At 65.4% G+C, this 57,333-nt stretch carries 47 protein-coding genes and 2 pseudogenes (1 of these 49 only partly in view); 36 read left to right on the top strand and 13 right to left on the bottom strand.

Features of this window, described 5'->3' with window-relative positions; all coding sequences use genetic code 11:
- On the top strand, positions 1–219 hold the 3' end of the coding sequence (locus CQ050_RS27620) for a tartrate dehydrogenase (protein ID WP_105560027.1). The gene continues 849 nt to the left of window position 1, outside the view; 219 of the gene's 1,068 nt are visible here — the last part of the coding sequence; its start codon lies beyond the left edge, outside the window; it ends in the stop codon at positions 217–219.
- A 35-nt stretch (positions 220–254) separates the two neighbouring features.
- On the top strand, positions 255–1,238 hold the full coding sequence (locus CQ050_RS27615) for a hypothetical protein (RefSeq protein ID WP_105560026.1): 984 nt from the start codon (positions 255–257) through the stop codon (positions 1,236–1,238).
- Between the two features lie 45 nt (positions 1,239–1,283).
- On the opposite strand, the gene CQ050_RS27610 is transcribed toward CQ050_RS27615, so the two are convergent.
- The 5 genes from CQ050_RS27610 to CQ050_RS27590 form a co-directional block, all read right to left on the bottom strand.
- Entirely contained in the window at positions 1,284–2,900 is a 1,617-nt protein-coding gene (locus tag CQ050_RS27610) for a DHA2 family efflux MFS transporter permease subunit (RefSeq protein WP_233214330.1), read from the bottom strand.
- Entirely contained in the window at positions 2,897–4,090 is a 1,194-nt protein-coding gene (locus tag CQ050_RS27605) for an efflux RND transporter periplasmic adaptor subunit (protein ID WP_105560025.1), read from the bottom strand. Before CQ050_RS27605 ends, CQ050_RS27610 begins: the two co-directional genes overlap by 4 nt.
- A 22-nt stretch (positions 4,091–4,112) precedes the next feature.
- A complete protein-coding gene (locus tag CQ050_RS27600; protein WP_233214328.1) occupies positions 4,113–5,582 on the bottom strand; it encodes an efflux transporter outer membrane subunit in 1,470 nt (489 codons plus the stop codon).
- A 109-nt stretch (positions 5,583–5,691) separates the two neighbouring features.
- A complete protein-coding gene (locus CQ050_RS27595) occupies positions 5,692–6,198 on the bottom strand; it encodes a MarR family winged helix-turn-helix transcriptional regulator (RefSeq protein WP_105560024.1) in 507 nt (168 codons plus the stop codon).
- Between the two features lie 31 nt (positions 6,199–6,229).
- Positions 6,230–7,120 (bottom strand): DMT family transporter, encoded by an 891-nt coding sequence (locus tag CQ050_RS27590; RefSeq protein ID WP_105560023.1) that lies wholly within the window; start codon positions 7,118–7,120, stop codon positions 6,230–6,232.
- 73 nt (positions 7,121–7,193) lie between these two features.
- Between CQ050_RS27590 and CQ050_RS27585 the strand changes: the two genes are divergently transcribed.
- From CQ050_RS27585 to CQ050_RS27540, 10 genes and pseudogenes are all read left to right on the top strand, one after another.
- Positions 7,194–8,174, top strand: a complete 981-nt coding sequence (locus tag CQ050_RS27585; protein ID WP_105560022.1) for a DMT family transporter — start codon at positions 7,194–7,196, stop codon at positions 8,172–8,174.
- Between the two features lie 52 nt (positions 8,175–8,226).
- On the top strand, positions 8,227–9,216 hold the full coding sequence (locus CQ050_RS27580; RefSeq protein WP_105560021.1) for a quinone oxidoreductase: 990 nt from the start codon (positions 8,227–8,229) through the stop codon (positions 9,214–9,216).
- Between the two features lie 293 nt (positions 9,217–9,509).
- Entirely contained in the window at positions 9,510–11,021 is a 1,512-nt protein-coding gene (gene styD / locus CQ050_RS27575) for a phenylacetaldehyde dehydrogenase StyD (protein WP_105560020.1), read from the top strand.
- A gap of 70 nt (positions 11,022–11,091) precedes the next feature.
- Complete coding sequence (locus CQ050_RS27570) at positions 11,092–11,973, top strand: transporter (protein WP_105560019.1); 882 nt, start codon at positions 11,092–11,094, stop codon at positions 11,971–11,973.
- Between the two features lie 28 nt (positions 11,974–12,001).
- On the top strand, positions 12,002–13,195 hold the full coding sequence (locus CQ050_RS27565) for an amine dehydrogenase large subunit (protein ID WP_105560018.1): 1,194 nt from the start codon (positions 12,002–12,004) through the stop codon (positions 13,193–13,195).
- Positions 13,192–13,755, top strand: coding sequence for a MauE/DoxX family redox-associated membrane protein (locus CQ050_RS27560; RefSeq protein ID WP_105560017.1), 564 nt, complete (start codon positions 13,192–13,194; stop codon positions 13,753–13,755). Before CQ050_RS27565 ends, CQ050_RS27560 begins: the two co-directional genes overlap by 4 nt.
- Positions 13,756–13,766: 11 nt before the next feature.
- Positions 13,767–14,327, top strand: a pseudogene (gene mauD, locus CQ050_RS27555) (methylamine dehydrogenase accessory protein MauD); the annotation flags it as partial.
- A gap of 79 nt (positions 14,328–14,406) precedes the next feature.
- Positions 14,407–14,928: a methylamine dehydrogenase light chain gene (locus CQ050_RS27550; protein WP_369868944.1), complete on the top strand. Its 522-nt coding sequence runs from the start codon at positions 14,407–14,409 to the stop codon at positions 14,926–14,928.
- Positions 14,925–15,485, top strand: a complete 561-nt coding sequence (locus CQ050_RS27545; RefSeq protein WP_105560014.1) for a cytochrome C — start codon at positions 14,925–14,927, stop codon at positions 15,483–15,485. Before CQ050_RS27550 ends, CQ050_RS27545 begins: the two co-directional genes overlap by 4 nt.
- A gap of 78 nt (positions 15,486–15,563) precedes the next feature.
- Positions 15,564–16,517, top strand: coding sequence for a helix-turn-helix domain-containing protein (locus CQ050_RS27540; protein ID WP_105560013.1), 954 nt, complete (start codon positions 15,564–15,566; stop codon positions 16,515–16,517).
- A 30-nt stretch (positions 16,518–16,547) separates the two neighbouring features.
- On the opposite strand, the gene CQ050_RS27535 is transcribed toward CQ050_RS27540, so the two are convergent.
- A complete protein-coding gene (locus tag CQ050_RS27535; protein WP_006227543.1) occupies positions 16,548–17,222 on the bottom strand; it encodes an epoxyqueuosine reductase QueH in 675 nt (224 codons plus the stop codon).
- A gap of 67 nt (positions 17,223–17,289) precedes the next feature.
- Positions 17,290–20,055 carry a bifunctional [glutamate--ammonia ligase]-adenylyl-L-tyrosine phosphorylase/[glutamate--ammonia-ligase] adenylyltransferase gene (gene glnE, locus CQ050_RS27530; RefSeq protein WP_105560012.1) on the bottom strand — a complete coding sequence of 922 codons (2,766 nt, stop codon included), beginning with the start codon at positions 20,053–20,055 and terminating at the stop codon, positions 17,290–17,292.
- A gap of 130 nt (positions 20,056–20,185) precedes the next feature.
- On the opposite strand from glnE, the gene CQ050_RS27525 reads away from it, so the two are divergent.
- Complete coding sequence (locus CQ050_RS27525; RefSeq protein WP_105560011.1) at positions 20,186–23,836, top strand: YhdP family protein; 3,651 nt, start codon at positions 20,186–20,188, stop codon at positions 23,834–23,836.
- Between the two features lie 68 nt (positions 23,837–23,904).
- Here the strand turns inward: CQ050_RS27525 and rho are convergent, their stop codons facing one another.
- Together rho and trxA are read right to left on the bottom strand one after the other, a co-directional pair.
- The gene (gene rho / locus CQ050_RS27520; RefSeq protein ID WP_006218533.1) at positions 23,905–25,164 is read right to left on the bottom strand and encodes a transcription termination factor Rho; all 1,260 of its coding nucleotides are present in this window, start codon (positions 25,162–25,164) and stop codon (positions 23,905–23,907) included.
- A 117-nt stretch (positions 25,165–25,281) separates the two neighbouring features.
- On the bottom strand, positions 25,282–25,608 hold the full coding sequence (gene trxA / locus CQ050_RS27515; RefSeq protein WP_006218534.1) for a thioredoxin TrxA: 327 nt from the start codon (positions 25,606–25,608) through the stop codon (positions 25,282–25,284).
- Between the two features lie 327 nt (positions 25,609–25,935).
- Between trxA and parE the strand changes: the two genes are divergently transcribed.
- From parE to CQ050_RS27490, 5 genes are all read left to right on the top strand, one after another.
- Positions 25,936–27,897 (top strand): DNA topoisomerase IV subunit B, encoded by a 1,962-nt coding sequence (parE, locus tag CQ050_RS27510; RefSeq protein WP_105560010.1) that lies wholly within the window; start codon positions 25,936–25,938, stop codon positions 27,895–27,897.
- Positions 27,897–28,493, top strand: coding sequence for a YcxB family protein (locus CQ050_RS27505; protein WP_105560009.1), 597 nt, complete (start codon positions 27,897–27,899; stop codon positions 28,491–28,493). Before parE ends, CQ050_RS27505 begins: the two co-directional genes overlap by 1 nt.
- Positions 28,494–28,537: 44 nt before the next feature.
- The gene (parC, locus tag CQ050_RS27500; protein WP_105560008.1) at positions 28,538–30,868 is read left to right on the top strand and encodes a DNA topoisomerase IV subunit A; all 2,331 of its coding nucleotides are present in this window, start codon (positions 28,538–28,540) and stop codon (positions 30,866–30,868) included.
- A gap of 143 nt (positions 30,869–31,011) precedes the next feature.
- Entirely contained in the window at positions 31,012–31,656 is a 645-nt protein-coding gene (locus CQ050_RS27495) for a TetR/AcrR family transcriptional regulator (RefSeq protein ID WP_105560007.1), read from the top strand.
- Positions 31,653–32,873, top strand: coding sequence for a DUF418 domain-containing protein (locus tag CQ050_RS27490; RefSeq protein ID WP_105560006.1), 1,221 nt, complete (start codon positions 31,653–31,655; stop codon positions 32,871–32,873). Before CQ050_RS27495 ends, CQ050_RS27490 begins: the two co-directional genes overlap by 4 nt.
- Here the strand turns inward: CQ050_RS27490 and CQ050_RS27485 are convergent, their stop codons facing one another.
- The 4 genes from CQ050_RS27485 to CQ050_RS27470 form a co-directional block, all read right to left on the bottom strand.
- A complete protein-coding gene (locus CQ050_RS27485; RefSeq protein WP_105560005.1) occupies positions 32,874–35,492 on the bottom strand; it encodes a TRAP transporter fused permease subunit in 2,619 nt (872 codons plus the stop codon). It abuts the gene before it with no gap.
- 87 nt (positions 35,493–35,579) lie between these two features.
- Positions 35,580–36,584 carry a TAXI family TRAP transporter solute-binding subunit gene (locus CQ050_RS27480; RefSeq protein ID WP_105560004.1) on the bottom strand — a complete coding sequence of 335 codons (1,005 nt, stop codon included), beginning with the start codon at positions 36,582–36,584 and terminating at the stop codon, positions 35,580–35,582.
- Positions 36,585–36,738: 154 nt separating this feature from the next.
- Positions 36,739–38,079: an aspartate aminotransferase family protein gene (locus CQ050_RS27475; RefSeq protein WP_105560003.1), complete on the bottom strand. Its 1,341-nt coding sequence runs from the start codon at positions 38,077–38,079 to the stop codon at positions 36,739–36,741.
- 44 nt (positions 38,080–38,123) lie between these two features.
- Positions 38,124–39,065 (bottom strand): MurR/RpiR family transcriptional regulator, encoded by a 942-nt coding sequence (locus CQ050_RS27470; protein WP_105560002.1) that lies wholly within the window; start codon positions 39,063–39,065, stop codon positions 38,124–38,126.
- Between the two features lie 255 nt (positions 39,066–39,320).
- On the opposite strand from CQ050_RS27470, the gene CQ050_RS27465 reads away from it, so the two are divergent.
- The 18 genes and pseudogenes from CQ050_RS27465 to CQ050_RS27380 form a co-directional block, all read left to right on the top strand.
- The gene (locus tag CQ050_RS27465) at positions 39,321–39,872 is read left to right on the top strand and encodes a MarR family winged helix-turn-helix transcriptional regulator (RefSeq protein WP_105560001.1); all 552 of its coding nucleotides are present in this window, start codon (positions 39,321–39,323) and stop codon (positions 39,870–39,872) included.
- Positions 39,869–40,429 (top strand): diaminobutyrate acetyltransferase, encoded by a 561-nt coding sequence (gene ectA / locus CQ050_RS27460; protein ID WP_105560000.1) that lies wholly within the window; start codon positions 39,869–39,871, stop codon positions 40,427–40,429. The genes CQ050_RS27465 and ectA overlap by 4 nt, the downstream gene beginning before the upstream one ends.
- Before the next feature lie 125 nt (positions 40,430–40,554).
- Complete coding sequence (gene ectB, locus CQ050_RS27455; protein WP_105559999.1) at positions 40,555–41,862, top strand: diaminobutyrate--2-oxoglutarate transaminase; 1,308 nt, start codon at positions 40,555–40,557, stop codon at positions 41,860–41,862.
- On the top strand, positions 41,859–42,263 hold the full coding sequence (locus tag CQ050_RS27450; RefSeq protein WP_054427419.1) for an ectoine synthase: 405 nt from the start codon (positions 41,859–41,861) through the stop codon (positions 42,261–42,263). Before ectB ends, CQ050_RS27450 begins: the two co-directional genes overlap by 4 nt.
- 21 nt (positions 42,264–42,284) lie before the next feature.
- Complete coding sequence (gene thpD / locus CQ050_RS27445; RefSeq protein ID WP_105559998.1) at positions 42,285–43,211, top strand: ectoine hydroxylase; 927 nt, start codon at positions 42,285–42,287, stop codon at positions 43,209–43,211.
- 147 nt (positions 43,212–43,358) lie between these two features.
- Positions 43,359–44,231 (top strand): MOSC domain-containing protein, encoded by an 873-nt coding sequence (locus CQ050_RS27440; protein ID WP_105559997.1) that lies wholly within the window; start codon positions 43,359–43,361, stop codon positions 44,229–44,231.
- 143 nt (positions 44,232–44,374) lie between these two features.
- Positions 44,375–44,743 (top strand): aspartate 1-decarboxylase, encoded by a 369-nt coding sequence (gene panD / locus CQ050_RS27435; RefSeq protein WP_050446262.1) that lies wholly within the window; start codon positions 44,375–44,377, stop codon positions 44,741–44,743.
- Positions 44,744–44,813: 70 nt separating this feature from the next.
- A complete protein-coding gene (locus CQ050_RS27430; protein ID WP_105559996.1) occupies positions 44,814–45,860 on the top strand; it encodes a CDP-6-deoxy-delta-3,4-glucoseen reductase in 1,047 nt (348 codons plus the stop codon).
- Between the two features lie 260 nt (positions 45,861–46,120).
- A complete protein-coding gene (locus tag CQ050_RS27425) occupies positions 46,121–47,377 on the top strand; it encodes a D-amino acid dehydrogenase (protein WP_105559995.1) in 1,257 nt (418 codons plus the stop codon).
- Between the two features lie 4 nt (positions 47,378–47,381).
- Positions 47,382–48,722 carry an extracellular solute-binding protein gene (locus CQ050_RS27420; protein WP_105559994.1) on the top strand — a complete coding sequence of 447 codons (1,341 nt, stop codon included), beginning with the start codon at positions 47,382–47,384 and terminating at the stop codon, positions 48,720–48,722.
- Between the two features lie 217 nt (positions 48,723–48,939).
- Positions 48,940–49,773 carry a TcpQ domain-containing protein gene (locus CQ050_RS27415; RefSeq protein ID WP_105559993.1) on the top strand — a complete coding sequence of 278 codons (834 nt, stop codon included), beginning with the start codon at positions 48,940–48,942 and terminating at the stop codon, positions 49,771–49,773.
- Positions 49,770–51,359, top strand: a complete 1,590-nt coding sequence (locus tag CQ050_RS27410) for a hypothetical protein (protein ID WP_105559992.1) — start codon at positions 49,770–49,772, stop codon at positions 51,357–51,359. The genes CQ050_RS27415 and CQ050_RS27410 overlap by 4 nt, the downstream gene beginning before the upstream one ends.
- A gap of 9 nt (positions 51,360–51,368) precedes the next feature.
- A complete protein-coding gene (locus CQ050_RS27405) occupies positions 51,369–52,688 on the top strand; it encodes a type 4b pilus protein PilO2 (protein WP_105559991.1) in 1,320 nt (439 codons plus the stop codon).
- A complete protein-coding gene (locus tag CQ050_RS27400) occupies positions 52,675–53,175 on the top strand; it encodes a hypothetical protein (protein WP_105559990.1) in 501 nt (166 codons plus the stop codon). The genes CQ050_RS27405 and CQ050_RS27400 overlap by 14 nt, the downstream gene beginning before the upstream one ends.
- The gene (locus CQ050_RS27395; protein ID WP_105559989.1) at positions 53,172–54,908 is read left to right on the top strand and encodes an ATPase, T2SS/T4P/T4SS family; all 1,737 of its coding nucleotides are present in this window, start codon (positions 53,172–53,174) and stop codon (positions 54,906–54,908) included. The genes CQ050_RS27400 and CQ050_RS27395 overlap by 4 nt, the downstream gene beginning before the upstream one ends.
- Positions 54,905–55,996: a general secretion pathway protein gene (locus tag CQ050_RS27390; RefSeq protein WP_105559988.1), complete on the top strand. Its 1,092-nt coding sequence runs from the start codon at positions 54,905–54,907 to the stop codon at positions 55,994–55,996. The genes CQ050_RS27395 and CQ050_RS27390 overlap by 4 nt, the downstream gene beginning before the upstream one ends.
- Before the next feature lie 70 nt (positions 55,997–56,066).
- Positions 56,067–56,684 carry a type 4 pilus major pilin gene (locus tag CQ050_RS27385; RefSeq protein WP_105559987.1) on the top strand — a complete coding sequence of 206 codons (618 nt, stop codon included), beginning with the start codon at positions 56,067–56,069 and terminating at the stop codon, positions 56,682–56,684.
- Positions 56,685–56,695: 11 nt separating this feature from the next.
- Positions 56,696–57,333: pseudogene (locus CQ050_RS27380) on the top strand (prepilin); the annotation flags it as partial.

Here is a 57,333-nt window from a genome sequence, read left to right as displayed (position 1 = left end):
GCGCCCGACATCTATGGCAAGGGCATTGCCAACCCGATCGGGCAGATCTGGAGCGGTGCGTTGATGCTTGATTTCCTGGGGTATCCCGAGGCGTCGGCCGCCGTGGTGAAAGCGATCGAATCGGTACTTGCCGATGGCCCGCGCACCCGGGACATGAAGGGCAATGCTTCGACCGTCGAGGTCGGCAACGCGATTGCGTCGCTGATTTCCGCCGGCTAAGCGGGCTGCGCGGAAAGGGCCGGCCAGGCGACTCGATGCAAGACTCAATCTCGCCCTTGCCCGCCCCGCCCGTCGGCGGCGGGCGGGCCGACCGCTTCGTGCGCAAACTGTTCCGCCTGCTGCGTTCGCGCACGCAACGGCACAACCAGCATCTGTGGCCCTTCGTGCGGATCTGGCGGGACCGGTCGGGCGCGATTTGCGGTTTTCGCGCTTTTGGCCGGTCGCTTCCCATTACGCCGCTGGCGCAAGGGTACGACCCCGCCGACGAAACCGTGCACCTGATCCTGAGCGGCCCGTCGGTCGCGCAGATCCCCTACGACCAATTGGATATTCGTGCGGCGATGGGCGTCAACGGCGCGATCGCGCTGGCGCGCAAATTCGATCTGCCATTCAAGTACTACTGCATCATCGACCAGAACTTCGTGCGCGACCGCATCGACCTGGTGCGCGCGATCGTCGCGCGCGACCTGACGCTGTACGTGTTCCCCGAAGTGCTGCGCTACATCATGCAAGGCATTCCCCAAGACGAGATCCGCTGCCGGATCTGCATCATTGAACTGATCTCCGAGCGCGCCTATCAACGCAGCGCCGCACCGGCGATGCTCAAGCGGATCGCGGCGGCGACGCCCGACGTGCAATTGCTGGATGCCAAGCAGGGCCTGGGCTACAGCTTCGACGCCTCGTTAGGCGTGTTCGACGCCGACACGGTGGCCTATGCGGCGTTGCAGGTGCTGGTGTCCGGCGGCGCGCGCCAGGTATATGTGCACGGGCTGGATCTGACCGTGCAGCACGGCCTGCGGTTCTATGACGAAGGCGCGCAACCCCAGTCCAGCCGCCTGGCGCGCAAGTTCGCGAATCTGATCGAACCTTCGTTCCGTTTCGCGTCGGCGCAGTGGCGCGCCCGCGGCGTGTCGGTGTTCAACCTGTCTCCGGTCAGCGCCTTGTCGGCCGATATCATCGAGCGCAAGGATTGGCAGGTGCTGTTGAAAGAAGTGCCGGCCATGCAAAAGGGCGCCTGATCAGGCGCCCTTTTTTTGGGATGGCGATAAGAGGCGTTGCCGGCGTCAGTGCGCGCCTGCCGCCGCTTCCGCCGCACCGCCACCGCCGGCCTTGGTTGAGCGTGGGCGGGCGAACCAGACCAGTCCCGTCAGCAGCAGGAAGATGATCGCCGAGCCATAGAACACGTCTACCGCGGACATGGTGAACGCCTGCGCATTGACCAGTCCGTCCACCATGGTCAGCGCCTGCTGATGCGACATGCCCATCCCGTTCTGCAAGGTGTTCAACGTCTGGTCGAACGCCTGCTGGCCGGGTTTGGCGATCTCCGTCAGTTGCGCGTGATGCATCGTGGCGCGGTTTTCCCACAGGGTCGTGGCGATCGAGGTGCCGAACGCGCCGGCAGTCAAGCGCAGGAAATTCGACAATCCGGAGGCCGCGGGGATGCGCCACGGTTCAATGCTGGACAGCGTGATGGAGGTCAGGGGGACGAAGAACGCCGCCATCGCCGCGCCCTGGATGATGGTCGGCAGCATCAGCGTGCGCACGTCGGTTTGGGTGTTGAAGCCCGACCGCATGAAGCACACCAGCGCGAAAATCAGGAAGGCCACGGTCACGATCTGGCGGGGGTCGCGGGTCGCCAGCATCTTGCCCACCAGCGGCGTCAGCAAAATGGCCAGCAGGCCGACGGGTGCCGTCACCAGGCCCGCGTAGGTTGCCGTATAGCCCATATTGCTTTGCAGCCACAGGGGCAGCAGCACGACGTTGCCGAAGAAGACGCCGTACGCCACCGCCAGCGTCAGCGCGCCGACCGTGAAGTTGCGGATCTTGAACAGGCGCAGGTCCACGACGGGGTGGGCATCGGTCAGCTCCCAGATCAGGAAGAAGACGAACGCGACGAAGGCGGTGGCGGCCAGCGCGATGATGGTCGGGCTGGCGAACCAGTCAAGCTCCTTGCCCTTGTCCAGCATGATCTGCAAGGCGCCGACCCAAACGACCAGCAGCACCAGGCCCAACTTGTCGATGGGCAACTTGCGGGTCAGCGATTCCCGGTTGCCATAAATGCGCCAACTGATCCAGGCGGCCAGCAGGCCGACCGGCACGTTGATGTAGAAGATCCACGGCCAGGTGTAGTTGTCCGAGATCCAGCCGCCCAGCAAGGGCCCCGCAACCGGCGCGACCAGCGTGGTCATGGACCAGACCGCCAACGCCATGCCCGCCTTGGACTTCGGGAAGCTGGCCAGCATCAGCGTCTGCGACAGCGGGATCATGGGGCCGGCCACCGCGCCTTGCAGCACGCGGAAGGCGATCAGCGCTTCCAGCGACGGCGAAAAGCCGCACAGCCATGACGCCAGCACGAACAGCAGCGTCGAAATCAGGAACAGCCGGACCTGGCCGAAGCGCTGCGTCAGCCAGCCCGTCAGCGGCACCGTGATGGCGTTGGCGACGGCGAACGAGGTGATCACCCAGGTACCCTGGCTGGAGCTCACGCCCAGGTCGCCCGAGATGGTGGGGATGGACACGTTCGCGATCGACGTGTCCAGCACGTTCATGAACACCGCGGTGGATAGCGCGATGGACCCGATGATGCGGGTCGCGCCTTCCAGCGGCGGGTACGTGCCAGCCGGCAGGACCGGCGGCACGTCGGGCGCGCCAGCGCCCGCGGGCTGGGCGGTCGTGCTCATGATGCCAGGTTGTCCTGGATGATTTTGGTGATCATGGCGTCGACTTCGTCATGCGCGGGTTCGAAGGCGCGGGTGGACCAGGCCGGTTCCTTGCGGGAAGCTTGCGTCAACGGCTCGCCTTCCTGCGTGCCCACATCGACTTCGACGTCCATGGACAGGCCGACGCGCAACGGATGGGACTTCAGGTCTTCGGGATCCAGCGTGATGCGCACGGGCACGCGCTGCACCACCTTGATCCAGTTGCCCGTGGCGTTCTGCGCCGGCAGCAGGGCGAAGGCGCTGCCAGTGCCGGCATCCAGGCCCGAAATCTTGCCGTGATAGGTCACCGCGCTGCCGTACAAGTCGGCCACCATCTTGACCGGCTGGCCGATACGCATCTTGCGCAGCTGGCCTTCCTTGAAGTTGGCTTCCACCCAGACCTGATCCAGCGGAACCACCGTCATCAACGCGTTGCCGGGGGCGACGCGCTGGCCCACCTGCACGCTGCGGCGGGCGATCACGCCGCCCACGGGCGCCGGCAGCACCGTGCGGGACTGCGCCAGCCAGGCGTTGCGCAGGCCGGCCGCGGCTTGCAGCACGTCGGGATGGTTGGCGACGGTCGTGCCTTGCGTCAACGCTTGGTTGGTGGCCAGTTTGGCGCGCGACGCGGCCAACGAGGCGCGGGCTTGCGCCAGCCCGGATTGGGCGGACTTCAGCGCGGCTTCGGCGTGAAGGATTTCTTCGCCGCTGACGCCGCCGGACTTGGCCAGTTGCTGTCGGCGGCTGACGTCGCTTTGCGCGCGGGTCAGTTCGGCCTGGGCGCGCATGATGTCGGCGTTGCGCAGATCGACGTCGGCGGCCAAGGCGTCATTCTGGACGTAATAGGTGCGGACTTGCCGCACCATCTGCGCCAGTTTGGCTTGGGCCTGTTGCAGCGCGATGTCGGTATCGGCCGGATCCAGGCGCACCAGCGGCTGGCCGGCAACGACGGTTTCAGTGTCGTCGGCTTCGATGGCGATGACCGTGCCGGGCACTTGCGGCGTGATCTGCACCAGGTTGCCGTGCACGTAGGCGTCGTCGGTGCTTTCGAAGTGGGCGCCGAACAGGGCCCACCAGATGCCATAGGCGATGGCGACAAGAATGAAGGCGCCGGTGGCCAGTAGCAACAGGCGTTTACGGGCGGGATTGGTCGTGGGGGTGGCAGCGTTCATGACGTCTGAATCCGGGGATCGTTCAATGAATGGGGTTCGTGGCGGGGGCGGACGGCGCTTCGGACACAGACGCCGGGGTGGGGCCTGGCGTGGACCCGGGTTCGGCACCTGGGGCATAGCCGCCGCCCAACGCATTGGCCAGATTGGCATCCAGTTGATAGGCGCGGATGCGCAGGTCGGTGTCCAGGCGGGCCTGGGTCAGCACGCCGGTCTGCGCGATGAGCACGGTGATGTAGTTGCCCAGGCCGGCCTTGTAGCGGTTCACCGCCAGGTCGTAGGCGGCCTCGATGGCTTCGCGGGCCTGGCGTTGCTGGGCCCGTTCCTGATCCAGCAAGCGCAAGCCGTCCAGCGCGTCCGCCACTTGGTGCACGGCGTCCAGCACGGCCTGGTTGTAGTCAGAGACGGCCAGGTCGGCGTCGGCGCGGCGGCCCGCCAGGTTGGCGTTCAGTTCACCGCCGTGAAAGATGGGCAGCGTGATGGCGGGCCCGAAACCGGCGGTGCGGGCCGCGGAGCCCAACAGATTGCCGGTGCCCAAGGCCTGGAAGCCGGCGAACGCGGTCAGGTTGACGTTGGGGTAGAACTCGGCCTTGGCGGTATCGATGGCGCTACGGGCTGCCTCGGCGCGCCAGCGGGACGCGACGACGTCGGGGCGGTGGCCCAGCAGGTCCAGGGGAATCGCGGCGGGCACGACGCCTGCCGGGGCGGTCAAGTCCACGGCGACGAGTGATTGGCCGCGTTGGGGGCCCGCGCCGGTCAGCGCCGCGACCTGGTTGCGCAGTTGCGCCAGCGTCGTCTCGGTCTGCGTCAATTCCACCTGGCCGGCGGCAAGCGACGATTCCGCCTGCTTCACCTCGACCTGGGTGTCCAGGCCGGCGCTGTAGCGTCCCTGCGTCAACGACAGTACGTCGGCGCGTTGCGCGATCACGCGCTTGAGCACGTCGCGCTGCGCGAAGGCGTTCTGCAGATTCAGGTAGGCACGGACCGTCGCGCTAGCCAACATGTTGCGGGCGGCTTGCGCGTCGGCGACCGCGGCTTCGCGTTCGGACACGGCCGACTTCAGGCGCGAACGGTTCTTGCCCCAGAAGTCCAGCTCATAGCTGAAATCCAGTGCCAGCCGGTTGTCGCTGACGACCGTTCCGCCCAGCGGAGCCGGGTAGATGTAGTCCGACGAGAGATGTTCGCGGTTCAGCGAGTAATCCGCATCCACGCGCGGCAATAGCGGCGCGCGGGCGGTGCTGACCGCAGCGTTGGCCTTGGCCAACCGGGCCTGGGCGGCGCTCATCGACGGGCTGTTGGCCAGGGCTTCATCCATCAGCGCATTAAGTTGGCGGTCGCCGTAGCGTTGCCACCATTGCGTGTTGGGCCAAGCCGTCTCTTGGCCGGTCAGCCCCAGCTTTGCCGCGTCCAGCGCCGCCACGGGCGCCGGCCCGGAGTCCATCAATGCGCAACCGCTCAGGGCCAGCACCAATACGGTAGAAAGAAGGCGTTTCATCCTGACTGTTTGCTGAAAGTAATTGATTAATCTGTATTTGCCTAGGCAAATATTATGCCAAATAAAGCCCCAGGTCAGTGGGGCCGTTGCGTAAAGGGGTCGGGCGTCGTCAGCGTTCTGGGGCGGCGCTGGAAGCGGAGCCGTTGGCGATCATGCGACGCATGAAGTGCATCAACTGGGTGACCTCGTCGGTGGAAAAGCCGCGCAGGTGATGATTCAACGACCGCGCGATGTTCGGTGGAATTTCACGCGCCTTGGCTTGGCCCAGTTCGGTCAGTTCGATCTTCACGACACGGCGGTCCGTCTGGCAGCGGGTACGGCGCAGCAGGCCTTTGGCTTCCAGGCGATCAAGCGCGCGGGTCATGGCGCCCGTGTCCATGTCGTTCAGGCGGGCCAGTTCTGCGGGGGTGTCGGCGCGGCCCAGGAAGACCATGGCCAGCGGACGCCATTGCATGGCGGTCAGGCCCAGCGGAGCCATTTCCTGATCCAGCATGCGGGTCAGGGAATGATAGGCAAGCTTGATCAGATAGCCGGCGTTCTCTTCCGCCATGCAGCGGGTGTCGCTGCGGTAGTGGACAGGGGTGTCGGACGATGGCGGGGAAGTTTCGGCATTCATGCGCCGAATTTTACTGCCTAGTCAGTTATTGTCAAGGCTGTGTTTCGGGGGCCGCGCCGACATCCGTCGCTGCGCTCTTGCGCAGGCCGGACCACACGATGGCAGCCACGATCAGGGCGGCGCCCGCCATCATGCGGGGCGTGGGCTCCTGCTGGAACAGCGCCCAGGCGAAGGCGATGGCGTAGACGGGTTCCAGGGCAATCACCAACCCGGCGCTGCGCGCATTCAGGCGGGTCAGGCTGGAGACGAACAGATAGTGCGACAGCCCCGTGCAGAACACGCCCAGCAAGGCCAGCCAGAGCCAGTCCATGGCGGGCAGGGCGGGCAACTGGCCGACGGCGAACGGCACCATCACCAGCGCCACCACCACGTTTTGCCAGCAGGCCACCTGCATCGGGTCCATGCCGGAGGCGGAACGTCGGTTGCTCAGTGCCAGCAGCGCGAAGGTCAGGCCCGACAAGAGCCCCCATGCCAGGCCGATCGTGCCCTGGTCGGCAAGGTCGAACGACGGCGTGACCAGCACCAGGCCAGCGGTGACCAACCCCAGCAGCATCCATTCGGCCGCCCGGATGCGTTCCCGGAAGATCAGGCCTTCGAACAGCGTGATGAAGGCGGGGAAGCTTGCGAAGCCCAGCGTGGCGATGGCGATGCCGCCCACCTTGACCGAAATGAAGAACGTGACCCAGTGAGCGGCCAGTAGCGCGCCGGCGATCACCAGCACGAACAACTGCGCGGGCGTCAGCACACCCAGCAGGGGTTTGCGCCGCATGCGGGCGAATACGCCAAGCGAAATCACCGCGAATACCGCCCGCCCCAGCGTGATGACGGCGGCGCTGGCCTGGATCAGCTCTCCGAAGACGCCGGTCAGGCCGAACAGCACGGCGGCGATGTGGATGTGGGTCAGAGCGCGTTGTCGGGTCATGCGATGGGGAATTTGATGCCAAAAAGCTGAGATGGGCGTGCAAATCGGTTTGCACTGAATCTAAAATCATCGCATGAATCGTCTTGCCAAGTTTTTGCCGCCTTCCTACCCGTCCGGCCGCGCGGCCGGCATCCTCATGGCGACGCTTGGCGCGGTTCTGTTTTCGGCCAAGGCGATTGTCGTCAAATTCACCTACCGCTACGGCATCGATGCCGTCACGCTCATCGCTTTTCGCATGCTGTTTGCCATGCCGTTCTTCGCGGCGGTCGCCTGGCATCAGTCCCGTCGCGCCGCGCGCGGCGAAATCGTGGTGATGACGGGCAAGGAACGCGCGCAAGTCATCGTGCTGGGCCTGCTGGGCTATTACCTGTCCAGCTTTCTGGATTTCCTGGGGCTGCGCTATATCACCGCCAGCCTGGAACGCCTGATTCTCTTCCTCTCGCCGTCGCTCGTGGTGCTGCTGTCCGCCTTCTGGTTCAAGCGGCCGATCGAGCGACGGCAATGGCTGGCCATGGTCCTGTCCTACGCGGGCGTGGTGCTGGTGTTCGCCCATGACCTGTCCTTCGGTGGCGGTGGCGAGGTGCTGTTAGGGTCTTTGTTCGTTTTTGGCTCGGCGGCAAGCTATTCTGTCTACCTGATTTGTTCTGGCGAACTGATCAAGCGGGTCGGGCCGACGCGCCTGGTGGCTTATGCCATGCTGGTGTCGTGCGTGGCCTGCATCATCCAGTTTTTCGTGATTCATCCGCCGTCGATGCTGATTCAACCGGCCGGGGTCTACGGATATTCCGTGATCCATGCCACGCTGAACACGGTGGTGCCGGTCTTCATGCTGATGTGGGCGGTGTCGCTGATCGGCGCACCCACGGCGTCGCTGCTGGGCATGGTGGGGCCGGTGTCGGTGCTGTTCCTGGCGTCGTGGTTCCTGAACGAGCCCATCACCGTATGGCAGATGGCGGGGACCGCGTTGGTGCTGGCTGGCGTGCTCGCCCTGATGGGCGTCGGCGCCGGCAAGCAGGCGTCCGCCACGCCACGCGAGGCGCGCCCGCCGCGCTGAAGTCTGGTTTTTCCGGTTACACCCCAAATAGTCCCAATGAAAGGAGGCCCGCATGGCCAGCAATCTCGTCAAGGCAATTCGTATCGAGCAGCACGGTGGTCCTGAAGTCCTGAAGCTGGTCGAGGTGGAAGTCCTGCCGCCCGCCGCCAATGAAGTCACGATTGAACAACACGCCGCCGGCCTGAATTTCATCGATATCTATTTCCGCACGGGCCTGTATCCGCATCCGCTGCCGCACGGCCTGGGCTTTGAAGCCGCCGGCGTGGTCACGGCGGTGGGCGCGGACGTCAAGCATTTGAAAAAGGGCGACCGCGTCGCCTACGGCCAAAGCCCCATCGGCGCCTACGCCAAGGCGCGCAACGTGCCGGCCAACCAGGTCGTCAAGGTGCCCAAGGGCATCGGTTTCGACGAGGCCGCCGCATTGATGCTCAAGGGCCTGACGGTGCAGTATCTGTTCCGCCAGACCTACCGCCTGCAAGGCGGCGAAACCATCCTGTTCCACGCGGCCGCGGGCGGCGTGGGCCTGATCGCCTGCCAATGGGCCAAGGCTCTGGGCGTGAAGCTGATCGGTACGGTCTCCAGCCCGGAAAAGGCGGAACTGGCCCGCGCCAACGGCGCCTGGGAAACCATCGACTATTCGCGCGAAAACGTCGCGGAACGCGTGCTGGAACTGACGGGCGGCAAGAAAGTGCCGGTGGTGTATGACGGCGTGGGCAAGGACACCTGGGAAACCTCGCTGGACTGCATCGAGCCGCGCGGCCTCATGGTCAGCTTCGGCAACGCGTCCGGCCCCGTCGCCGGCGTCAACCTGGCCGTGCTGAATCAGAAGGGCAGCCTGTACGTCACGCGTCCGTCGCTGGGCGTGCACGTGAACACGCTGGAAAAGCTGCAGGCCGCGTCGGAAGAAGTGTTCGACCTGGTGCTGAAGAAGAAGATCAAGGTCCGTATCGACCAACGCTACAGCCTGGAGCAAGCAGGCGAAGCGCAGACCGCGCTGGCCTCGCGCAAGACCACCGGCGCCACGGTGCTGATGCTGGACTGATCGGCCATCGCGCCGCGCGGGCTCCCAAGCGAGCCCGCAACAGGCCAGGCAAGACCGCCAAGCGCGGTCTGCCTGGCCTTTTTTCTTGAGGCTGGCTGGCGATGAAGATGCCCCCACGCCGCGCACACTTCGTGTGCTTGCTGCCCCCAAGGGGGCGTTTTTATCTCGGGACGGCCCGTCGATAAAAAATGCTCCGGGCGTGCGCAGAATGACAAAACGCCATGCACGGCCCGACAAGCCAGCCCGAAATGCCGTTGCTATTCTGGCTTCCACACTTTCCGTTGGAGCTTCAGATGTGTTCAGCAAGCGTTTCGACCGCGGGCCCTGCGGGGGCCGACCGTCCGGAATTGGGCGCGATCCGGGAATTCATGCTGATCGACGGCAAGCCGGTGCGCGAAGGGCAGGGCAAGCCGATCCCCGTCTACGATCCGGCCACCGGGCAGGTCATCGCGCATCAGCCGGATGCCGGTCCCGTGCAAGTGGACCTGGCGGTGCAGGCCGCGCGCCGTGCGTTCGCCGCGGGGCCCTGGCACGACATGCTGCCCGCCGGCCGTGAACGGCTTTTGTTGAAACTGGCCGACCTGCTGGAGCAGCACGGGACCGAACTGGCCCGGCTGGAAACACTGAACAACGGCAAGCTCCTGGGTATCGCCCAGGGCCTGGAAGTGGGCGCCGGGGCGCAATGGCTGCGCTACATGGCCGGATGGGCAACCAAGATCACGGGCGACACCCTGTCCTTGTCGATCCCTTTCCCACCGGGCGTCCAATACAGCGCCTACACGTTGGCGCAGCCCGTCGGTGTGGTCGGCGCGATCATCCCGTGGAATTTCCCGCTGCTGATGGCGGTGTGGAAGATCGCGCCGGCGCTGGCCACGGGCTGCACCGTGGTGCTCAAACCCGCCGAAGAAACGCCGCTGACCGCCCTCAGGCTGGCGGAGCTGGCCCTGGAAGCCGGCTTTCCGCCCGGGGTCGTCAATGTGATCACGGGACGGGGTGAAACGGCCGGCGCGGCACTGGTGGCGCACCCGGGCATCGACAAAATCGCGTTCACGGGTTCCACCGAGGTCGGCAAGCTGATCGGGCGGGCCGCGATGGACGACATGAAGCGCGTCTCGCTGGAACTGGGCGGCAAGTCCCCCGTGATCGTGCTGGACGATTGCGATGCCGACCGCGCCATTCAAGGCGCCGCCGCGGCCATCTTCTTCAATCAAGGCCAGGTTTGCACGGCCGGATCACGGCTGTACGTGCAGCGGGGCCTGTATGACAAGGTCGTGCAAGGGCTGGCGGATGTGGCGGCCGGACTGACGCTGGGGTCCGGTTTCGATGCGGCCACGCAGGTCGGGCCGCTGGTGTCGGCCCGGCATCAACAGCGTGTCCTGGACTACATCGGTGTTGGCCGGGCGGAAGGCGGCCGCGTGCTGGCGGGGGGCGGCGCGGGCGATGGGCCGGGCTACTTCGTGCGGCCCACGGTATTCGCGGATGTCCCGCAAGATGCCCGCATCGCGCGGGAGGAGATTTTCGGCCCCGTCGTCGTGGCGCAACCGTTCGACACGCTGGATGACGCCGTGCGGCTGGCCAACGACAGCGCGTTCGGGCTGGGCGCCAGCCTCTGGAGCAACGACCTTTCCCGCGTGCAGCGCCTGATTCCGCGCATCGACGCGGGCACGGTCTGGGTCAATACCCACAACATGCTGGATCCCAACATGCCGTTCGGCGGATTCAAGCAATCCGGCATCGGCCGCGAACACGGCCGTGCCGTGATCGAGATGTACCTGGAGAAGAAGTCCGTCTGCATCGCGTACTAGAACGTGGCGGTGCGCTGGCCAAGCCGGGAGATACCGGCGGCGGCGCCTCCGCGAGACCAAGGGGAAGTGCATGGCAAGTAAGACACATGGCCGCACCCGGACGGGCGCAGCGCTGGTGCTGGCATGGCTGGGCGCATCGCAGCCGGCATGGGCCGGAGACCCAAGCGCACGCGATTGGATACCCGCGCCCGTGGGCACCAATATCGTCGCCGGCTACCTGGCGGGCCTGCGCTCGTCCGGGCTGTATTCCGAGGGTAAGCGGGTGGATGGCGCGTCCCTGGACGTCAACGCGCTGATCTACCGCCAGATGCACTACCGCGACTTCTACGGCAAGACCGTGCAGCTGGAATTCATCGTGCCCATGTACCGGACCTCGCTGGACTTGCCCGGCGCGCCGGGCGACCACCAGACCGGCATCGGCGACGTGACGTTGGGGTCAGCGATCTGGCTCTACAACAATGAGCAGACCAAGACCTGGTTTGCCTGGGAACCTTTCATCGTGGCGCCGGTGGGCCGTTACGATCGCTCTCGTCCTGACGTGTCGCCGGGCAAGAACCGCTGGTCCACTATCCAGGACTTCTCGTTCGTCAAGGGCGTGGGCGAATCCACGTTCCTGGAGGCCATCGCCGAAGTGGAAATCTACGGGCGCAATACCGACTGGTACGGCCAGACGCTGAAAAAAGACCCATCGTTCCGCTTCTTCGCGCTAGCCTCGACCAACCTGACCCCCGACACCTACACGGGCATCCGCTACCGGTACGAAACCGGCGGACGCGAAACGTCCTCGGGCGAAACCGTCGCCACCCGGGCGCGCAATCACCAACTGGCCGTCGAACTGACCCATCAGATCAACGACGCCAACCAGATTCAGATGCAGTACATCCACGACCTGAAGGTCGAGAACGGGCCGCGGATGCGTGGCGTGCAGTTGCGCTACGTCTACGCATTCTAGGAAACCGGATCATGAGAGGAGAACATCGATGATTGCGCTTCGAGCCACATCACGCGCATCGCGGGCCGGACGGTGGGCGCTATGCGCTGCCCTTGCAAGCGCCGCGGGCCTGGCCTGGGCGGACCTGCCCGTGGAGGAACTCAAGGGCGGCACACGCTTGCCGCCGGCCACGCCGCACCGGCTGTACGTGATGGATGCGGTCTTCAACCACCTGGTCGACAGCCGGGTCAACATCTACGATGGCGACTCCGGGAAATTCCTGGGCTTGGTGCCCACGTCGTTCAACGGCCACATGACCGTGTCCGCCGATGGGCGCGACCTTTATGTCATGACGACCTATTACGAACGGCTCAACCGCGGCAAGCGCACCGACGTGATCGAGGCCTGGGACGCCGAGACGCTGACGCCCAAGTACGAGGTGCCGATTCCGCAGAAGCGCGCGCAGGCGCTGAACTACCGCAACTACCTGCGCCAGAGCACCGACGGCGATTTGCTGTTCGTGCAGAACGCCACGCCTGCGACGTCGGTCACGGTGGTTGACCTGAAGACCCGGCAGTTCGCCGACGAGATCACGGCCGCCGCCGGCTGCTGGAGCATCATTCCGCTGCCTTCGCGTCCGCGCAGCTTCGCCACTATCTGCGGCGACGGCGCGTTGCTGACCATCGACCTGGACGCGGCCGGGAAACCGGCCAGCCAGCAGCGCAGCAAACCGATGTTCGAACTTGAGAAAGACCCCGTCTTCACGCACACCGAGAACGTCGGCGATACCTTCTATTTCGTGTCCTACAACGGCAACGTGTACAGCGCCGACTTCAGCGGCAAGGAAGTCAGCTTTGGCGCGCCATGGTCGCTGCTGGACGCGTCCGGCAAGGATCGCGGCTGGCGGCCCGGCGGCTACAACCTGCTGGCCATCAACCGTGCCTCGAAGCGGCTCTACGTGGGCATGCATCCGAACGGCACGGAAGGCACGCACAAGACGCCCGCCGCCGAGATCTGGGTATACGACCTGGCCACGCACAAGCGGCTGGCGCGGGTGCCCGGCAAGAACGCCTTGTCGATGTCGGTCTCGCAGGACGACAAGCCGCGCCTGTTCACCATCGATGGGGGCAACGTCAACATCTACGATGCGGCGCCCGTGGCCCCTGTATTCAAGACCACCATCCAGGCAGCGGGCGAGACCGCGTTGCAAGTGGAACCCCAACCGGCGGGAGGCTCGAAATGAACGATCCGGTCCTGCTCTATGGCGCCAGCGCCGCATTGGCCTGCGTGCTGCTGCTGGGGGCGCTTGAAAAACTGAAAGACCTGGCGGGGTTCTCGCGCGCCGTGGCTGCCTACGACCTTCTGCCTTCCCGTTGGAGCGGCGCGTTCGCGGGGGCCTATGCGTTGGCGGAAGCCGTCGCTGGCGCCATGCTGCTGATGCCGTCGGTCCAGGTGGCGGGCGCGGCACTGGCGTTGCTGGTGCTGGGCGTGGCGACGCTGGCGCTGGCCATCAACCTTGCGCGCGGGCATCGCGACATCGATTGCGGCTGCGGGGGACCCGCCTCCCTGGGCCGAGGTGGGCGCGATGCCGCGCAGGGCGGCGGGCTGTCATGGTGGCTGGTGCTGCGCAATGCGGTGCTGGCGCTATGGACCGCGCCCGTGCTGATTGCCGCGGCCGGCCAATCGCGCAGCCTGCAGTGGGCGGATGCCGCGGCCGTCTTCGGTCTGGCGATGACCGCCGTGGGCCTGTACTTCACCGCCAATCATCTCTTGGCTTCGCATCTGAAGCTGCGAAATCTCTGAAGGAGTGTCACATGGATGCCTTGATCATTTCCAATTTCCTGCTGTGGGGCGTAGTGCTGTGCCTGGTGTTGGTCATCCTGGCCCTGTCCCGTCAGATCGGCGTGCTGTATGAGCGCGTGGCGCCGATGGGGGCGCTGACCATGGACAAGGGGCCCGCCGTCGGCGAGGCCGCGCCGCGATTCGAACTGCCCGACTTGCTGGGCCGCCGCATCACCATCGGAGAGCGCGGCCAACACAGCCAGCTGCTGTTCTTCCTGTCGCCCACGTGCCCCGTGTGCAAGAAGCTCCTGCCCATTCTGAAATCGGTCGCCAGCACGGAAAGCGCCTGGCTGCGCATCGTGCTGGCCAGCGACGGCGACATGCCGGAGCATCTGGCGTTCTACAAGCAGGCCGGACTGGAACGGTTTCCGTATTTGCTGTCGACCGAGCTGGGCATGAAATTCCAGATCAGCAAACTGCCGTATGCGGTGCTGATCGACGAGTCGGGCGTATTGCGTGCCAAGGGCTTGATCAATTCCCGCGAGCAGCTGGAAAGCCTGTTCACGGCCAAGGAACTGGGCGTGGCGTCGGTGCAGGATTTCCTGGCCGCGGGCACGCTGGACGAGACCCGGATTTCCAGGAAGGAGAGCGGCAATGCACTGGCTGGATAAATTGGGTGAGCGCGCCTCGCGCTCGGTCGCGCACGCTACGTCGCGTCGCAGCGTCCTCAACCGCATCGGCAAGCTGCTGGTGGGAACGGCTTTCCTGGTGCCCGTGCTGCCGGTGGCGCGTTCGGCACGGGCGGCCGGCAAGAAGCCGCAGATGGACGACACGGCATGTGACTACTGGCGCTATTGCGCGGTGGATGGATTCTTGTGTTCCTGCTGCGGCGGCAGCATGACGTCGTGCCCGCCTGGCACGTCGCCGTCCGCCGTGTCGTGGGTGGGGACATGCCACAATCCGCTGGATGGCAAGGACTACCTTATCAGCTACAACGACTGCTGCGGCAAGACGGCGTGCGGCAAGTGCATGTGCGCGGCCGCCGAACGCGAACGTCCGGGTTATCAGATGTTCCTGCACAACGACGTGAACTGGTGCATGTCCAACGAGTCATCGATCTTTCACTGCACGACCTCGGTGATCGTGGGGCTGGCCAAACCTCAATTGCAACCCAAGGCGGCGCCAAAGCCATGAGACTCCGGGGGCGGCGGCTGGCGGGATGGCGCGAGGGCGTTGCCCTGGCCATCCTGCTGTGCGCAATGCAGGGCGCGGCGGCGCAGCAAGGCGAACGGCAACATGCGCCGCAGCCGGCCGCGCAGCAAGGGGCGGACGCCGCCAACGCCGACCGCCTGCGGCAAGCCGTGCGCGCCGATTACGTCTTGCAGTGCGCGGGCTGCCACCGCGTTGACGGGCGGGGTAGCAGCCCGCACGGCATCCCGGATTTCCGCCAATCGGTCGGGGCGTTCACGCATCTGCCCGCGGGCCGCGAATACTTGATCCGCGTGCCGGGCGCGGCCCATTCGCAATTGAGCAATGCCGAACTCGCGGCCGTGTTGAATTGGGTGCTGGACGAATTCAGCCCGGCCCAGTTGCCGGCCGATTTCACTCCCTATACCGAGGCCGAGGTCGCGGCGGCAAGACCCAACCGCTATGACGACGTGGTGCCGGTGCGCCACCGACTGGCCGAAGAGCTCTCGTCGATGGGATTCGCGCTGTCCGAATATTCATATGGACGCGACAGGAAACCATAGTCCGGCAGGCAGTTAGGGGTTGTCACCGATACTCCCCCCAGGCGTGCAGTGCTAGAAATAGGCAGCACCGGAGTCGCCATGTCATCATCCCTTTTGCGCAGTGCGCCCAGGCATTTCCTGGATTGCGCCAGCTGGCAGGAAAGCATCAGCAGCACCTTCGTGCCACTGGAAGTTTCGGCCGTGTTCCCCACGCGTTTCCGCAACAGCGTGGCGGTGGGTTGCCTGGGCTGGATGCAGGTCAGCGAATTGCACAGCAGCGCGCAACGGGTGCGCCGCAGCAAGCTGCTGGCAGCCCGCGCCGAGGAAGCGGGCTACAAGGTTACGTTGCAGTTGGCCGGCCGCAGCGAGATCCGCCAGTCCAATCGCACCGCGTTGCTGATGCCGGGGGAATGGAGCATCTACGACACCACTCGGCCTTACGAGGTCGATGTGGACGACGGTGCGCATTTCTTGGTGATGCAGGTGCCCGGCAAGCAAACCGAAGCTTGGCAGCCATATATGCAGAACGCCGTGGCCCGCAACTTCAGCGGCCAGCACGGTTGCGGCCGCATGGCCATGGACCTGTTGCGTGTCGCGTTGGGCGAACAGGCCCATTTGTCCGAAAGCGCGGCGCGCGATGCGGCGAATGCGGTATTGCAGATGATGGGGCTGGATATCAGCGAGCGGGCAGGGGGGCAGGCCGAACAAGACCAGGTGGGCCTGAAGCAGGCGCAGTTGCGCCGCGTCCAGCAGTACATTCTTGAAAACCTGCACGATCCGGACTTGTCGCCGGCATCCGCGGCCACGGCGTTCCGGATGTCGCGGCGCTATCTGTACAACCTGTTCGCGCTGGCGGCCACCACGCCCGCCGATTTCATCCTTAGCGCCAGATTGGAGCGCAGCCGGGACGCACTGTGCGACGCCACGCAATCGGTGCGGCAGATCGGGGATATTGCGTACCGGTTCGGGTTTTCCGACGCGGCGCGTTTCAGCCACGCGTTCCGCAAGCGTTACGGCGCATCGCCGTCGGAATACCGCCGCCAGTCGCGTTAGCGCGGCCCGGGAATCAACGCTGCTTCAGGATCAGAGCAGCTCTTCGTTGATCAGGTCTTCCTTGCCGTAGAACTTCACGCCGATGTGGATGCGGTCGCGGCCTTGCGAACGGCGGTGGCGGTTGGTGTCGCGCAGGGAATAGACGCAACCGCAATATTCCTGCTGGTAGAAGTTCTCGCGCTTGCTGATTTCGATCATGCGGGCAGACCCGCCGCCCTTGCGCCAGTTGTAGGTCCAATAGACCAGATCGTCGTAGCGGGCTGCCGCGCGTTCGCCGCAACCGTTGATCTGGTTCATGTCTTTCCAGCGCGAAATGCCAAGCGAACTGGTAATGGTGTCGAACCCATGCTCGTGCGCGTACAACGCGGTGCGCTCAAAGCGCATGTCGAAGCAGGCGGTGCAGCGTTCGCCGCGCTCAGGGGCGTTTTCCATGCCCTTTACGCGGTCGAACCAGTTATCCATGTCGTAGTCGGCATCGATGAATTCGATGCCGTGCTGTTCGGCGAAGCGGATGTTCTCTTGCTTGCGGATCTCGTACTCTTTGACCGGATGGATGTTCGGGTTGTAGAAGTAGATCGCGTAATCGATGCCGGAGGCCGTCATGGCTTCCATGACTTCGCCAGAACAGGGCGCGCAGCATGAGTGCATCAGCACCTTGCTGCGGCCAGCGGGAAGGTCAAGCTTGGGGCGGACGAGTTCGGACATGGCTTGCAGGCAAAAAAGGCGGAAAACCCCTTATTTTACCGCGAGTTGCCGCGCGCCGGGAAAGGCCCTAGCCCAGCACCGCGTCCCATAGCTCACGCACCGCCGCGCGTTCCTCCACCAGTTGTTCCGGTCCCACGCGCGCTTTTTCCACGCCCTGCATGCGCAGTTGATGCTGGACGCGGCGCAATACGCGGTAGGCGTCGGCGGCACGCGCGGCCAGCTCGGGCGGGATCAGGCCGGCCTCGCCGGCCAGGCGCAACAGGGTGATGTTGCCCAGATTGCGCACCAGCACCGGATGGGTGCCCGCATAGCACAGCACCAGGTACTGCGTGACGAATTCCACGTCGACCATGCCGCCACGGTCGTGCTTCAGGTCGAACTTCTGGCTGGTATTCGGATGGCCGGCATTGATTTTTTCGCGCATGGCCAGCACTTCGGTACGCAGCGCGGCCGGGTCGCGGGGTTGCACCAGGATCGCTTCGCGGATCTTCTCGAAGCGGGCGCCCACGTCGGCGTCGCCGGCGGCATGCCGCGCACGGGTCAACGCCTGGTGTTCCCAGGCCCAGGCATGCTTGTTCTGGTATTGCTCGAAGGCTTCCACCGACACGGCCAGCAGCCCGGCATCGCCATCCGGCCGCAGGCGCAGGTCTATCTCGTAGAGCCGGCCGGACGACGTCATGGTCGACAGCCACGACGTCATGCGCCGGCCAAGCTTCGCGTAGACCTCGGCCGCGTCCTCGCGCGGATCGTCGAACAGGAACACCAGATCCAAGTCGGAGGCATAGCCCAGTTCCTTGCCGCCCAGCTTGCCGTAGGCAATGACGGCGAAATGGGGCAGGGCGCCCGGCACCTTGTTCACCAGCGGCCAGGCGCGCCGGATGGTCTCGGTCAGCAGCAGGTCGGCCAGCGCCGACAACTGGTCCGCCAGCTTCTCCACCGTCAGCTCTCCTTCCAGATCCTGCGCCAGCAACTGGAAGCTGGCCTGGCGCTGCACGTCGCGCATCAGGTTCATCTGGCGTTCGATGTCGGGATCGCCGTCGGGCAGCCGGCAGGCGTCCAGGTCGGCGGTCAGTTGCCGGGCGATCTGGGCGAAATCCAGCGGTTCGAACAGCGTGCGCCAATCGATCAGGCTGTCCAGCAGCAGCGGGTGCTGGGTCAGGTATTGCGCGGCCCACGGGCTGGCGGCGACCATCCGCGCCACGCGCGCCAGCGTGTCCGGGTATTCGGCCAACAGCGCCAGGTAGGCGCTGCGCTGCGCGATTTTTTCGATCAGGTCGAACAAGCGCACCGCGGCGTCCAGCGGCGCCGGCGTCTGGCGCGCGGCGCGCAGGGCGGCCGGCAACAGGGCTTCCATGCGGCGGCGGCTGCTTTCGGGCAGGCTGCGCACGCGATGGCTGCCCAGCAGGGTTTCGGTGCGGCGCAGCAAGTCTTGCGCCTCGTCGCCGAACGCCTGCCGGATCTGTTCGGCTAGCTCGCACTCGTTGTCGGGCGTTTCGGGGGCATCGTCGGCTGGCGTGCTGGTGTCTTCCGCGTCACCCATGCCCACCATGCGGAACACATTGCGGAACGTCTGCGAGACGAACTTGCGGTGCGCGGCAAGCGTGCTTTCGAAATCTTCCGGGCTCATGCCCAGCGCCGCCGCCAGCGCGGCGCGCTGGGCAGGGTCGCCGGGCAGCAGATGGGTCTGCTCGTCTTCGCGGTACTGCAGGGCGTGCTCGGTGCGGCGCAGGTAGCGGTAGGCTTCCTCCAGCCGCCGGGCGTCGTCTTCCGGCACCAGGCCCGCCAGTTGCTCGGCGTGCAGCGCTTCAAGTAGGCCGCGCTTCTGCAGCGTGGGCATGCGGCCGCCGCGGATCAACTGGGCCAGTTGCACCACGAATTCGATCTCGCGGATGCCGCCGTCGCCCAGCTTGATGTTGTTGGCGCTGTCGATGCCGTTGCGCGCCATGGCGCGACGCTGCCAGTCCTGGCGGATGCGCTCGCGCAGGGCGCGCAGGGCGGCCAGCGCGTCAAAGTCGAAGTACTTCCGATAGACGAAAGGCACGCGCAGGCTTTCCAGTTGCCGGGCCTGCGCCGTGCTGTCGCTGCCTTCGAAGGCCTGGGCGGGCATCAGGCGGGCTTTCAGCCAGGCATAGCGCTCCCATTCGCGGCCCTGGCCGATCAGATAGTGCTCTAGCGCGTCCAGGCTCCAGGCCAGCGGGCCGGCGTCGCCATCGGGGCGCAGGCGCAGGTCGGTGCGGAACACCTGGCCGTTGGCGTCCACCTCGGAGATGACCGGCATCATGCGCCGCGTCAGGCGGCCGTAGAACTCGTGGTGGCTGATCCGGCGCGGGCCGTCCGTTTCGCCTTCCTCGCCGTACAGCATGATCAGGTCGATGTCGGAGGACACGTTCAGTTCGCAACCGCCCAGCTTGCCCATGCCGACGATCAGCATTTCCTGCGGCTTGCCAGTGGCGGGGTCGCGCGGCACGCCATGCACGGCCGCCAGTTCCGCCGCCACGCTGCGGTAGGCCGCCGCCACCGCGATGTCGGCCAGCGCGGTCATCGCCCCGACGACTTCTTCAAGGTCGGCCTGGCCCGTCAGGTCCCGGACGATCAGCGCGCTGAATACCCGTTCGCGCAGCTTTCGCAGCACCATGCGGCAGGTGTCCACCGACGGCGTGGCCGGGGCGTCGGGTCCGGCCAGTTCAGACTGCCATTGCGCCAGGCGGGCGGGCGTGACCGGTTGCTGCACGGCATCGGCCAGCCAGGCGGCCAGGTCGGGGTGGGCATCCAGGCGGCGGCGCAAATGACCGGACCAGGCAAGGGCGGGAGCAAGCAGAGGGGACGATGTCATGGCGTAAGGGCGGCAGACGAATGAGCGCGTTTCAGGTATAAGTGGGGACGATACCGCAAGACATCTTCTCCTGCCCACCACACGATCCGTGTCCGTTTCAAATACCGCTCCCACGCCGCACGCGCGTCGCGTGCTCTGCTTCCTGTTTTGGGTCGCGCTGACAATTTATGGCGTGGTGGCCATCGGGCTCCTGGGCGTGCGCTATTGGGTGTTGCCTCGCGTGGACCAATGGCGTCCCCAGATCGAGGCTTACGCCAGCCAGGCGTTGGGCGCCCGGGTCGCCATCGGCGGCATACAGGCCAACTGGCAGGGGCTGAATCCCAAGCTTGATCTTACCGCCGTCCAGGTGTTCGATGACGAGGCGGCGCCGGTTTTGACACTGTCGTCCGTGTCGGCCGTGCTGGGGTGGCGCAGCATTCTGGCCTTGTCGCCCACCCTGGTGCGCCTGCGGGTGGAAAAACCTGAATTGACGCTGCGGCGCGACCCCGCGAACCACCTCTGGATCGCCGGGCAGGACATTGACCTGAACGCCAGCGACCACCAGTCTGACTTGAACCATCCGGCATTGCGCTGGTTGGTCGCCCAGCGGGAATTGTTGATCCGCGATGCGACCGTCGTCTGGCAGGACGATCTGCGCCAGGCGCCGGCGCTGACGCTGACCGGTGTCGATTTCCTGATGCGCAACGGCAGCCTGTCGCACCGTTTCGTGCTGCGGGGCTCGGCGGGCGACGCGTTGGCGCGCAAGGTGGAATTGCGCGGGGAATTCAACCGCAGCCTGTTCTCCGCCAATGCCGCAAACGCTGCGAACTGGAGCGGGCAGCTCTATGCCGAAGTGGATGACGTCGAGCCGTTGGCCTGGTCGTCGTGGGTGAAACCGCCGCCGGTCGCGGGGCGGATAGCGGGCCGCGCGTGGTTGCAGCTGGATCGCGGCAAATTCACCGAACTGACGTCGGACGTTGCCGTCCGTGGCGTGGACTGGTCGGCCGGCAATGAGGGGCCCGCCGTGCGCGGCGGCTCGGCCCAGTTGCGCATACGGGGGCTGCCCGGCGATTTCATCCAGATTGACGGCATGCCGCTGGCGCGCAGCACCGGGGCGGCCGACGTATCGGTCAAGGGCGCGGTGCAGCAGTTGCGCGTCACGCTGCCCGGCGTGTTCGAAGAACCCACGCTGGCGGCGCGCGAACTGGCGCTGGATGCCCAGATCAAAGGCCCGAACGCGCAAGACTGGTTCGTGGACGTGGCGCAGCTGCACGTCGTCAACGAAGACCTGGACGTGCGCTTGCAGGGCCAATGGCAGCGCGAAGGCAAGACGGCGGCGGGCAGCGTGGACATGCGCGGCACCATGGTGCGCGGCGCGATGCCGGCCATACACCGCTACCTGCCCCTGGAGGTTAATGCGGACGCCCGCGAGTGGCTGGCCACCGGCTTGCCGGCGGGCGAAATGCAGTCCGCCGCCATCACGCTTAAAGGGGACCTGGACGACTTCCCCTTCAATTCGCCGGGCGTCGGCGGGGAATTCGTCATTGCGGGCGCCTATGCCGGGGCCAAGGTCGATTACGCGCCGGCGCGTCCGCATCGCAAGGGTTGGCCCATGCTGGAGAACCTGTCGGGCAGTTTCCGCATCGACAAGGTGAGCTTGACGCTGGACAGCCCGGGCGGCGCCATTGCACGTACCGGGCCGGGCCAGACGGTCAATATGGGCGCCGTGACCGCGACGATTCCCGACATGGACCATAACGCTGAATTGCGGCTGGACGGCGAGGTCTCGGGGCCCGTGCCGGCCTATCTGGCGATGGCGGCGAATTCGCCGTTGGGGGGGCTGCTGGACGGCGCGCTGGATGAGGCCCGCGGCACAGGCGATTGGCGCATGCCGCTGAAGCTGAAAGTGCCGTTGCTGAACACGGACGATACCCAGGTCCAGGGACGTATCGTGTTCGCGGACAACGCCTTCACCTTCATGCCCGAAATGCCCTTGCTGAGCCAGATGCACGGTGACCTTGAATTCTCGGAAAAGGGCGTGCAGGCCAAGGATATCCGCGCCCAATTCCTGGGCGGCCCGGTCAAGATTTCAGGCACGCTGGCGCAAAGCTCCGACGCCCTGCATTTCGACGGTACGCTGGCTGGCTCGGGGTTGTCGCAGCTGAGCAATGCGCCGTCCATGTCGCGCTTTAGCGGCAAGGCGGCCTACAGGGGGCGGGTGGGGTACCAGAAGGGCGGTTCGGTCGAGATTTCCATGGAGTCCGACTTGGCCGGCATGGCGATCGATATGCCGGCGCCAGTTGGAAAATCTGCGTCGTCGTCCCAATTGCTGAAGCTGCAATGGGCCGCGGCGCAGGACCGCGGCGCCAAGGGCCGCCGCTGGCTGACGGCCAGCCTGGGGGACAACGTCAATGCGCTGTTTGAACGCGATCCTGGCGATGCGGCGCCATCCTACTTCGCGCGGGGCGCGCTAGGCATCGGGCGTCCTGCCAGCCTGCCTGAACGCGGGATGAGCCTGAACGCCAGCCTGCCGGAGCTTGACCTGGGCAGTTGGGAAACCGTGCTGGAGGGGTTCGACACGCCTGCGGGCAAGGGCGGGGCCAAGAAACCGGCGGCCAAGGCCGTTTTCCCCGAACCCGAGCGCATCAGCCTGGCGACCGGCTTGCTGCGCGCCAGCAGCTACACCTTGAACGACCTGACGCTGTACGCCACCCGTCCGGGCCCGGCGCAGTGGCGGGTGGACGTCGCGTCGCGCCAGGCAACGGGGGCATTGGAATGGCGGGAGGCATCGGGCGCGATCGCGGGCCAGATCACCGCGCGCATGAAGCACCTGTCGTTCGGGGGCGCCGACGACACCAACGAAGCGGACAAGGCTCTCGCGTCCGGCAATGATCTGTCAGATATCCCGGCGATCGACCTGCAGGCCAAGGAGTTCTTCCTGTACGGCAAGAACGTGGGCGAACTTCAAGTGATCGGCACCAATCTGGAACGCGGCCGGCAATGGCGTCTGGACAAGCTATCGATCACCAACGACGCCGCGAACCTGAACGCCACGGGCAACTGGCGCCTGGAAGGACCCGACCGGGGGCTGACCGTGGACGCCACGGCCAAGTTCGTCGACCTGGGCAAATTCATGACCCGGATCGGCTTCGAGAACATGGTGTCCGGCGGTGAAGGCTCGGCGGTCGGCAAGGCGACCTGGCGCGATCTGCCCTGGACCCACAATGTTGCGGACGTGGCGGGCGAGGTCGATATCAGCCTGGACAAGGGCCGCTTCATGCATGTGAATTCCCGCACGGCGCGGCTGCTGGAACTGCTGTCGCTGCAATCGCTGCAGCGCTTGGCGCGGCTGGACGTCAATCCGACCAATCTGCTGCGCGACGGCTTCCCGTTCGACACCATCCGCGGGCGCGTGAAGATGGCGGACGGGCTGATGTCCACCGAAGGCTACAAGATCAGTGGGCCCGTGGCCGCGATCGTCCTGGCGGGCGGCGTCAATATCATCCGCGAGCGCTGGGATTTGAAAGCGGTGGTGATCCCCAACCTGGACGCCAGCGGCGCGGCCATGGTGACGGCGCTGGCCGTGAACCCGCTGATCGGCCTGGGCGCGTTTGTCACGCAATGGTTGCTCAAGCAGCCGCTGGCGCGGGCCATGACCATGGAGTATTCAGTGACCGGCAACTGGGACGATCCCCAGATCGAGCCGATCGACGCATCGGGCAAGGCGCCGGATAAACAGACGCCGCGGCCGGCCGGTTCGGACGCGCCCCGCAACCGCATCCCCCAACATATCGAGCACTGAAGCCACTTACTTTTTTTACCCATGAAAAAACCGCCTGACGGCGGTTTTTTCATGGGGCAAGACCTGTCTTATTTCTTCTTCATCATGTCGAAGAATTCGGCATTGGTCTTGGTGGCGCGCATCTTGTCCAGGATGAATTCCATGGACTGCACTTCATCCATGTCGTGGATGAACTTGCGCAGCACCCAGACCTTTTGCAGCAGGTCAGGGGCGATCAGCAGTTCTTCGCGACGGGTGCCCGACTTGTTCAGGTTGATCGACGGGTAGACGCGCTTTTCAGCCAGACGGCGCTCAAGGTGGACTTCGGAGTTGCCCGTGCCCTTGAATTCTTCGTAGATGACTTCGTCCATGCGGCTGCCGGTTTCGATCAGCGCCGTACCCAGGATGGTCAGCGAACCGCCTTCTTCCAGGTTGCGGGCTGCGCCGAAGAAGCGCTTGGGGCGTTGCAGGGCGTTGGCGTCCACACCGCCGGTCAGCACCTTGCCGGAGGCCGGCACCACGGTGTTGTAGGCGCGGGCCAGACGGGTGATCGAGTCCAGCAAGATCACGACGTCTTTCTTCATTTCGACCAGGCGCTTGGCCTTTTCGATGACCATTTCAGCCACTTGCACGTGACGGGTAGCGGGTTCGTCGAAGGTCGACGCCACCACTTCGCCGCGCACCGTGCGTTGCATTTCGGTCACTTCTTCCGGGCGTTCGTCGACCAGCAGGACGATCATGACCGCGTCGGGGTAGTTGGTGGTGATGGCATGCGCAATGTGCTGCATCATCACCGTCTTGCCCGACTTGGGGCTGGCGACGATCAGGCCGCGCTGGCCCATGCCGATCGGGGCGAACACGTCCAGGATACGGCCGGTGAGGTTCTCTTCGCTCTTGATGTCGCGTTCAAGGCGCATCGTCCGGTTCGGGTGCAGCGGCGTCAGGTTCTCGAACATGATGCGATGCTTGATCGCTTCAGGCGCCACGCCGTTGACCTTGTCCACCTTGACCAGGGCGAAGTAGCGCTCGCCATCTTTCGGCGTACGGACTTCACCTTCGATCGAGTCGCCGGTGTGCAGGTTGAAACGGCGGATCTGCGACGGCGAGATGTAGATGTCGTCCGTGCTGGCCAGATACGAGGTCTCGGGCGAGCGCAGGAAACCGAAGCCATCGGGCAGGACTTCCAGGACGCCGTCGCCAAAGATCTGCTCGCCTTGCTTGGCGCGCCGTTTCATGATGGCGAACATCAGTTCCTGCTTGCGCAGGCGGTTGGCGTTCTCGATTTCCAGGCCAGCGGCCATTTCCAGCAGCTGCGAGACATGCAGCGCCTTCAGTTCGTTGAGGTGCATCGCGGTGATTGGTGGGGGAAAAGTAAAGGAGGGCTCTGGCGGCGCGCCACGGACGGGCTCGCGCGGTCTTGAATGAGCGCCGCCTCCAGGGCGGCGCCTTCGTTCACAGCACGCAGTTTACAACGCGCCGTCCAGGAATGCGGTGAGTTGCGACTTCGACAGCGCGCCAACTTTGGTGGCGGCGGCTTGGCCGTCTTTAAAGAGCATAAGGGTCGGGATGCCGCGGATGCCATATTTGGTGGCGGTACCCTGGTTTTCGTCCACGTTCAGCTTCGCGATCGTCAGGCGACCTGCGTACTCGGTGGCGACTTCTTCCAGGATCGGGGCAATCATCTTGCAGGGGCCACACCAGGCAGCCCAGTAGTCCACCAGCACCGGCTGGCCGGATTTCAACACATCGGCATCGAAGCTTGCGTCACTGACGTTCTTGATTTGGTCGCTCATGATGGTGATTCTCGGTTCGGCAGCAAAAGGCGCGTAAAAAGGGACGCGCCTTGCCGTTGTTCTTGTATGTGGAATGGATTAAAGCATACCACTGTCAATAACAACAGGCATACCACTGTTAATAACAACAGGGTTTGCTGGTTTTGTGTAGGATGTTGCGGCGCAGTCGTCGTGATCCGGGTGATTGAACCTTGGCGCGCTGGCTGTGACTGTCATCATCCTACCGAATTCGGAGCTGGTCAGGTCGTGCGCATCCTACCGGGAGCCGCGCAGAATCTAGGCTTATCCGTAAAATGTCGGTTTTTTTCCACAGATGTTGGGGATAACTTGGCCACTCCACGTTACACCGAGGCGTCCATTCGCGTCCTGAAGGGGCTGGAGCCCGTGCGCCAGCGCCCGGGCATGTACACCCGCACCGAAAACCCGCTGCACGTCGTGCAAGAGGTCATTGATAACGCCGCAGACGAGGCCCTGGCCGGCTACGGCAAACAGATACAGGTCACGCTGCACATTGACGGCAGCGTGTCCGTCGAGGACGACGGGCGGGGCATTCCCGTCGGCCTGCACCCCGAAGAAGGCGCTCCCGTCGTGGAGCTGGTCTTCACGCGCCTGCATGCAGGCGGCAAGTTCGACAAGGCGGGCGGCGGGGCCTATGCGTTTTCCGGCGGCCTGCACGGCGTGGGCGTGTCCGTTACCAATGCGCTGTCCACCCGGCTGGAAGTGGTGGTGTGGCGCGACGGCGCGGTCAGCCGCCTGGTCTTCAAGGGCGGTGATGTTGCCGAACCGCTGGCGCCGTACGACCAGGGCGGCCGCAAGAAGTCGGGCACCCGCGTGCGCGTCTGGCCGGACGCGAAATACTTCGACAGCCCCAACATTCCGTTGGGCGAGCTGACGCACTTGCTGCGCAGCAAGGCCGTGCTGCTGCCCGGCGTCAAGGTCACGCTGGTCAATGAGAAGTCCGGCGACACCAAGACCTGGCAATACCAGGACGGCCTGCGCGGCTATCTGGCCGAAGCGCTGACCGGCGCTGAACTGATGGTGCCGTTCTTCGAAGGCCAGCAGTACGCCGGCGCCGACCACGAGAACTTCGCCGAAGGCGAGGGCGCGCAATGGGTGGTGGCCTGGACCGAAGACAGCAACGCCGTGCGCGAGTCGTACGTCAACCTGATCCCGACGCCGGCCGGCGGGACCCACGAATCAGGGCTGCGCGAAGGCCTCTTCGGCGCGGTGAAGGGCTTTGCCGAATTGCACAGCCTGCTGCCCAAGGGCGTGAAGCTGCTGCCTGAAGACGTGTTTGCGCGCGCCAGCTTCGTGCTGTCGGCCAAGGTGCTTGACCCGCAATTCCAGGGTCAGATCAAAGAACGTCTGAACAGCCGCGACGCGGTGCGCCTGGTGGGCGGCTTTTCCAAGAGCGCGCTGGATCTCTGGCTGCACAGCAACGTCGAATACGGCAAGAAACTGGCTGAATTGGCGATCCGCCAAGCCCAGGCGCGCCAACGGTCCGCGCAAAAGGTCGAAAAGCGCAAGAGTTCGGGCGTGGCGGTGTTGCCCGGCAAGCTGACCGATTGCGAATCCAGCGACGCGACCCGCACCGAAGTCTTTCTGGTCGAGGGCGATTCAGCGGGCGGTTCCGCCAAGATGGGCCGAGACAAGGAATTCCAGGCCATCCTGCCGCTGCGAGGCAAGGTGCTGAATTCCTGGGAAGTGGATCGCGACCGTCTCTTCGCCAACAATGAAATCCATGACATTTCGGTCGCGATCGGCGTGGATCCGCACGGCCCCGGCGATACGCCGGACCTGTCGGGCCTGCGCTACGGCCGCATCTGCATCCTGTCCGACGCCGACGTCGACGGTTCGCACATCCAGGTGCTGCTGTTGACCTTGTTCTACAAGCACTTCCCCAAGCTGGTCGAAGCCGGGAACGTGTACGTGGCCAAGCCGCCGCTGTTCCGCCTGGACGTGCCGGCGCAGGGCAAGCGCCCGGCCCGCAAGATCTACTGCCTGGACGAAGGCGAGCTTGAAGCCGCGCAGGACAAACTGCGCAAGGAAGGCGTGCGGGAAGGCGCCTGGGCGGTCAGCCGCTTCAAGGGCCTGGGCGAAATGAATCCGGAGCAGTTGTGGGAAACCACGATGAACCCGGACACGCGCCGCTTGCTGCCTGTGGGCTATGGCGACCAGACCCCCGAAGACACCACCCGCATGTTCGACATGCTGATGGGCAAGGGGGAATCTTCGCAACGCCGCGCCTGGATCGAAGAAAAGGGCAACCTGGCGGAGCTGGATATCTGATGACGTCCGCCACGCCCGGCCAAGCCCGGATGACGGTCGACATGACCGCCGACGACTACGCGGAATTCGCGGCCTACGTGTACAAGCGGCCCGAATTGCGGCGTCGCCGGTACCGCTCCCACCTGCGTTTCGCGGTCCTGATGATCGTGGCCTTGCTGGCCTACCTGATCTGGCAGACCTGGGACGGCAAGGGGCCGGACTGGGGGCGGATACTGCCCGTGTACTTCGAGGGGCTGGCGGTGGGGCTGGGCATCCTGGCGCTGCTGGCGCTGGCCTACGAGTTCGCGCTGCCGCCGCTGGTCAGGATGAATACGCGGCGGATGCTGAAAAGGCAGCCGGACGACCTGTTCCTGGGCCGGCATCAGCTGGACTTCGGGGCCGAGGGCATCCTGGACACGACCGCCAGCGCCTCCGGGCGCATGGAATGGTCCGATATCCGCCGGGTTGAAGAAACCCCGCAGCATCTATACGTCATCCTGGGCACCTTGCAGGGCGTGATCATTCCCAAGCGCGGCCAGGACGCCGCTACGTTGGAGGCGGTGCGCGCCCAGTTGCGCGCGCATGTCGCCGACACGCAGCTGGCGCCGTCCGCTTGAGGCGCACTGACGCCGTTTCGATGAATTTGTCTACTTGAACCATCATGACCGACAGCAATCAACCCGGCTTATTCGACCCCACCCCGCCTGACGGCGATGGCGACGCCAACGCGGCCATCACGCTAGCGCGCTACGCCGAGCAGGCCTATCTGGACTACGCGGTTTCCGTTGTGCGCGGCCGCGCCTTGCCGGATGTCGGCGACGGGCAGAAGCCCGTGCAGCGCCGCATTCTGTTCGCCATGCAGGCCATGGGCCTTGCCGCGGGCGCCAAGCCCGTGAAGTCCGCGCGCGTCGTGGGCGACGTGCTCGGTAAGTACCACCCGCACGGCGACCAGGCCGCCTACGACGCCATGGTGCGCATGGCACAGGATTTTTCGCTGCGCTATCCGCTGATCGACGGCCAGGGCAACTTCGGTTCGCGCGACGGCGACAACGCCGCCGCGATGCGATACACCGAGGCCCGCCTGACGCCTATCGCCAAGCTCTTGCTGGACGAGCTGGACGAAGGCACCGTGGACTTCGTGCCCAACTACGACGGCAGCCAGCAAGAGCCGCAGATGCTGCCGGCCCGCTTGCCGGTGATGCTGCTGAATGGCGCGTCGGGCATCGCGGTCGGCATGGCCACCGAAATCCCGTCGCACAACTTGCGTGAAGTGGCCCAGGCCTGCGTGGCGCTGATCAAGCAGCCGCAATTGCCGGACGCGGAACTGCACGCCATGATCCCGGGCCCCGACTTCGCCGGCGGCGGCCAGATCATCACGCCCGCTGCGGATATCGCGCAGATCTACGGCGGGGGACGGGGCTCGCTGAAGGTGCGCGCGCGCTGGCAGTTCGAGGAAATGGCGCGCGGCCAATGGCAACTGGTGATCACCGAACTGCCGCCGGGCACGTCGGGCCAGAAGGTCTTGGAAGAGATCGAGGAAATCACCAACCCCAAGGTCAAGTCGGGCAAGAAGAGCCTGACGCCCGAGCAGACGCAGGCCAAGGCGGTCATGCTGAACCTGCTGGACGCCGTTCGCGATGAATCCGGCAAGGACGCCGCGGTGCGCCTCGTCTTCGAACCGAAGACCTCGCGCGTGGACCGCGACGAATTCGTCAACACGCTGCTGGCGCAAACCAGCATGGAAAGCAGTTCGTCGATCAACCTGGTGTGCATCGGCACCGATGGCCGGCCGCGCCAGAAAGGCCTGCGCGACATCCTGGTCGAATGGGTGGCATTCCGCACCAACACGGTCGTGCGCCGCACGCGTTTCCGCCTGGACAAGGTCACCGACCGTATCCACGTGCTGGAAGGCCGCATGCTGGTCTACCTGAACGTGGACGAAGTCATTCAGACGATCCGCGAATCCGACGAGCCCCGCGCCGCGCTGATGGAACGCTTCAAGCTGTCCGAGCGCCAGGCCGAGGACATCCTGGAAATGCGCTTGCGCCAACTGGCCCGTCTTGAAGGCTTCAAGATCGAGCAGGAATTGGCCGATAAGCGCAAGGACCAGATCTCGTTGCAAGAACTGCTGGACAATCCGACGACGCTCAAACGCCTGCTGATCAAGGAAATCGAGGCCGACGCCAAGCAGTATGGCGATGACCGCCGCACGCTGATCGAGACGGCCGAACGCGCCGTGCTGGAAACCAAGGTGCTGGACGAACCCGTCACCGTCGTCGTGTCGCAAAAGGGCTGGCTGCGCGCTCGCCAGGGCCATGGCCACGATGCCTCGCAATTCGGCTTCAAGCAGGGCGACGACCTGTACGGCGCCTTTGAATGCCGCACTACCGATACGCTGATCGCGATGGGCGACAACGGCCGGGTGTATTCCGTGCCGGTCGGCGGGCTGCCCTCGGCGCGTGGCGACGGCCAGCCGGTCACCACCATGATCGACCTGGAATCCGGCACGCGCATCGTGCATACCATCGCCGCGGCGCCGGATACGCGTTGGCTGCTGGCCACGCGTGGCGGCTACGGCTTTGCAGCGAAGCTGTCCGACATGGTCAGCCGCCAGCGCGCCGGCAAGCAGTTCATCACGCTGGAAGAGGGCGACCAAATGCTGCGCCCGGTGCCGCTGTTCGACGGCGCCACGCAGTTGGCGTTGCTGTCGGCCAAGGGCAAGTTCCTGGTCTTCGGCCTGGACGAGTGCAAGTCCCTGTCCGGCGGCGGACGCGGCACGATCCTGATGGGCCTGGATGCCTCGGACAAGTTGGACCAGACGGTGCCGATCGGCGCCCGTGGCCTGCGCGCCACGGGTATCTACCGCAATAAGGTGACCGAGGACATCCTGGTCGGCGACGCGCTGGCCCCCTATGTGGGCAAGCGCGCACGCAAGGGCCGCCAGTTGGATGTGCGCCCCAAGCAGCCAGTGTTGTCGCCCGTGCTGGGATGATGGCGCGTCGGAGGCGCAATCGGGCCTTCGCCGATTGCGCCGATGGGCGATAAGAAAGGGCGGGCCGGATGGCCCGCTTTTTTCTTGACTGGATTCCGCACATTGCTATTTAATAGATAGATCAGTCAGTCTATTAATAAGTGATGCGCAAAACCGATCCCATCAAACAGCAGGAACGTCGCCTCCACATCCTGGAGGCCGCGGCGCACTGCTTTGCCGAACACGGCTTCCATGCGACCTCGACCGCGCAGATCTGCAAACGGGCCGCGATGAGCCCGGGCAACCTTTTCCATTACTACGCCAGCAAGGCCGACATCATCGAAGCGCTGATCGCGTCCGACACCGACGACATCCGGTCGCGGATGCGGGCCGCGGGCGCAGCGCCGGATGCGTGCCAAGCGCTGCGGGAGTGGGTGGACGGGCAACTGGCGCTGTATCGGGATCCGGCGTTTGTGCGCCTGGGCATGGAAGTGCTGGCCGAGGCGGTGCGCAATCCCCGTGTACATGCGTTGGTGATGGCGAACGAGGCCGAGCGCAAGACCGGCCTGTTGACCTTGCTTGCGGCGGTCTGGAAAGGGCGGGAGGCCCCACGGCCGTTGGCGCAGATGGCGGACACGTTGTTGCTGCTGCTTGATGGGGTCTACAGCCGTTCGGTGGTGGACCCGGCTTTTGGCGCCGAGGCTGCCGCCAGTTTGCTGGACCAGGCGCTGGAACGCAGTCTGCCGCCCGCCACGGCACCGCGAGACCCCGCGCCACGCCGCGGCCAGGCGGCGAAGGGCCGCGCATGACCGCCGCCGCTCAATCCCATGCCGCCGCTGAACCTTCCGGCCGCCTGGCCCATGTGGACGCGCTGCGCGGCTTTGCGCTCTTTGGCATCCTGATCGTGAACATCGGCGTGTTCTCGTCGCCGTTCTATGGCGCGGGCATTACCGATCCGGCCTATTCCCGTCCGTTGGACGTGGTCGTGCGCTGGGTGATCGCATGGTTGTTCGAGACCAAGTTCTACCTGCTGTTTTCCTTCCTGTTCGGCTATAGCTTCACGTTGCAGATGGCGGCGGCCGAGCGCAGCCAGGCCGCCTTTGCGCCGCGCTTTCTGCGGCGCCTGGCCGGGCTGGCGTTGCTGGGTGCGGCGCATGCCGTGCTGTTCTATCAAGGCGACATCCTGCTGACCTATTCGTTGCTGGGCCTGGGGCTGCTGTGTTGCCGGCGGATGGCGCCCAAGCGCGCACTGCGCGCCGCGTTGTGGTTGATCGTGCTGGCCTCGGTGGCGTGGGCGATTCTGGGAGCCTTGAGTTTCCTGGATCCCGTGCCCGCCGGCTACCAGGCGCTATATAAAGCGGAAGCGCTGGCCTCTATCGAGGCCTACCGCGGCACCATCGCCACGACGATCGCGCAGCACATCCAGGAATTGACCGCGAGCGTCTGGTTCACGGTCCTGTTCGTGCAGGGCCCGTTCGTCTTTGCGATGTTCCTCGCGGGCTATGCGCTGGGTCGGCGCGAGGCGTTGGCGAATCCTTGGCGGCAGCCTCGCGTGCTGGGCCTGCTGTGCGCACTCGGATTGTTACCGGGGTTGGCCGGGTCGGCGTTGTACGCCACGTCGTCGCTACCGTTCGCCGGTGGTGCCTGGGAACTTCCGGGGTTGGCGGCGGACTTGCTGACCGCGCCGTTGCTCAGCATGTCTTACGCCGCCGCCTTCCTGCTGGCCCTGCGGACCAGGGCGCTTGGATTCGTCGGCGTCTGGCTGGCGCCGGCGGGCCGGATGGCGCTGACCAACTACCTGATGCAGTCGGTCGTTTGCGCTTTCCTGTTCACGGGCTGGGGCTTGCGGCTGTTCGCGTCGGTGTCGCCGCTGGCGGCCACCGGCATCGCGGTGGCCATTTTCGCGGCGCAACTGCCGTTGTCGGCCTGGTGGCTACGCCGGCATGCCTATGGCCCGGTGGAATGGTTCCTGCGCGCGCTTACCATCGGGACGTTGCCGCCCTGGCGGAGGGCGCGCGCGCAGTGATCAGGCCGATCGGGCACGCAGCCGCCCGATCGCGGCGCCGCCGTCTCGCCTGCCTTGCCGCATCCACATGCCGGCCAACAGCAGCAACGCGGGCAGGTAGACCCAATGGTCCGACCAGCGTCCCGGATTCGGCGCTTTGACCTCCAGCACGTCCCAGCCTTGCTCCCAGCCCGAGCGCTGGGCCCGGCTGCCGAACCGGACGCCGCCGATCTGTGTCTGGTCGCCCAGGCTCATCAGCGTCACACCGGCTTCGGCCAGGCGCCGGCGTCCGGCGTCTGGCGCGCCGGCGCCGGTTTCCAACGCCGGCAGGGCAACCGCGACGGTCTTGGTCAGCTCATCGCCTTCCAGGTTTATTCCGCGCAGCACCACGGTCAGGCGGCCGTTGTCCGGCAGCGCGCCGGCGATTGTCTGCATGTCGGCGGCGGGACGGCTTTCGTATTGTGGCGCAAGGTAGTCCATGAACCAGTCGGGACGGAACAGCATGAACGTCGCAAGCAGCAGCACGCCCACCTCGGTCCAGGTGCAGCGCGTGCGGAACCACCGCATGGTGGCCGCGGCAAAGGTCAGGGATGCCAACGTCGCGCCGGCCACGACCAGGGCCAATTCCCAGCCGTAGTCGACGTCAATCAGCAGCAGGGTCGGATTGAACACGAACATGAATGGCAGGATGGCGGTGCGCGCGGCGTAAGTGACCCCCTGGATGCCGGTCTTGATCGGATCTTCGCCCGATATCGCCGCCGCCGCGAACGTGGCCAGGCCCACCGGCGGCGTGATGTCGGCCATGATGCCGTAATAGAACACGAACATGTGCACCGCGATCAGCGGGATGACCAGGCCGTTTTGCGCGCCCAGTTCCACGACCACCGGCGCCATCAATGTCGCCATCAGGATGTAGTTCGCGGTTGTCGGCATGCCCAGGCCCAGGACCAGGCAGACCAGCGCGGTGAAGATCAGCATCAGCAGCACGTTGCCCATCGACACCAGTTCGACGAAGGCGGTCATGCGCAGGCCCAGGCCGGTCAACGTGATGGCACCGACGATCAGGCCGGCCGTGCCACACGCGATCGCGATGCCGATCATGTTGCGCGCGCCGTCCTGCAGGCCGCCGATGGCGTCACGCCAGCCCTGGCGCCATGCCGGGGCCGCGTCCTGCTTGCGGAACCAGGCGATCAGGGGGCGCTGGGTCACCATCTGGAACAGCATCGCCGTCGCAGCCCAGAAAGCGGAGAGGCCCGCGGACAGTTCCTCCACGCTCAGGCACCACACCAGGATGCCGATCGGGATCAGGAAATACAGCCCGGCGCGCACGGTGGGCCAAGGCTCGGGCCGCACGGGATGATTGACGTCGATGTCCTGCGGCAGGTCAGGATGCGCCGCGGCGACACGCAGCAGCCACAGGTAGAGCGCCGCCAGTATCGCAAGCAGCACCCAGATGGCCGCGGCGCCCGCCAGTGCCTGCACGCCGGTGCCTATCCAATAGGCCGCGCCCATCACCAGCAGCGTGCCGCTGATGCCCATGCCCCATCCCGCCAGCTTCTGCAGCGGCGTGCGGGCGGGCCCTGCGGCCATCATCGGCTGGATGCCCAACTTCAGCGCTTCAAGGTGGACGATGTAGAACAGCGCGATGTAGGAGATCGAGGCCGGCAGGATCGCGTGGCGGATGATGTCCGTGTAGGGGATGCCGACGTATTCGATCATCAGGAACGCGGCCGCGCCCATGACCGGCGGCATGATCTGGCCGTTGACGGATGACGCGGTTTCAATCGCGCCCGCCCGCACGCCGCCATAGCCGGCCTTCTTCATGAGGGGGATCGTGAAGATCCCGCCGGTGACCACATTGGCCACCGACGACGCCGACACCAGGCCGTTGACCGCGGATGACACGACGGCCACCTTGGCCGGTCCGCCTCGCAGATGGCCCAGCAGTGCAAACGAGACCTGCATCATGTAGTTGCCGGCGCCGCACTTGTCCAGCATCGACCCCAGCAGAACGAAGATGAAGATATACGACACCGACACACCCAGCGCAACGCCATACACGCCTTCGGTGGTCAGCCACATGTGCGACATCAGACGTTCGATCGATGCGCCGCGGTGGGCCAGCACATCAGGCAACCAGGGGCCCGCCAGCGCGTAGGCCACGAACACCAGTCCCAGCACGGTCATGGGCAGGCCGAGCGCGCGGCGCGTGACTTCCAGCAGCAGCGCCAGGCCAATGGCTGCGGTGGCCACGTCCATCGGCGTCGGCTGCCCGGGGCGGCCGGCCAATTCGTTATAGAAGACGTACAGATAGCTGCCGCAAAAGCCGGCGGCCAGCGCCAGGACCCAGTCATACCAGGGCATGCGGTCGCGCGCGGAGCGTTTGCTGGCCGGATACGCCAGATAGCCCAGGAACATCGCAACGCCCAGATGCAGCGCGCGCGCCTCGGTGTCGTTGAAGATGCCCCAATTGAACGAGAACGGCAGCGGCGACGCATACCAGAGTTGGAAAAAGGACCAGATCAGCGCGCCCGCGGCCAGCGTGGCGCCGGCGACACCGCCCACGTTGCGGCCGCCGCGGTCGGCGTCGGCGACAAGCTGTTCCAGGTCCGGGGCCGGCGTGTGCGGCTCTTTTGTCATGAAATTCCCCTACGTATCATGGCGCGCGCCGGCAGAGCGGCGCGCGATGAGTCCAGGCGCGTAGCGGACGCGCGCTGGCCAAAGGCCTTACAGCAGGCCCTTTTCCTTGAAGTACTTTTCAGCCCCGGGATGCAGCGGCGCCGACAAGCCGTTCTTCACCATGTCGGCCGGCTTCAGGTTGGCGAATGCCGGATGCAACTTCTTGAAGTCGTCGAAGTTGTCGAACACGGCCTTGACCACGGTGTAGACCGTGGCGTCCGGCACGTCGGCGGAGGTGACGAACGTCGCCGTGACGCCGTACGTCTTGGTTTCGGTGGGGTTGTTCGGATACAGCCCGGCCGGGATCGTGGCGTGGGCGTAGTAGGGGTACTTCTCAACCAGCTTGTCCACCGCCGGGCCGGTCAGCGAGACCAGCTTGGCGCCGCAGCTGGTGGTGGGGTCCTGGATGTTGGCCGACGGGTGGCCCACGCCATAGAAGAAGCCGTCGATCTTGCCATCGCATACGGCGGAGCCGTGCTCGTCGGGGCGCAGTTCCGAGGCCAGCGAGAAGTCCTTCAGCGTCCATCCCATCGTGGCCAACAGCTCCTCCATCGACGCGCGCGTGCCCGAGCCCGGGTTGCCGACGTTGAAGCGCTTGCCCTTCAAATCCTCGAAGCGCGTGATGTTCGCGTCTTTGCGGGTGACGACGGTGAAGGGTTCGGGGTGAAGAGAGAATACGGACCGCAACTTGGGATAGGGTCCGGCTTGCTTGAATTGGCCTTCGCCGTTGTAGGCGTTGAAGCCGACGTCGGATTGCACGACGCCCAGGTCAAGTTCGCCTGCCTTGATGGTGTTGGCGTTGAACACCGAGCCGCCGGTGGATTCCACCGAACAGCGGATCCCGTGCGTGGCGCGGTCCTTGTTGACCAGGCGGCAAATGGCGCCGCCCGCGGCATAGTAGACGCCGGTGACGCCGCCTGTGCCGATGCTGACGAACTTTTGTTGGGCGGCGGCGGGCGCCGACGCCATGGACAGCAATGCCGTGGCCAAGCCTGCCGCAGCAAGCGTCCAGGCGTTGCGATGGCCCAAGGGATGTTTGACGGACGTGGTCATGCAAACTCCTTATGGGGTTTTTCCCCGTGATTTGCCGGTCTTTGCCGGCGGTCGAGCCGCCCCGCGAGCCTGCGGGACGTCCTGTGCGAATCATCACGTGCCCGCAAGGCGGGCGGCGCGCGGCGGATCCCCTCGCCGCGCGTGCAGGCGGGCGCTACGCGCGCGCCTGCGCAATGGCGGCGTCGATGGCGCCAGCCACGCGTTCAGTCAATTGGTCCAGTTCGTCGTCGGAAATGATGAAGGGCGGAGCCAGCAACACATGGTCGCCCTGGCGGCCATCGATGGTCCCGCCCATCGGGTAGACCATCAGGCCGCGGGCCATGGCTTCGCGCTTGATCCGCGCATGCAGCGTCAAGGCGGGGTCGAATGTCTGCTTCGTGCCACGGTCCTGCACCAGTTCGATGCCCATGAAGAGGCCGCGGCCGCGGATGTCGCCCACATGCGGGTGTTCGCCCAGGGCGTGTTCCAGCCGCTGGCGCAAGCCCGCACCCTGTTCGCGCACCCGCGCCAGCAGGTTGTCGCGCCGGATGACGTCCTGCACGGCAAGCGAAGCGGCGCAGGCGATAGCGTGACCCAGATAGGTATGGCCATGCTGGAAGAAGCCGCTGCCTTGCTGCATGGCGTCCACGATGCGCTGTTGCGCCATCACGGCGCCAATCGGCTGGTATCCGCCGCCCAGGCCCTTGGCGATGGTGATCAGGTCGGGGACGATGCCTTCCTGCTCCACGGCGTAGAGCGTGCCGGTTCGGCCCATGCCGCACATCACTTCATCGGCGATCAGCAGCACGCCGTGGCGGTCGCACACCTCGCGGATCCGGCGGAAATAGCCAGGCACGGCGGTCACGGCGCCCGACGTGGCGCCCACCACTGGCTCGGCTACGAAAGCCATCACCGTGCCGGCGCCCAGTTTTTCAAAGGTCTGGTCCAGTTCGTCGGCCAGGCGCTTGCCGTATTGCTCGGCGCTTTCGTCAGGGCGCTGGTCGCGGTAGGCGTAGCAGGGCGAGACGTGTTCGACGTCGATCAGCAGCGGCGCGAATTGCGCACGGCGCCAGGCATTGCCGCCCACCGCCAATGCACCCAGCGTGTTGCCGTGGTAGCTCTGACGCCGCGCCACGATATGACGGCGTTCCGGCTGGCCGGTTTCCACAAAGTACTGGCGCGCCATCTTCAACGCCGCTTCCACGGCTTCGGAGCCGCCCGACACGAAATAGGCGTGTGAAATGCCCTCGGGTGCGTCGGCCACCAGTCGGTCGGCCAACTGCTCGGCGACTTCGGTCGTGAAAAAGCTGGTGTGGGCGTAAGCCAGCGCGTCGATCTGCGCGTGCATCGCGGCCTGGATGTCGGGGTGATTGTGGCCCAGGCACGAAACCGCCGCGCCGCCTGATCCGTCGAGATAGGCGCGGCCGGCGCTGTCGTGGATCCACACGCCCTGGCCGTGTACGGCGACAGGCGGCGTCTGGCGTAAAGAACGATGCAGGACGTGGGTTCGGCTCATGGCATTTCCGTGATGCGTGGGAGAGGGAGGGGGTAGAAGGGCGGTCAGCCCGGCCGGCGCGAGGCGGGCGCGGTCCAGTAGACGTTGTCGGTACGAAGTCGTGCTTCGACTTCCGTCAGGCGATTCAGGACGTCGGCGCCGCCGCGGGCCGTCAGGCGCGCAATCAGGTGTTCGGCCAGGCCCAGTAGGCCTGCGGTGGTGTGGAAGAACGACCCCGGCCCATGCCGCGCGGGCCGCGCCTGGACGCCGTCGCGGTCGGGCGGCGCAAAGCGCAGCGTGTGCCGGGCCTCGACGGCCAACGGCGACAGCGGGTCGTCGGTCAGCGCAATCAGCGCGACACCGTGCTGGGCGGCCTGGCGGGCCAATTGCACCGTGGCCGTGGGGTAGGGCGCCTGCGAGATGACGATCAGCGCGTCGCCGGCGTCCAGGTTGTCGGCCTGTTCGGCGGGCGCGCCGCCCAGGCCGTCGATGAGCACGCTGTTGCGGCGCACCAGCTGATACGCGTAGCGCATCTGGAACGCGATGCCAAACGCCGACCGGGTTCCCAGGAAACCGACCTGGCGCGCATTCAGCAGGGTCTGCACGGCGGCGTCGAATGCGCCCGGCGGATTCAAGGTGCAAACCGAACTCATGGCCTGAATCTGGTAGTCGGTCAGTACGTCGTGGCCGGGGGCGTCGGGCGAATCCGGGGCGTCGGCGGCGGCTTGCAGGGCGGCGGCGCGGTCGCGCAGCCCGGGGTTGCCCGCGCCGGCAAGCGCCTGTTGGAACGGTTGCCGGAAATCCTCGTAACTGGCATAGCCGATTGCCCGCGCCAGCCGCAACATGGTGGCGGGCGCCACGCCCAGCGCCTGGGCCTGGCGGCGCATGGACCACAAGCCGACTTCGGCGGGGTGTGCCACGACCCAGTGCGCCGCGCGTTGCAGCTCGGGCGGCAGCGACTCCAGTTTTTCCTGCAGCGTCTGGGCGATGTGAGGGGGCAGGGGCATGGCTTTCGATGTCATAAAAAACAAATGATAAATCCTGTTCTTTTAAAAAAACATATGTTTTATATCGGGATTTACACTAAGAGGCGCGATGGGTGCCAGCCCGGGGGAAGCCACGTCAAGTCCGGCAATCCTGCGGTCATCTTCTGCAATTCCGTGTTTATTTATTTACATCATGCAGGGCGATTTTTGTTTGACTCGAATAAATCGTGCGCATATCATTCGTGTAGAAATCAATTTGACCGAACCCTTATTTCCATGAACAGCCCCGCGCATTCCGATCCGACACAGCAGTACGACCTGCGCATCTTGCGAGCCCTGCGCCGCATTACGCGTTCGATCGCACTGCACTCGCGCCAGTTGTCCGCGGTCAGCCACATCACCGCGCCCCAACTGATGTGCTTGCGCACGGTGATGGCCAACGGCCCGATGACGGCCACCGCCATCAGCCGCGAGATGCACGTCAGCCCGAGCACGGTGGTCGGCATCCTGGATCGCCTGGAAGACAAAGGGTTCATCCGCCGGGAACGCGGGCGTGAAGACCGCCGCATCGTCTTTGTCACGGCCACCGACGCCGGCCGGGAATTGGCGCAGGGCGCGCCGTCGCCGCTGCAGAAGCATCTGGCTGACGCACTGAACGCCTTGCCGGAACTCGAGCAAGCCACGATCACGTTGTCGCTGGAACGCATCGTGGCGCTGATGGAGCAGGAAGGCCAGGCAGTCGCCGCGGAAGCGCACAGCGATGTGTCGTCGCCCATCCTTGAAGTGCCCACGGGCGGGGCACCCCCAGAATCGGGAATCGTTGCATGAAGACAGTCGAACTGGATACACCTACTCTCTCAAGTGCCGTGGCGCCGGCGGTTGGCGCGCAGACCCATACGATGCGTCTGCCCCACCGCAAAGACGGCGCCGCCATCCACCGCCTCATTGCCGAGTGCCCGCCACTCGACCTGAATTCCCTCTATGCCTATTTGCTCCTTTGCGAGCAATTCAGCGACACCTGCGTCATCGCCGAAAGTGCCGGCGGACGTATCGACGGTTTTATCTCCGCTTATGTGATCCCGGCCCGGCCCGACGTGTTGTTCGTCTGGCAGGTCGCGGTGCACGCCCGCGCACGCGGCCACCGGTTGGGCCGCGCCATGCTTCGCGAACTCTTGCAACGCAAGCAGCTCGCGCATGTTCGTCATCTTGAAACCACGGTGGGGCCTGACAACCAGGCATCGCGCCGCAGCTTCACCGGCCTGGCCGGCGAGCTCGGCGCCCACGTTTCCGAGCAGCCGTTCTTCGACCGGCAACTTTTTGGAGGCGCGGACCATGAAGACGAGATGCTGTTGAGGATAGGCCCGTTCGCATTGCCCGCCCCATAGGGCGGCGCAACCCCAACGGACTTATCGAAATACCGGGATGGCTTTGCCGATCCGAATGCGTCCACGCATCCGGAGGGACGCTGGCCGTCTATCGACTTATGAGATGAAAAGGGAGGATTAATCATATGGACTTGAAAATCTTTGACCGGATGGAATCAGAGGTGCGGGGCTACATTCGGTCGTTTCCCGTGATATTCAGCCAGGCCCGAGGCTCGACGCTGATTGACGAAGAAGGCACCGAGTACATCGATTTCTTCAGCGGCGCCGGCACGCTGAACTATGGCCACAACAATCCTGTTCTCAAGGAAAAGCTGCTGGAGTACGTGCAGTCGGACGGCGTCGTCCATGGCCTGGACATGGCCACCAGCGCGAAGAAGCGTTTCCTGGAGACGGTGGATCGCGTGTTGCTCAAGCCTCGCAACTGGCAGTACACGTTGCAGTTCACGGGCCCCACCGGCACCAACGCCGTGGAAGCCGCGCTGAAGATCGCGCGCCAGGTCAAGGGCCGTCCCAATGTGATTTCGTTTACCCATGGATTCCATGGCGTCAGCGGCGGTTCGCTGGCCGTAACGGCCAACATGAAGTTCCGCGAGGCCTCCGGCTACGCGCTGGGTAACACGACGTTCATGCCCTATGACGGCTACTTCGGTCCGGACGTGGACACCATGGCGTATCTGGAACGCATGCTGGAAGATCCCAGCAGCGGCATGGACAAGCCGGCCGCCGTCATCGTGGAAACGGTGCAGGGCGAGGGCGGCGTCAACGTGGCGACGTTGCGCTGGCTGAAAGAGCTGGACAAGCTATGCAAGCGCCACGACATGCTGCTGATCGTGGACGATATCCAGGTTGGCTGCGGCCGTACCGGCACGTTCTTCAGCTTCGAGGCCGCCGGCATCCGTCCGGACATCATCACCCTGTCGAAGTCGCTGTCTGGTTTCGGACTGCCGATGTCGCTGGTGCTGATGAAGCCCGAACTGGACATCTGGAAGCCGGGCGCGCACAGCGGCACCTTCCGCGGCAACAACCTGGCGTTCGTCACGGCGACGCAGGCGCTGGAAACCTATTGGGCCAACACGGCGTTCACCACCGAGATCCAGCGCAAAGAGCGCCAGGTCCGCGACTGGCTGGAGAACTTGGTCCACAGCTATCCCAATGCCGGTTTGTCGGTGCGTGGCCGTGGCCTGATCCAGGGCCTGGTGTGCAACGCCACGCCCGCCCTGGCCAACCGCATCGCGCAGAACGCTTTCAAGAAGGGCGTCGTCATCGAAACCTCGGGCGCGCACGATGAAGTGCTGAAGCTGCTGCCGGCGTTGACGATCGAGGAAGAGCTGCTGAGCAAGGGCCTGGACGTGATCGAGGCCAGCGTGGCCGAAGCGCTGGCAGAAGAGGGGCAGTCTGCCCGAATCCTGAAATTTGGAGGAAAACGCCAATGATCGTACGCAACGTCAAAGATGTGATCGGTACCGCCGATGAAGTCCGCACCGACACCTGGGTCAGCCGCCGCGTGCTGCTGAAGAAAGACGGAATGGGCTTTTCCTTCCACGAGACCACCATCTTCCCGGGCGGCCGTACCCACATCCACTACAAGAACCATCTTGAAGCGGTGTGGTGCATTGAAGGCGACGGTTCCATCGAGACCATCGCCGACGGCAAGAAGTACGACCTGGGTCCTGGCGTGGTCTATGCCCTGAATGAAAACGACGAGCACTGGCTGTGCGGTGGCAAGGAGCCGCTGCGCGTCATCTGCGTCTTCAATCCGCCGCTGACCGGCCAGGAAGTGCATGACAAAGAGGGCGTTTACGCCCTGCCTGAAGCCGAAGCCAAAGCGGCCTGAAACCAGACAAAGGAGGTTCGCATGATCTCACCTGCGCAGGATCCGTACGCCTCACGTACGGATCGAAGTTCCGCCATCATCGCCCGTCAGGACCCGGTGGTCTATGACGGCGGCAAGTACGCCAGCGCCCTGTCCGGCGAGCAAGTCGGACAGTACGAACGCGACGGTTTCCTTTTGCTGGAAAACCTGTTCTCGGAAGACGAGATCCGCGCATTGTCGACCGAGGTCGAGCGCATGACGCGCGATCCGTCTATCGTCCGGCGGGAAGAATCCATCACCGAGCCCGGCAGCAACGCCGTGCGCTCCATCTTCATGGTGCACGTGCTGAACCCCGTGCTGTCGCGCCTGGTGCGCGACCCCCGGCTGGTCAACGTGGCGCGCCAGATCCTCGGGTCCGAGGTCTATATTCACCAGTCGCGCGCCAACATGAAGCCGGGCTTCAAGGGCAAGGAGTTCTACTGGCACTCCGATTTCGAGACCTGGCATGTCGAAGACGGCATGCCGTCGATGCGCGCGCTCAGTTGCTCGGTGCTTTTGACCGACAACAATGAATGCAACGGCCCGCTGATGCTGGTGCCCGGTTCGCACCGGCAATTCATCTCGTGTGTCGGCGAGACGCCGAACGACCACTACAAGCAGTCGCTGAAAAAGCAGGAGTACGGCGTACCGGATCCGGTCAGCCTGCAGCTGCTGGTCGAGCAAGGCGGCATCCGCTCGATGACGGCGAAGGCCGGTTCGGTGGTGTTCTTCGACTGCAACACGATGCACGGCTCGAACAGCAATATCTCGCCGTGGCCGCGGGCCAACGTGTTCATGGTCTACAACAGCATGGAAAACACGTTGAATCCGCCCAAGTACGGGCTGACGCCGCGTCCCGAGCACATCGCGACGCGCAAGGGTTTCAAGGCCGTGACGCCGTTGGACACCTTGAAGCTGGTGGGCGGCTAGCCGACCTGCTGGCGGTGTCTTCCAAACCCGGGCCTGGCCCGGGTTTTTCCATGCCGGCGCGGGGAAGCGTGCCGCGAGGGAAATGGCCGCGCTGTCTGCTATTCTTTCGCGGACCCTTTCGCCGACTTTCGCCGACCTTCCGCCGCCATGTCCGCCCGTATCCTCAGCTTGCATATCTACCCCATCAAATCCTGCGCAGGCATCGACCTGACGGAGTCTTCCATCGACCGTGCCGGATTGGCGAACGACCGCCGCTGGATGCTGGTCGGGGACGACGGCCAGTTCATGACCCAGCGGCAATGGCCCGCGATGGCGTTGATCCGCACGGCGCTCACGGCCGACGCGTTGCGCCTGTCCGCGGCCGGCATGCCGGATCTGGATGTGCCATTTGACGAGTCCGGCCTTGAGCCGGGGTCGGAAACCGTGGCGGTCTGGAGCGACACCATTTCCGCCAGACGTGAAAGCGCTGCCGTCGGCCAATGGTTTTCGGACTTTCTCAAGACGCCTTGCCGTTTGCTGAAGGTGGATGCCGCCGCGCAGCGCAACGCCAAGCCTGACTGGGTGTCCCGCTGGGCCGACGCGCATCCCGACCTGGCAGAGGCTTTCACCGGCGAGCACCACTTCGGTTTCGCCGACGGATTCCCGTTGCTGATCGCCAACCAGGCGTCGCTTGACGACCTGAACGCCCGCTTGCAGGCCAAGGGCGTGGCGCCCGTGCCGATGGACCGTTTCCGGCCCAATATCGTGGTCGAGGGCGAATGGGAAGCCTTCGAGGAAGACCATACCGCCATGATCACGGCGGCCGGTGTCCGGATGGCGTTCGTCAAGCCGTGCACCCGGTGTTCGATCCCTGACATCGACCAGCGCACGGCTTTGCAGCATGACGAGCCTGGTCGCACGCTGGCGGGCTACCGGAACTTGGAGATCGGGGTGGTATTCGGCCAAAACGCCATTCTGGACGCGCCGGCTGGCGCTCGCCTGAAAGTCGGCGACGCGGTCGAGATCGAACTGGATTTCTAAACCGCGGCGGCAGCCTGGCCCCCCGAGGGCGTCTTCGGGGCGGCAAAAATTATAGAATACCCGGTTCCAACGGCAATACCGGATGCCGGGCATCACTTTAGCAACGCTTCGCGGACCGGGCCGCGAACCAGGATATTTCTATCATGCAACGCATCATGCTGCGGGCAAAGCTGCACCGCGTCACGGTCACCGAAGCCGACCTTCACTACGAAGGGTCTTGTGGCATCGACGAAGACCTGCTGGACGCTGCCGGCATGCGCGAGTTCGAACGCATCGAACTCTACAACGTCACCAACGGTGAACGTTTCGATACCTACATCATCAAGGCGGCCCGCGGCAGCGGCGCCATTTCGTTGAATGGCGCCGCGGCGCGCCGGGCCCAGGTCGGCGATTTGCTGATCATCTGCACCTACGGCCCCATGTCCGAAGAAGATTCCGCCACGCACAAGCCGCAAGTGGTATTGGTGGATGACGCGAATCGCGTCAAGGAAATCCGCAAGTTCCCGGCCTGACGCCGGGCCGGGCGCAGCGCCGCCTTCGGCCAAGCCGAACGACGCTGCGTCAACTCAGAACCGTTTCATCATGAGCTTCCAGGTCACCATCCAACCCAGCAAGCATCAATTCCCGGTCGAGCCCGGCCAGACCGTGCTCGACGGCGCCTTGGCGGCCGGCATCGTGCTGCCCTATAGCTGTCGCAACGGCGCGTGCTCCACCTGCAAGGGCAAAGTGGTGTCCGGGGAGTTCGATGCCGGGCAATATCCCGCCCAGATCCTGTCGCCGGAGGAATTGTCGGACGGCTACACGCTGTTCTGCCAGGCCCGTCCCGAGTCGGACATGGTGGTCGAGTCCACCGAGGTCCGCCTGGCCAGCGACATCCAGATTCGCAAGCTGCCGTCGCGCGTGCAGACGCTTGAGCGCGTGGCGCCCGACGTCACCGTCATCAAGCTGCAATTGCCCGCCTCGGAACAATTCCGCTATTACGCGGGGCAGTACATCGAGGTCATTCTGAAGGACGGCCGCCGCCGCAGTTATTCGATGGCCGGCGCGCCGCACACCGGCAGCCCGCTGGAACTGCATATTCGCCACATGCCGGGCGGACTGTTCACCGACCACGTTTTCGGTGCGGGCGACACGCAGATGAAAGAGCGCGAGATCCTGCGCCTGGAAGGGCCGTTCGGTTCGTTCTTCCTGCGCGAAGACAGCGACAAGCCGATTGTCCTGCTGGCCAGCGGCACGGGTTTCGCGCCGGTGAAGGCCATCGTGGAACACATGATCCACAAGAACATCAACCGTCCCGTCACCCTGTACTGGGGCGGGCGCCGTCCGCGCGACCTGTACATGGACGCGTTGGCGCAGTCCTGGTCGAGCCTGCTGCCGGGGTTCACCTATGTTCCGGTCGTGTCCAATGCGCTGCAGGAAGACGGATGGACGGGCCGCACCGGTTTCGTCCACGAGGCCGTCATGCAGGACATCGCCGACCTGTCCGGCCATCAGGTCTATGCCTGCGGCACGCCCCTCATGGTGGATGCCGCCCGGCGTGAATTCAGCACGCAGAACGGCCTGCCGCCCGAAGAGTTCTACGCGGACGCGTTCACGTCCGAAGCCGACCTGGCGAAAGCCGCGTCGTAACCGGAACGGCACAGGCACGGGGGGCGGAATTCACAAGCGGAAAAGCTTCGTGACTTCCGCCCCTTTTTACCGTCGGGCCGTCCCAAGGTAAAAACGCCCCCTTGGGGGGCAGCAAGCACGCAAAGCGTGCGCGGCGTGGGGGCTTTCTTTTAGACATAGGCGAAGGCAAATCGGCGGGGTAAACTGCCCTGGCAGCGGCTTGCCAGGGGGGCGGACATCGGGTCCGCGGACCGATTTGGCACGCAAGGAGCAATGCGGGCATGAAAGTAGCGGTATTGGGTAGCGGCATTATCGGAATCTCCAGCGCCTGGTGGCTAAGCCAGGCCGGCCATGACGTCGTGGTCATTGATCGCTGCACCGGTCCCGCGCAGGAAACCAGCCTGGCCAATGGCGCGCAGATCTCCGTGTCGTATGCCGAACCGTGGGCCAATCCGCAGGCTCCGTTCAAGCTGCTCAAATGGATGTTCCAGGACGACGCGCCGCTGCTATTCCGCCCGCAACTGGATTGGCGGCAATGGATGTGGGGCTTGTCCTTCCTGCGCGAATGCCTGCCCAGCCGCCTGGCGCCCAACATCCGCGCCATGGTCCGCATGGCGGAATACAGCCGAGCCACCCTGCGTGGCATGCGCGCTGATCTCGGCATCGAATACGACCACCTTGAACGCGGCATCCTGAATTTCTACCGGGACCCGCACGAATTCGAAAACTCCCAACGGGCCGCCGGGCTGATGCGCGATTTCGGCGTCGAGCGCCGTGTGGTCACGGCCGACGAGGTCATCGCCATCGAACCGGCCCTGGCGCCGCACCGGCAGACGATCGTCGGGGGCGACTACACGCCCGAAGACGAAAGTGGCGACGTGCATCTGTTCACGGTCGCACTGGCCGAACGATGCGTCCGCGCCGGCGTGGAATTTCGCTACAGCACGCGGGCCACGCGCCTGCTGACGCAGGGCGGCACCGTGCAAGGCGTTGAAATCATTGAACCTGATGGCCGATACGGCTCGGTCGCGGCCGACGCCTACGTCGTCGCCATGGGCAGTTTCAGCCCCAATATGCTGCGTCCGCTGGGCATCCCCTGCAACGTCTATCCGGCCAAGGGCTATTCCGCGACGTTCCCGGTGCTGAAGCCCGATGCCGCGCCCACGGTCAGCTTGACGGACAGCAGCCACAAAATCGTGTTCTCGCGCCTGGGCGACCGGCTGCGCATGGCTGGCACCGCAGAGCTCTCGGGATACTCCCGGGGCCTGAACACCAGCCGCTGCGAGGCCTTAACTCGCCTGGCGCAAGAACTCTTTCCCGACGCGCTCGATTTCGGGCGTGTCAGTTATTGGTCGGGCTTGCGCCCGTCCACTCCTTCGAATGTGCCCATCATCGGTCGTAGCCGTATCCCCAATTTGTATATCAATACGGGACACGGTACGCTCGGCTGGACGATGGGTGTTGGCTCGGGCCGGGCACTGGCCGATCTGCTCAGCGGACGGCGGCCAGAACCGGAATTCCCTTTTCTTGGTCTATGAACCTATGAAGAATCTGCAATTGGCGGGCGTTGCCCGCGCGATGTTCGCCAGCCGGCGTGCATGGGTATTCGGCGCCGCCATGGCAATGGCGGGCGTGGCGAATGCTGCTCCAGTCGAAATCCAGGTCTGGCACACACTGTCGGACGCGAACAAGGCCGAGTTCGAAAAACTGGCCAAGCAGTACAACAAAGAGCAGGACCAGGTCAGCGTCAAGCTGCGCGGATTCGCCTCGCAGGACGCGCTTGAGCAAGAGGCCGTCACGGCGGTCAAAGCGAAGAAAGCGCCCAATCTGGTCCAACTGACCGACAACCATTCGCCGGAAGTCGTGGCCCAGCACAAGGCCATCCTGCCGATGTACGAATTGCTGGCCAAGTACCCGATCAAGGACCTGAACTGGTTCGTGCCGGCTACCAGCAGCTTCACGCGCGACGGCAAAGGCCGCTTGCTCGCCTTCCCCTGGATGGCCGAAGTGCCCGTGATGTTCTACAACACCGCGGCCTACAAGAAGGCGGGTCTCGACCCCAACAATCCGGCGCGCACCTGGAATGGCTTGCAGGCCGAACTGCTGAAACTGCGCGACGTGGCGGACATCGATTGCCCCTACGCCTCCAGCGATCAGGTCACCGTCCACCTGGAGAACCTGGCGCCGATCAACGGCCAGCAGTTCACCAGCAATAACAACGGACTGGACGCCATCACCAAGAAGAGCGCGGCGCCTGCCATGCAGTTCGATACGCTCTACATGCGCCATATCTCGCTGATGGTCAGCTGGAAGCGTTCGCTGCTGTTCATGGCGCACACCGGCGACGCCTCGGCCGACAAGCTGTTCGCCAAGGGCGAGTGCGCGGTGCTGACCGCCAATTCCGGCGCTTTCGGCACGTTCCTGACCACCAAGTCGCTGTCGTTCGGCGTCGCGCCGGTGCCTTACTACGATCAAGCCACCAAGTCTGCCGGCCAGCCGTTCGTCAGCGGTTCCGCGCTGTGGGCGCTTGAAGGCCGTCCGCAAGCCGAAGAAAAGGCAACTGCGCAATTCCTGGCCTGGCTGTCCAAGCCGGTCGTCGCCGCCGAATGGCACCAGCGCACCGGTTTCTTGCCGCTTACCGAAGCGGCGTTCCGCGCGTCGGACGTGTCGTTCTATAAGAGCATCCCGGGCGCGCAAGCCGTGATTGCTTCGATGAGCTCGCGTCCCGCCAGCAATAGCCGCGGCTTCCGCATGGCGAACTACACCCGCATCGAACCCGTGCTGAACCAGCAACTGAACGATGCCTTCGAAGGCAAGGTGCCGCCCGTGTCGGCGCTGAACAACGCCGCGACGCAGGCACGCAGCATCGCCGCGCAGCGTTGATCCTCCAGGCCTGAGCCGGCGGTGCTGACGCCCGCCGGTTCCACCGCAAGAACCCGGTCCCAGGACCGGGTTTTTTTTTGGCCGTCTATCGCGCCTTCGCGCGAGGGGCGGATCAAAGCATCCATGCGTACATGCCAGTCTGGCGGCGCGCCAACCCCTCGTCCACCATGCCGTTCATGCGTACCGCTTCCGGTGCGCCCTTTGCTTGCGGTGAGGCATGGTTCGAATTCTCTTCCTGTTGGCAAGCCTGTCCAGCCTGGGCGCTTGCACAAGCTGGCCGGCCAAAGGCGGCCCTGGCGCGTCGTGGCAGGCGGCCGAGCCTGCTGCTGGCGGTTTCCGGTTTGACTGGCGCCTGTCAGGGGACCCCGCCGTCGCGCCTGTCCAGGTGTTCGATAACGGCCGGGAAGTCTGGATGCAATTCGCGCCCGGCCAGGCCTTGCCCGCGGTGTTCGGCGTACGCGGAGATGGCGAACATGCCTTGCCCTATGTGCGCCGCGACCCGTATGTGGTGGTCAAGGGCGAGTGGGGAGTCTTGCGCTTTCGAGGCGGGCGTTTGGCGGCCAGGGCAGAGCGCGAGGACGACATGGCCCGCATCGCGGACGCATCGGTGCACGCGGTACCGCTGGCGGCGCCGGGCGTCGGGGCCCTGGCGGCCGATGGGCCGTTGGCGGTGGGCGGGCGGTTAACGGTTGAGGCCCCGGCCGTCGCAGCCGCCCCGGCATTGGTCCTTCCGCCACTGCCCACCGCGCCAAAGGCTACGTATCGTGCCGCCCCGCCGGACGCCACGCTTCGGGCGGTGCTGGCGCGTTGGGCAGACGGTTCGGGCTGGACATTCCAACCGCAGCATTGGGCGGTAGACGTCGACATTCCGTTGTCCGCGTCCGCGGATTTTCCGGGCGACTTCAAATCCGCCGTCCGCGACCTGCTAGCCGCCACCGAACTGGCCGAAAAACCGTTGCAACCGTGCTTCTACGGCAACCAGGTGCTGCGCGTCGTGCCGCTCGCCCAATCCTGCTCACGCACGGCATCGCCGCAAGGAGGCGGGGCATGACGATCAAACAGATGATGTGCGTGGTGGCGTGCGGGGTGCTGGGCGGTTGCACTACATCGCAGCAGGTGACGACCCTGAACCGGGCTGCCAATGAGCGGCAGGCGGTGCTGGCGAATCGCCATCAGGCTTTCGCCGAGGGTTTGTCGGACAGACAGGCGCGCATCGCCGCGCAGGACGTCGCCGCGCCGTGGATAGCCGGCAAACCGCAGCCGCTGGCGCGTGCCGTGTCGCTACCGCCAGCGCTGCGCGAGAACGTGCCGACCACGCTGATGCTCGCCGACGAGGCCGACCTGCCCGCAATGGCCCAGCGCCTGGGCGCCGCCACCGGCATTCCGGTTCGGGTGCGCCCCGACGCCTTGCTTCCGCTTGAACAGTTCCTGCCGCGCCTCGCCGTGGACACCGGGCTGTCGGTGCCGTCTGCCGTCCGCTTCGAGGTGCGCGACGGGCCCTTGCCGCTTGCGGATCTCCTGGATGCGCTGGCCGCCCGGTTCTCGGTGCATTGGCGCTACGTGCGCGACGCGCTTGAGTTCTATCGCACCGAAACCCGGGTATTCGACGTGCGCGCGCTGTCGCTTGCCAGCACGGTCGATGTGCGTTTGGGCCGGTCCGGCAGCGCAGAGGGGGAGGGGTTCGAAAGCACGTCCAACACCACCCTGTCCGCGAAGGAACACAACGCGTTGGCCGTTCTGCGCGCCAGCATCATCCCGTTCCTGACCCGGTCGGGCCTGGTGGCGGACGCGGTGGACGGCGCATCGTCGCTGGTGGTCACCGACACGCCCGAGGCGCTGGAGCGCGTTGCGCACTATCTGGACCGCGAGAACAAGGCGTTGACGCGCCGCGTCCGGCTGGTCTTCGAGGAAATCACCGTCATCGTCAGGCAATCGGCGTCCGGCGGCATGGACTGGAACGCGCTTTACGCCGCGGCAAGCAGTTCGGCGCGCATGGCTTTTCCTGCGGCGGCACCCATCGGGGCGGGCCTGCTCGAAGCTGGCGTGAGCCAGGGGCCGTTCGACGGCTCGCGCGCGGTCGTCTCGGCGCTAAGCACGATGGGCGCGATCGTGCGGCATCGCAAAGTGCCTGTCCTGACCTTGAACCGCCGGCCGGTCACCCATGCAATCCGCACCACGTTCTCGTATATCGACCGGGTGCAAAGCACAGCCGTTCCGGGGACGACGGCGGGTGGGGCGAACGGGTCGTTGCCCGCGGTATCCATCAGCCAGAAGGAAGAAACCGTGGGCTCTTTCCTGACGCTGTTGCCGGACATCCAGGAAGACGGCCAGATTCTCCTGTCCGTTGCCTACGACAACGCGGTTGCACAACCGCTGAAGACCATCACTTTTGGAGAGCGCGGCAACCAGGTACAGGTCCAGCAGATCACGATCGACGGCAACGGCACCGTCCAGCAAATCGAATTGCGGCCGGGCCAACCCGTCATCCTGTCCGGCTTCGACCGTAGCCAGGACGAGCACGATCGCCAGCGCCTGGCGCCGGGTCTACCACTGGTTACGGGCGGACAAGACAGCGCCGCCCAGGAACGCGAGACCACGCTGGTGCTGGTCACGGCGCAGGTCGAAGAAGGGTACTGAGGCCGCGCCATGAACCGAGCTCCCCATTTCCTCCTGCTCGATTGCGCGGGTGCAGACCGCAAGCTGGCGTTCGGCTTGCGCTGGCTGGTGTTGATTGGCTCCGACGTGTCCAGATTGGCTCGCGCCCGTGGACGGCGGTTGCGGGCGACCCATGTCGTCGTCGGCGGGTCGCCGGCCACCGTGGCGGGCTATGGCAGGCTGCGCTCAACCTGGCGACGTCCTCCGCAGGCGACGGCGTCGCGTCGTGGCAGGACGCCTCATATCCAGGCTGCGGCGCAACTCTATGCCTTGTTGTACCCAGAGGGCGGCCTTTGCCTGCTACCGCTTCCAGAAGGGCGTTATTGGCTGGTCGCGGCGCAAGAAGGCTCGGTGCTGTCGCAGGCTGACAAGCTGTTCGATTCACACAGCGAAGCGCTGCATGCGCAGGCGCGCTTGCGGGAACAGCGCCCCGCCTTGGAAGTGCATGATGCCGATTTGGTATGGGCGGCGTTGTCGCAGGCCGTGGAATCCGGCGCGCGGTTGAACGTGCTGCCGTCCCGTTGGGCCGCCATGCCGCTTGCCCTGCGCCTGTTCCTGATATGCGTGGGGCTATCCGCCGCCGCGCCGCCGCTATGGCATGGCCTGTCGGCGCGGGTCTTCCCACGCAAATTGGAAGCGCCTGCGCAGAAGGCGGCAGACCAGCTGGACCCCTATCTGGCGATGCTGGAAGGCACGCCCGCGCATGTGCCCACCGATCTTTCCGGTTTGCTGCGTGCAGTGGGAAAGCTCCCCATTCAGGTGCAAGGGTGGGCGCTACGCCACGCGCAGTGCGATGCCGGCCAGAAGGCCTGGAGTTGTTCGGCGCGCTATGCGCGGGCACATCCACTTGCCACGAATCAATTGCTGCATGCACGGCTACCCGAAGGGTGGCAGGTGGCATTCAAGCCACTGGACGCCGCCACGCTGTCTTGGCGCGTGGCGGCCGACGGCGTGCCCTTGGCTCGGTTGACGTTGCCGACCGCGCTGCGCGTGGATACCGAGCTGGTCGCGGCGCTGCAGCGGTTGCAGCCGGCGTTTGCTTCCGTCGCGTTGGATCCGGCCGTGGCCATGCCGCTGCCTCCGTCTCTGGCGATGGAGCCGCCTGCGCCTTCCGTGGTGACCCGCCCGACTGTCCGGCGCCGTGCGTTGCGCTTGTCCGGGCCATTGCGTTCCTTCGCGTTATTGCCCGGCGTCCTTCCCGCAGTGCGCTGGTCGCGCCTGACGCTGGATGTGCAGCCACAACCCCAGCCCAGCCTGGTCGCCAGCACGCTGGTCGCCGAATTGCATGGAGAACTGTATGAGCAGGAATAGGTTTGTACCGGGGCGCGCGGCGTTCTATGTCGGCATCGCATGGGTCTTGGCCGCGGGAGCCGCCGCCGCGTCCGCACCGTCGGCGCACGATTCGCCGTCGCCCGACGAGGCGCACGCGTGGCCCGAGGTCGAGACGGTGCGCACGCTGCTGCGCGCCGATGCCGCAGCCGCCCTGGCCGATTGCCGGATGCCCGGCATTTGCCAATCCGGCCCGGCGCCTATCGCCTCGACCGAAACCAGCATCCGGCCGCCAGACGAAATCCGCGTGGCCGCGATCTTCGGCGTCGCCCGGCGTCTGAGCGCCGACGTGGTCGTCAACGGCGCCCTGCTGCGCTATCAGGCGGGCCGCGCGGCGCCCGTCACGGGGGCCGTTTCGGCAACCGCGGCCGGCTACCAATTGCTGGCCATCGAAGGCGCTTGCGTGCGCTTGCGCAGGAACTCCAAGATTCACACCGCCTGCTTAAGCGCCGAGAGGGCCGGGCCATGAATCGCGTCCCGACGCCCGCGCCGGCATCGCTGCCGCGCGAACTGCACTCCGCCGACGACATCTTCGGCCTGGCCCCGGCCTTTTCCCGGGCGTTAAGCCGGGAATTCGATCTGGCCTCGTTGGCCGGCCGGCTGTGTCCCGTGCTGCTGGAAAGCGGCGATGCCGTCATCTTCGCCGTCAAGGAATACCTCCAGGGCGATCCCATCGACGAGGTCGAGCGGTTGGTGCGCGCGGGGGGATACCGGCTGGCCCAGCCGGCCCGTTACGCGCTGCCGGCGCCCTTGCTGCTGATGGTCTCGCGCGGGCAATTGACGGCAGCGAGCCGCGGCCCGCGAGGCGGCGGCAGGCAAGCCGAACGTGCGTCCGCCCTTGCCGCGCTCTTCCTGGATATCGTGCGCTGGGGCGTGTCCCAAGGCGCGAGCGATGTGCACATCAACGTGAACCGGCGTCACCAGGCCTGCGACATCCGCTACACCATCAACGGGGAATACGTTGCCACCGAGCGGTTTTCCGGCTTGTCCAATGCGACATTGCTGGAAGTGCTGGCGGTGGCATGGATGGATGTGCGCGGCGGCAATGGCGCCGTGTTTGATCCTGCGCTGGAACAGCAGGGGCGTATCGCGCTGACGGTGGACGCCGCACCGCTGGTGCTCCGGTGGGCATCGCTGGCCACGGATGCGGGGCCGTCGGTCTGCCTGCGCATCCTGCGCCTGGATGCCACGGCCGATGGCGACTTGCACGCGCTGGGGTATCTGCCTGCCCAGATCGAAACCCTGCTGCGCGCCCGTGAGCGCGAAGGGGGCGCCATCGTGCTGGCGGGCGTCGTCGGATCGGGAAAGTCCACCACTATCGCGACGTTGATGCGCGGCATTGCCGCCACCCGCAAGGTCATCACGCTGGAGGACCCGGTCGAATACGTCATCGCCAACGCCTTGCAAAATACGCTGGGCAGCGCCTTGGCCGAATCCGCCTGGCCGGCGTTTGACGCCAAGCTCAAGACCATCAAGCGCTCGGCCATGAACGATCTGCTGATCGGTGAAATCCGCGATGTCGACACCGGTCGCGCCTTCATGGATCTTGCGGGTTCGGGCGTCAGCCTGTACGCCACGACACATGCGGGTTCCGCGGCGCTGATCCCCGAACGCCTGGCGTCGGACGCGATTGGCGTATCGCGCGATTTTCTTGCGACGCCGGGCATTCTGAAGCTGCTCGTCTACCAGACGCTATTGCCTCGCTTATGCGCGGCATGCGCATTGCCGCTGGAAAGCTTGTGGCGAGGGCGCTCGCAACATCCGGATGCGGTGCCGGACTGGCAGGCCTGGGCCGTCGGGATGCAGCGGACGTACCGGCTGGAACCCCAGGCGGCCAGGGTCAGGAACACGGTGGGGTGCGGCGCGTGCCGCAGGCCCCAATTACCGGAGCTCAATGGCATCGCAGGGCGCAGCGTCGCGGCGGAGCTGATCGAACCCGACCGCGTGGAAGGGTTTCTGGAGCGTGTGCGCCTACGCGACAATCTTGGCCTGGCGCGAAGCGCGCAAGCGATGGGTGCCGGCGCAGCGGGAAGCGATGCAACCGGGCACGGCATACGAGCCCTGGACTGCGCCCTGCACAAAGTGAACGCGGGGGAAGTCGATCCCAGGGCGTTGCTGCGCCGATTCGACCTCCTGATCTCGCCGCATGCCTGGCGTGCAGCATCCGCCCGTACCGGCACCGGGCAAAAGGCGCGCGCATGATCCGCCTTTTGCCTCGCCTTGATGCGCTGCGCTTCCGGTCCGGGCGCGCGGACTACTACGAGTATCTGGCGGACCTGGTCGAAGGCACGCAGGGACGCAAAAGCCTGCGCGATATTTTCGCGGACGATGCGCGCCGTTATGGGCTACGCACCGTGCGCGGGCGCCTGTCGCATTACTGGGCCGGCGCTTATCCGGAAGCGGGCGGCGACCTTGGCGTCGCGTGGTCCGGCACGCTGCCCTCCGAAGAATGTCTGCTGCTGACTTGCGTCCAGGAAGAAGGCGGCGATCTTGCCGAGGCGTTGCGCGACCTGGCTCGCGCGGTGCGGCTGGGTGGGGACGCCTGGATGGCCCTGGTGTCGGCAGCGGCAGCCGGCGTGGCCGCTACGGCGGTCGCCCTTGCTCTGTTGTGCGCCATTCCGTTCTTCAGCGTGCCGCGTCTGCAGCAGGTCTTCCAGATGGTGCCGGTGGAAGACTACGGGCGCCTGACACGCGGATTGTTCGCCTTGGCCCAGGTGCTGCGGCAATGGCTGCTGCTGTGGCTGGTGCTTGGCGTCGGTATCGCGCTGCTGAGCTTGTGGTCGCTGCCTAACGTCGCGGGGGCATTCCGGGCCGGACTCGACCGCTGGCTGCTATGGCGGTTGTACCGCGATTTTCAAGCCATCCGCTTCCTCTGCCTGCTATCAGTGCTGGTTCGGCAGCACGGCGCCGCCGATACCCGACTGCGCCACGCGCTGGCGGTCCAGTCCCGGCATGCGCGGCCATGGATGCACGCGCACCTCCAATCCATGTTGGGCCGTCTCGACGGCGGCGCCATTGGCCCCGAGATATTCAGCACGGGGCTGCTGGATGACGAAACGTGGTGGTACATGGCCGACATGACGGATGCGTTGGGGTTGGAGACCGGTCTGGCGCGGGTCCGCGAACGCGTTGAATCGCGGCTGCTGGCAAGGGTGCGGCGGCAGGCTGCCGCGCTGCGCTGGGCGCTTCTCATCGCATCGCTGGCAACCGTGTTGGGCGTCACGCTTTGGCACTACGCCGTCATCGACGAACTGCGCCGGGCGCTCACCAATTTTTATGCAAGCCAATAGCTTGCCGCGCGCTGCCGCATCGCCGGATGCCAGCGCGCATGCGTGTCCCATTCATTCAACGGAGGGTTTGATGCAACAGGTTTTGAAGTTTCAATCCGGCGCAAAGCGCCAGCGCGGATTTTCCTTGATGGAAGTGTCGATCGTGACGGCCATCGTCTTACTGATCGCGATCGTTGGAATCCCCGCGATCGGGGCTTATGTCATCGAAAACAAGGTGCCCAAAGTCGGCGAAGAGCTTCAACGCTTCATCGCCAGCATGAAGATCAACGCCCAGGGCGGAGGCGTCACGCCTTATACGGGGCTGGATACCGGGGCCATGGCCAACGCGCTGCGCGATTCCAGCGTGCTGGCCGTTCAGGGCAGCGGGGCGTCGGCGCGTATCGTGCACGGACTGGGCGGCAGCGGAACCGGCCGCAATGGCATTGTCGAAGTGGTTGCCACCGCCCTGGGCGGCGCCGGGCTCGGCTCCGCGTTCACGGTTACGCTCACGAACGTCAGCCATGCGGCCTGCCCGGCGCTGGCTTCCGTATTGCAGCGGGTCTCCGAGACGATATCCATCGGCGGCAATTCCGGCGCCAAGATCGTGAAAGACGCGCTTGCCACGCCTCCTGTGCCGTACCGGGCCGCATTGGCCCAGGCCCAATGCAGCCAAGGCGAGGTCAACACTTTCGCCTTCACCGCGAAATGAGGCGCTGCTCCGTGCCGGAACACGCGGCTGGTGGCCGCGGCCGTCAGCGCGGGTTTTCGCTGGCAGGCTTGGCGTTGGCGCTGGCATTGATTTCCTTGACGGCGATTTGGGCTTCCAATCAACTTGTCCATCGGATCGAGGATGCGGCGGCGCGCTCCGCGGGGGTGTGGATGGCGCAGGTCCGGCAGGCGGCTGCCGGCATGCTGGCGCGGCATTTCGACGCGCTGGCCAAGGGGCAGATGCCCAGCGATGCCACGGGCGGGCCGCTGTTCGCGGATCCGCAATCCCCCACGGTGGCGGAGTTGCGCGCCTTGGCACACTTGCCGGCCGACTTCCCCGAACACTCGGCGCTAGGGTTTGGCGCGCAAATCCGGGTGCGGAAAGGAGAGGCCTGCCCTGGTGAACGGTGCAGGATCGACGCGCTGATCTACAGCGCCACGCCGCTATTGAAACGGGGGACGCGGTCGGCTGACCTGGTCGGCATCGCTTCCGTCATCGAGGCCGCAGGCGGCTATGGCGGGGCCGTCTGGCCCGACACCCCGCGGCAGGCTCGGGGGTCGGCATTCCGGTTCGAAAACCCGCTGATGCCAGACGCGCCCACGTATCCGCCCGGCACGCTGGCGCTGTGGGCGGGGGCGGGGGCCGAACT

It is taken from the genome of Achromobacter sp. MYb9, from assembly GCF_002975275.1.
Classification (GTDB): domain Bacteria; phylum Pseudomonadota; class Gammaproteobacteria; order Burkholderiales; family Burkholderiaceae_B; genus Achromobacter.
Note: the sequence above shows the minus strand (reverse complement) of the source record. Positions and strands in the feature narration are given on the sequence as shown.

Excerpts from the sequence above, each read along its gene's own strand:
- CQ050_RS27615 (WP_105560026.1), top strand. The coding sequence starts at position 255 with ATGCAAGACTCAATCTCGCCCTTGCCCGCCCCGCCCGTCGGCGGCGGG.
- CQ050_RS27610 (WP_233214330.1), bottom strand. The coding sequence starts at position 2,900 with ATGAGCACGACCGCCCAGCCCGCGGGCGCTGGCGCGCCCGACGTGCCG.
- CQ050_RS27605 (WP_105560025.1), bottom strand. The coding sequence starts at position 4,090 with ATGAACGCTGCCACCCCCACGACCAATCCCGCCCGTAAACGCCTGTTG.
- CQ050_RS27600 (WP_233214328.1), bottom strand. The coding sequence starts at position 5,582 with ATGAAACGCCTTCTTTCTACCGTATTGGTGCTGGCCCTGAGCGGTTGC.
- CQ050_RS27595 (WP_105560024.1), bottom strand. The coding sequence starts at position 6,198 with ATGAATGCCGAAACTTCCCCGCCATCGTCCGACACCCCTGTCCACTAC.
- CQ050_RS27590 (WP_105560023.1), bottom strand. The coding sequence starts at position 7,120 with ATGACCCGACAACGCGCTCTGACCCACATCCACATCGCCGCCGTGCTG.
- CQ050_RS27585 (WP_105560022.1), top strand. The coding sequence starts at position 7,194 with ATGAATCGTCTTGCCAAGTTTTTGCCGCCTTCCTACCCGTCCGGCCGC.
- CQ050_RS27580 (WP_105560021.1), top strand. The coding sequence starts at position 8,227 with ATGGCCAGCAATCTCGTCAAGGCAATTCGTATCGAGCAGCACGGTGGT.
- styD (WP_105560020.1), top strand. The coding sequence starts at position 9,510 with ATGTGTTCAGCAAGCGTTTCGACCGCGGGCCCTGCGGGGGCCGACCGT.
- CQ050_RS27570 (WP_105560019.1), top strand. The coding sequence starts at position 11,092 with ATGGCAAGTAAGACACATGGCCGCACCCGGACGGGCGCAGCGCTGGTG.
- CQ050_RS27565 (WP_105560018.1), top strand. The coding sequence starts at position 12,002 with ATGATTGCGCTTCGAGCCACATCACGCGCATCGCGGGCCGGACGGTGG.
- CQ050_RS27560 (WP_105560017.1), top strand. The coding sequence starts at position 13,192 with ATGAACGATCCGGTCCTGCTCTATGGCGCCAGCGCCGCATTGGCCTGC.
- CQ050_RS27545 (WP_105560014.1), top strand. The coding sequence starts at position 14,925 with ATGAGACTCCGGGGGCGGCGGCTGGCGGGATGGCGCGAGGGCGTTGCC.
- CQ050_RS27540 (WP_105560013.1), top strand. The coding sequence starts at position 15,564 with ATGTCATCATCCCTTTTGCGCAGTGCGCCCAGGCATTTCCTGGATTGC.
- CQ050_RS27535 (WP_006227543.1), bottom strand. The coding sequence starts at position 17,222 with ATGTCCGAACTCGTCCGCCCCAAGCTTGACCTTCCCGCTGGCCGCAGC.
- glnE (WP_105560012.1), bottom strand. The coding sequence starts at position 20,055 with ATGACATCGTCCCCTCTGCTTGCTCCCGCCCTTGCCTGGTCCGGTCAT.
- rho (WP_006218533.1), bottom strand. The coding sequence starts at position 25,164 with ATGCACCTCAACGAACTGAAGGCGCTGCATGTCTCGCAGCTGCTGGAA.
- trxA (WP_006218534.1), bottom strand. The coding sequence starts at position 25,608 with ATGAGCGACCAAATCAAGAACGTCAGTGACGCAAGCTTCGATGCCGAT.
- CQ050_RS27505 (WP_105560009.1), top strand. The coding sequence starts at position 27,897 with ATGACGTCCGCCACGCCCGGCCAAGCCCGGATGACGGTCGACATGACC.
- parC (WP_105560008.1), top strand. The coding sequence starts at position 28,538 with ATGACCGACAGCAATCAACCCGGCTTATTCGACCCCACCCCGCCTGAC.
- CQ050_RS27495 (WP_105560007.1), top strand. The coding sequence starts at position 31,012 with ATGCGCAAAACCGATCCCATCAAACAGCAGGAACGTCGCCTCCACATC.
- CQ050_RS27490 (WP_105560006.1), top strand. The coding sequence starts at position 31,653 with ATGACCGCCGCCGCTCAATCCCATGCCGCCGCTGAACCTTCCGGCCGC.
- CQ050_RS27485 (WP_105560005.1), bottom strand. The coding sequence starts at position 35,492 with ATGACAAAAGAGCCGCACACGCCGGCCCCGGACCTGGAACAGCTTGTC.
- CQ050_RS27480 (WP_105560004.1), bottom strand. The coding sequence starts at position 36,584 with ATGACCACGTCCGTCAAACATCCCTTGGGCCATCGCAACGCCTGGACG.
- CQ050_RS27475 (WP_105560003.1), bottom strand. The coding sequence starts at position 38,079 with ATGAGCCGAACCCACGTCCTGCATCGTTCTTTACGCCAGACGCCGCCT.
- CQ050_RS27470 (WP_105560002.1), bottom strand. The coding sequence starts at position 39,065 with ATGCCCCTGCCCCCTCACATCGCCCAGACGCTGCAGGAAAAACTGGAG.
- CQ050_RS27465 (WP_105560001.1), top strand. The coding sequence starts at position 39,321 with ATGAACAGCCCCGCGCATTCCGATCCGACACAGCAGTACGACCTGCGC.
- ectA (WP_105560000.1), top strand. The coding sequence starts at position 39,869 with ATGAAGACAGTCGAACTGGATACACCTACTCTCTCAAGTGCCGTGGCG.
- ectB (WP_105559999.1), top strand. The coding sequence starts at position 40,555 with ATGGACTTGAAAATCTTTGACCGGATGGAATCAGAGGTGCGGGGCTAC.
- CQ050_RS27450 (WP_054427419.1), top strand. The coding sequence starts at position 41,859 with ATGATCGTACGCAACGTCAAAGATGTGATCGGTACCGCCGATGAAGTC.
- thpD (WP_105559998.1), top strand. The coding sequence starts at position 42,285 with ATGATCTCACCTGCGCAGGATCCGTACGCCTCACGTACGGATCGAAGT.
- CQ050_RS27440 (WP_105559997.1), top strand. The coding sequence starts at position 43,359 with ATGTCCGCCCGTATCCTCAGCTTGCATATCTACCCCATCAAATCCTGC.
- panD (WP_050446262.1), top strand. The coding sequence starts at position 44,375 with ATGCAACGCATCATGCTGCGGGCAAAGCTGCACCGCGTCACGGTCACC.
- CQ050_RS27430 (WP_105559996.1), top strand. The coding sequence starts at position 44,814 with ATGAGCTTCCAGGTCACCATCCAACCCAGCAAGCATCAATTCCCGGTC.
- CQ050_RS27425 (WP_105559995.1), top strand. The coding sequence starts at position 46,121 with ATGAAAGTAGCGGTATTGGGTAGCGGCATTATCGGAATCTCCAGCGCC.
- CQ050_RS27420 (WP_105559994.1), top strand. The coding sequence starts at position 47,382 with ATGAAGAATCTGCAATTGGCGGGCGTTGCCCGCGCGATGTTCGCCAGC.
- CQ050_RS27415 (WP_105559993.1), top strand. The coding sequence starts at position 48,940 with ATGGTTCGAATTCTCTTCCTGTTGGCAAGCCTGTCCAGCCTGGGCGCT.
- CQ050_RS27410 (WP_105559992.1), top strand. The coding sequence starts at position 49,770 with ATGACGATCAAACAGATGATGTGCGTGGTGGCGTGCGGGGTGCTGGGC.
- CQ050_RS27405 (WP_105559991.1), top strand. The coding sequence starts at position 51,369 with ATGAACCGAGCTCCCCATTTCCTCCTGCTCGATTGCGCGGGTGCAGAC.
- CQ050_RS27400 (WP_105559990.1), top strand. The coding sequence starts at position 52,675 with ATGAGCAGGAATAGGTTTGTACCGGGGCGCGCGGCGTTCTATGTCGGC.
- CQ050_RS27395 (WP_105559989.1), top strand. The coding sequence starts at position 53,172 with ATGAATCGCGTCCCGACGCCCGCGCCGGCATCGCTGCCGCGCGAACTG.
- CQ050_RS27390 (WP_105559988.1), top strand. The coding sequence starts at position 54,905 with ATGATCCGCCTTTTGCCTCGCCTTGATGCGCTGCGCTTCCGGTCCGGG.
- CQ050_RS27385 (WP_105559987.1), top strand. The coding sequence starts at position 56,067 with ATGCAACAGGTTTTGAAGTTTCAATCCGGCGCAAAGCGCCAGCGCGGA.